The 57,671-nt window shown below is 68.7% G+C and carries 53 protein-coding genes and 2 tRNA genes (2 of these 55 cut by a window edge); 41 read left to right on the forward strand and 14 right to left on the reverse strand.

Features of this window, described 5'->3' with window-relative positions; all coding sequences use genetic code 11:
* The 3 genes in view from EV192_RS44470 to EV192_RS44480 are tightly spaced (at most 53 nt apart) and all read right to left on the reverse strand, a layout consistent with a single transcriptional unit that may run on beyond the window.
* Window positions 1-96, reverse strand: partial view of an FAD-binding oxidoreductase gene (locus EV192_RS44470; protein WP_132124784.1) — the 5' portion only. Its footprint begins 1,200 nt before the window's first position; the window shows 96 of its 1,296 coding nt (coding positions 1-96); the start codon lies at window positions 94-96; its stop codon lies off the left edge, out of view.
* A 16-nt stretch (window positions 97-112) separates the two neighbouring features.
* Window positions 113-1,321, reverse strand: coding sequence for an amidohydrolase family protein (locus tag EV192_RS44475; RefSeq protein ID WP_132124785.1), 1,209 nt, complete (start codon window positions 1,319-1,321; stop codon window positions 113-115).
* A 53-nt stretch (window positions 1,322-1,374) separates the two neighbouring features.
* On the reverse strand, window positions 1,375-4,623 hold the full coding sequence (locus EV192_RS44480; RefSeq protein WP_132124786.1) for an ATP-binding protein: 3,249 nt from the start codon (window positions 4,621-4,623) through the stop codon (window positions 1,375-1,377).
* 141 nt (window positions 4,624-4,764) lie between these two features.
* On the opposite strand from EV192_RS44480, the gene EV192_RS44485 reads away from it, so the two are divergent.
* From EV192_RS44485 to EV192_RS44525, 9 genes are all read left to right on the forward strand, one after another.
* Window positions 4,765-5,259, forward strand: a complete 495-nt coding sequence (locus EV192_RS44485; protein WP_132124787.1) for a nuclear transport factor 2 family protein — start codon at window positions 4,765-4,767, stop codon at window positions 5,257-5,259.
* A gap of 121 nt (window positions 5,260-5,380) precedes the next feature.
* Window positions 5,381-6,403: a heat-inducible transcriptional repressor HrcA gene (gene hrcA, locus EV192_RS44490; protein ID WP_132124788.1), complete on the forward strand. Its 1,023-nt coding sequence runs from the start codon at window positions 5,381-5,383 to the stop codon at window positions 6,401-6,403.
* A gap of 67 nt (window positions 6,404-6,470) precedes the next feature.
* The gene (gene dnaJ / locus EV192_RS44495) at window positions 6,471-7,625 is read left to right on the forward strand and encodes a molecular chaperone DnaJ (RefSeq protein ID WP_132124889.1); all 1,155 of its coding nucleotides are present in this window, start codon (window positions 6,471-6,473) and stop codon (window positions 7,623-7,625) included.
* Window positions 7,626-7,634: 9 nt separating this feature from the next.
* Entirely contained in the window at window positions 7,635-8,366 is a 732-nt protein-coding gene (locus EV192_RS44500; RefSeq protein ID WP_132124789.1) for a 16S rRNA (uracil(1498)-N(3))-methyltransferase, read from the forward strand.
* A gap of 1,091 nt (window positions 8,367-9,457) precedes the next feature.
* Window positions 9,458-9,811 (forward strand): histidine triad nucleotide-binding protein, encoded by a 354-nt coding sequence (locus EV192_RS44505; RefSeq protein ID WP_132124790.1) that lies wholly within the window; start codon window positions 9,458-9,460, stop codon window positions 9,809-9,811.
* A 150-nt stretch (window positions 9,812-9,961) separates the two neighbouring features.
* Window positions 9,962-11,023, forward strand: a complete 1,062-nt coding sequence (locus tag EV192_RS44510) for a PhoH family protein (protein WP_132124890.1) — start codon at window positions 9,962-9,964, stop codon at window positions 11,021-11,023.
* Window positions 11,024-11,578 carry an rRNA maturation RNase YbeY gene (gene ybeY, locus EV192_RS44515; protein WP_132124791.1) on the forward strand — a complete coding sequence of 185 codons (555 nt, stop codon included), beginning with the start codon at window positions 11,024-11,026 and terminating at the stop codon, window positions 11,576-11,578.
* Between the two features lie 21 nt (window positions 11,579-11,599).
* The gene (locus EV192_RS44520; RefSeq protein WP_132124792.1) at window positions 11,600-12,901 is read left to right on the forward strand and encodes a hemolysin family protein; all 1,302 of its coding nucleotides are present in this window, start codon (window positions 11,600-11,602) and stop codon (window positions 12,899-12,901) included.
* Window positions 12,894-13,208, forward strand: coding sequence for a cytidine deaminase (locus EV192_RS44525; RefSeq protein ID WP_132124793.1), 315 nt, complete (start codon window positions 12,894-12,896; stop codon window positions 13,206-13,208). Before EV192_RS44520 ends, EV192_RS44525 begins: the two co-directional genes overlap by 8 nt.
* Here EV192_RS44525 and EV192_RS44530 read toward each other — a convergent pair.
* Window positions 13,201-14,706 (reverse strand): alpha/beta hydrolase, encoded by a 1,506-nt coding sequence (locus EV192_RS44530; protein WP_165960928.1) that lies wholly within the window; start codon window positions 14,704-14,706, stop codon window positions 13,201-13,203. The genes EV192_RS44525 and EV192_RS44530 overlap by 8 nt on opposite strands.
* A 100-nt stretch (window positions 14,707-14,806) precedes the next feature.
* On the opposite strand from EV192_RS44530, the gene era reads away from it, so the two are divergent.
* The 9 genes from era to EV192_RS44575 all read left to right on the forward strand — a co-directional run bounded on the left by era (window position 14,807) and on the right by EV192_RS44575 (window position 24,167).
* Window positions 14,807-15,712 carry a GTPase Era gene (era, locus tag EV192_RS44535; RefSeq protein ID WP_132124795.1) on the forward strand — a complete coding sequence of 302 codons (906 nt, stop codon included), beginning with the start codon at window positions 14,807-14,809 and terminating at the stop codon, window positions 15,710-15,712.
* Window positions 15,712-16,140, forward strand: coding sequence for an RDD family protein (locus EV192_RS44540; RefSeq protein ID WP_132124796.1), 429 nt, complete (start codon window positions 15,712-15,714; stop codon window positions 16,138-16,140). Before era ends, EV192_RS44540 begins: the two co-directional genes overlap by 1 nt.
* Window positions 16,141-16,225: 85 nt before the next feature.
* Window positions 16,226-16,612, forward strand: a complete 387-nt coding sequence (locus tag EV192_RS44545; protein ID WP_132124797.1) for a CD225/dispanin family protein — start codon at window positions 16,226-16,228, stop codon at window positions 16,610-16,612.
* 22 nt (window positions 16,613-16,634) lie between these two features.
* Complete coding sequence (gene recO, locus EV192_RS44550) at window positions 16,635-17,372, forward strand: DNA repair protein RecO (protein WP_132124798.1); 738 nt, start codon at window positions 16,635-16,637, stop codon at window positions 17,370-17,372.
* An 81-nt stretch (window positions 17,373-17,453) separates the two neighbouring features.
* Window positions 17,454-21,158, forward strand: a complete 3,705-nt coding sequence (locus EV192_RS44555; protein WP_243727466.1) for a Pls/PosA family non-ribosomal peptide synthetase — start codon at window positions 17,454-17,456, stop codon at window positions 21,156-21,158.
* A 42-nt stretch (window positions 21,159-21,200) separates the two neighbouring features.
* Window positions 21,201-22,013, forward strand: coding sequence for an isoprenyl transferase (locus EV192_RS44560; protein ID WP_132124799.1), 813 nt, complete (start codon window positions 21,201-21,203; stop codon window positions 22,011-22,013).
* On the forward strand, window positions 22,010-22,429 hold the full coding sequence (locus EV192_RS44565) for a hypothetical protein (protein ID WP_132124800.1): 420 nt from the start codon (window positions 22,010-22,012) through the stop codon (window positions 22,427-22,429). The genes EV192_RS44560 and EV192_RS44565 overlap by 4 nt, the downstream gene beginning before the upstream one ends.
* Window positions 22,426-23,445, forward strand: a complete 1,020-nt coding sequence (locus EV192_RS44570) for a permease (RefSeq protein ID WP_132124801.1) — start codon at window positions 22,426-22,428, stop codon at window positions 23,443-23,445. The genes EV192_RS44565 and EV192_RS44570 overlap by 4 nt, the downstream gene beginning before the upstream one ends.
* Window positions 23,442-24,167 carry a TIGR03943 family putative permease subunit gene (locus EV192_RS44575; RefSeq protein WP_132124802.1) on the forward strand — a complete coding sequence of 242 codons (726 nt, stop codon included), beginning with the start codon at window positions 23,442-23,444 and terminating at the stop codon, window positions 24,165-24,167. The genes EV192_RS44570 and EV192_RS44575 overlap by 4 nt, the downstream gene beginning before the upstream one ends.
* Before the next feature lie 93 nt (window positions 24,168-24,260).
* Here EV192_RS44575 and EV192_RS44580 read toward each other — a convergent pair whose 3' ends face one another.
* The 3 genes from EV192_RS44580 to EV192_RS44590 all read right to left on the reverse strand — a co-directional run bounded on the left by EV192_RS44580 (window position 24,261) and on the right by EV192_RS44590 (window position 25,414).
* The gene (locus tag EV192_RS44580; RefSeq protein WP_165960929.1) at window positions 24,261-24,683 is read right to left on the reverse strand and encodes a Fur family transcriptional regulator; all 423 of its coding nucleotides are present in this window, start codon (window positions 24,681-24,683) and stop codon (window positions 24,261-24,263) included.
* Window positions 24,683-25,063: an ArsR/SmtB family transcription factor gene (locus EV192_RS44585; protein WP_132124804.1), complete on the reverse strand. Its 381-nt coding sequence runs from the start codon at window positions 25,061-25,063 to the stop codon at window positions 24,683-24,685. The genes EV192_RS44580 and EV192_RS44585 overlap by 1 nt, the downstream gene beginning before the upstream one ends.
* 75 nt (window positions 25,064-25,138) lie before the next feature.
* Complete coding sequence (locus EV192_RS44590) at window positions 25,139-25,414, reverse strand: hypothetical protein (protein ID WP_243727467.1); 276 nt, start codon at window positions 25,412-25,414, stop codon at window positions 25,139-25,141.
* Between the two features lie 69 nt (window positions 25,415-25,483).
* Here EV192_RS44590 and EV192_RS44595 point away from each other — a divergent pair, with 69 nt between their 5' ends.
* The 3 genes from EV192_RS44595 to EV192_RS44605 all read left to right on the forward strand — a co-directional run bounded on the left by EV192_RS44595 (window position 25,484) and on the right by EV192_RS44605 (window position 27,958).
* A complete protein-coding gene (locus EV192_RS44595; protein WP_132124805.1) occupies window positions 25,484-25,858 on the forward strand; it encodes an antibiotic biosynthesis monooxygenase in 375 nt (124 codons plus the stop codon).
* 241 nt (window positions 25,859-26,099) lie between these two features.
* Window positions 26,100-26,240, forward strand: a complete 141-nt coding sequence (locus tag EV192_RS57560) for a hypothetical protein (protein ID WP_207926714.1) — start codon at window positions 26,100-26,102, stop codon at window positions 26,238-26,240.
* A gap of 332 nt (window positions 26,241-26,572) precedes the next feature.
* Complete coding sequence (locus EV192_RS44605; RefSeq protein ID WP_132124807.1) at window positions 26,573-27,958, forward strand: glycine--tRNA ligase; 1,386 nt, start codon at window positions 26,573-26,575, stop codon at window positions 27,956-27,958.
* A gap of 1,275 nt (window positions 27,959-29,233) precedes the next feature.
* Here EV192_RS44605 and EV192_RS44610 read toward each other — a convergent pair.
* Window positions 29,234-30,169: a hypothetical protein gene (locus EV192_RS44610; protein ID WP_132124808.1), complete on the reverse strand. Its 936-nt coding sequence runs from the start codon at window positions 30,167-30,169 to the stop codon at window positions 29,234-29,236.
* A gap of 211 nt (window positions 30,170-30,380) precedes the next feature.
* On the opposite strand from EV192_RS44610, the gene EV192_RS44615 reads away from it, so the two are divergent.
* From EV192_RS44615 to EV192_RS54355, 6 genes are all read left to right on the forward strand, one after another.
* Window positions 30,381-31,280, forward strand: coding sequence for an ABC transporter ATP-binding protein (locus tag EV192_RS44615; RefSeq protein ID WP_243727469.1), 900 nt, complete (start codon window positions 30,381-30,383; stop codon window positions 31,278-31,280).
* The gene (locus EV192_RS44620; RefSeq protein WP_132124810.1) at window positions 31,280-32,005 is read left to right on the forward strand and encodes an ABC transporter permease; all 726 of its coding nucleotides are present in this window, start codon (window positions 31,280-31,282) and stop codon (window positions 32,003-32,005) included. Before EV192_RS44615 ends, EV192_RS44620 begins: the two co-directional genes overlap by 1 nt.
* Window positions 32,006-32,025: 20 nt before the next feature.
* Window positions 32,026-33,132: a sensor histidine kinase gene (locus tag EV192_RS44625; protein ID WP_243727470.1), complete on the forward strand. Its 1,107-nt coding sequence runs from the start codon at window positions 32,026-32,028 to the stop codon at window positions 33,130-33,132.
* Window positions 33,129-33,734: a response regulator transcription factor gene (locus EV192_RS44630; RefSeq protein WP_132124811.1), complete on the forward strand. Its 606-nt coding sequence runs from the start codon at window positions 33,129-33,131 to the stop codon at window positions 33,732-33,734. The genes EV192_RS44625 and EV192_RS44630 overlap by 4 nt, the downstream gene beginning before the upstream one ends.
* Window positions 33,735-33,920: 186 nt before the next feature.
* Window positions 33,921-36,023, forward strand: coding sequence for a tetratricopeptide repeat protein (locus tag EV192_RS44635; protein WP_132124812.1), 2,103 nt, complete (start codon window positions 33,921-33,923; stop codon window positions 36,021-36,023).
* 30 nt (window positions 36,024-36,053) lie between these two features.
* Window positions 36,054-36,224: a hypothetical protein gene (locus EV192_RS54355; RefSeq protein ID WP_165960930.1), complete on the forward strand. Its 171-nt coding sequence runs from the start codon at window positions 36,054-36,056 to the stop codon at window positions 36,222-36,224.
* Here the strand turns inward: EV192_RS54355 and EV192_RS44640 are convergent.
* Both EV192_RS44640 and EV192_RS44645 read right to left on the reverse strand, forming a co-directional pair.
* Window positions 36,208-37,422 carry a hypothetical protein gene (locus EV192_RS44640; RefSeq protein WP_132124813.1) on the reverse strand — a complete coding sequence of 405 codons (1,215 nt, stop codon included), beginning with the start codon at window positions 37,420-37,422 and terminating at the stop codon, window positions 36,208-36,210. The two genes, EV192_RS54355 and EV192_RS44640, sit on opposite strands and share 17 nt — an antisense overlap.
* Window positions 37,415-38,563, reverse strand: coding sequence for a nucleotide sugar dehydrogenase (locus tag EV192_RS44645; protein WP_132124814.1), 1,149 nt, complete (start codon window positions 38,561-38,563; stop codon window positions 37,415-37,417). The genes EV192_RS44640 and EV192_RS44645 overlap by 8 nt, the downstream gene beginning before the upstream one ends.
* A 399-nt stretch (window positions 38,564-38,962) precedes the next feature.
* Between EV192_RS44645 and EV192_RS44650 the strand changes: the two genes are divergently transcribed.
* The 6 genes from EV192_RS44650 to EV192_RS44680 all read left to right on the forward strand — a co-directional run bounded on the left by EV192_RS44650 (window position 38,963) and on the right by EV192_RS44680 (window position 47,630).
* The gene (locus EV192_RS44650) at window positions 38,963-41,854 is read left to right on the forward strand and encodes an ATP-binding protein (RefSeq protein ID WP_165960931.1); all 2,892 of its coding nucleotides are present in this window, start codon (window positions 38,963-38,965) and stop codon (window positions 41,852-41,854) included.
* 519 nt (window positions 41,855-42,373) lie between these two features.
* The gene (locus EV192_RS44655; protein WP_132124816.1) at window positions 42,374-43,021 is read left to right on the forward strand and encodes a YdcF family protein; all 648 of its coding nucleotides are present in this window, start codon (window positions 42,374-42,376) and stop codon (window positions 43,019-43,021) included.
* Window positions 43,018-44,259 carry a deoxyguanosinetriphosphate triphosphohydrolase gene (locus tag EV192_RS44660; protein ID WP_132124817.1) on the forward strand — a complete coding sequence of 414 codons (1,242 nt, stop codon included), beginning with the start codon at window positions 43,018-43,020 and terminating at the stop codon, window positions 44,257-44,259. Before EV192_RS44655 ends, EV192_RS44660 begins: the two co-directional genes overlap by 4 nt.
* A gap of 860 nt (window positions 44,260-45,119) precedes the next feature.
* A complete protein-coding gene (locus tag EV192_RS44670; RefSeq protein ID WP_132124818.1) occupies window positions 45,120-46,229 on the forward strand; it encodes a serpin family protein in 1,110 nt (369 codons plus the stop codon).
* A gap of 8 nt (window positions 46,230-46,237) precedes the next feature.
* Entirely contained in the window at window positions 46,238-47,029 is a 792-nt protein-coding gene (locus tag EV192_RS44675) for a crotonase/enoyl-CoA hydratase family protein (RefSeq protein WP_132124819.1), read from the forward strand.
* 22 nt (window positions 47,030-47,051) lie between these two features.
* Complete coding sequence (locus EV192_RS44680) at window positions 47,052-47,630, forward strand: carboxymuconolactone decarboxylase family protein (protein ID WP_132124820.1); 579 nt, start codon at window positions 47,052-47,054, stop codon at window positions 47,628-47,630.
* Here EV192_RS44680 and EV192_RS44685 read toward each other — a convergent pair.
* Window positions 47,602-48,534, reverse strand: a complete 933-nt coding sequence (locus EV192_RS44685; RefSeq protein WP_132124821.1) for a sigma-70 family RNA polymerase sigma factor — start codon at window positions 48,532-48,534, stop codon at window positions 47,602-47,604. The genes EV192_RS44680 and EV192_RS44685 overlap by 29 nt on opposite strands.
* A gap of 28 nt (window positions 48,535-48,562) precedes the next feature.
* On the opposite strand from EV192_RS44685, the gene dnaG reads away from it, so the two are divergent.
* The 3 genes from dnaG to EV192_RS44700 are packed head-to-tail and all read left to right on the forward strand — an operon-like array spanning window position 48,563 to window position 51,780.
* Window positions 48,563-50,461 (forward strand): DNA primase, encoded by a 1,899-nt coding sequence (gene dnaG / locus EV192_RS44690; RefSeq protein WP_132124822.1) that lies wholly within the window; start codon window positions 48,563-48,565, stop codon window positions 50,459-50,461.
* On the forward strand, window positions 50,461-50,991 hold the full coding sequence (locus tag EV192_RS44695) for a hypothetical protein (RefSeq protein ID WP_132124823.1): 531 nt from the start codon (window positions 50,461-50,463) through the stop codon (window positions 50,989-50,991). The genes dnaG and EV192_RS44695 overlap by 1 nt, the downstream gene beginning before the upstream one ends.
* 33 nt (window positions 50,992-51,024) lie before the next feature.
* Window positions 51,025-51,780, forward strand: coding sequence for a trans-aconitate 2-methyltransferase (locus EV192_RS44700; protein WP_132124824.1), 756 nt, complete (start codon window positions 51,025-51,027; stop codon window positions 51,778-51,780).
* On the opposite strand, the gene EV192_RS44705 is transcribed toward EV192_RS44700, so the two are convergent.
* On the reverse strand, window positions 51,777-51,956 hold the full coding sequence (locus tag EV192_RS44705; protein ID WP_132124825.1) for a hypothetical protein: 180 nt from the start codon (window positions 51,954-51,956) through the stop codon (window positions 51,777-51,779). The genes EV192_RS44700 and EV192_RS44705 overlap by 4 nt on opposite strands.
* A gap of 135 nt (window positions 51,957-52,091) precedes the next feature.
* Here EV192_RS44705 and EV192_RS44710 point away from each other — a divergent pair.
* Together EV192_RS44710 and EV192_RS44715 are read left to right on the forward strand one after the other, a co-directional pair.
* Window positions 52,092-52,164 (forward strand) — tRNA-Asn (locus EV192_RS44710).
* A 39-nt stretch (window positions 52,165-52,203) separates the two neighbouring features.
* Window positions 52,204-52,277: transfer RNA gene (locus EV192_RS44715), tRNA-Ile, on the forward strand.
* Here EV192_RS44715 and EV192_RS57565 read toward each other — a convergent pair.
* Complete coding sequence (locus EV192_RS57565; RefSeq protein WP_132124894.1) at window positions 52,237-53,436, reverse strand: MFS transporter; 1,200 nt, start codon at window positions 53,434-53,436, stop codon at window positions 52,237-52,239. The genes EV192_RS44715 and EV192_RS57565 overlap by 41 nt on opposite strands.
* Window positions 53,437-53,528: 92 nt before the next feature.
* Here EV192_RS57565 and EV192_RS44725 point away from each other — a divergent pair, with 92 nt between their 5' ends.
* Genes EV192_RS44725 through EV192_RS44735 form a run of 3 tightly spaced genes read left to right on the forward strand, consistent with a single transcriptional unit; the run spans window position 53,529 to window position 56,040 of the window.
* On the forward strand, window positions 53,529-54,284 hold the full coding sequence (locus EV192_RS44725; RefSeq protein WP_132124826.1) for a TetR/AcrR family transcriptional regulator: 756 nt from the start codon (window positions 53,529-53,531) through the stop codon (window positions 54,282-54,284).
* A gap of 53 nt (window positions 54,285-54,337) precedes the next feature.
* A complete protein-coding gene (locus tag EV192_RS44730) occupies window positions 54,338-55,270 on the forward strand; it encodes an ATP-binding cassette domain-containing protein (protein ID WP_132124827.1) in 933 nt (310 codons plus the stop codon).
* Window positions 55,267-56,040 (forward strand): ABC transporter permease, encoded by a 774-nt coding sequence (locus tag EV192_RS44735; RefSeq protein WP_132124828.1) that lies wholly within the window; start codon window positions 55,267-55,269, stop codon window positions 56,038-56,040. The genes EV192_RS44730 and EV192_RS44735 overlap by 4 nt, the downstream gene beginning before the upstream one ends.
* Here the strand turns inward: EV192_RS44735 and EV192_RS44740 are convergent.
* Window positions 56,021-57,671, reverse strand: partial view of an AfsR/SARP family transcriptional regulator gene (locus EV192_RS44740; RefSeq protein ID WP_132124829.1) — the 3' portion only. The gene runs 1,409 nt beyond the window's last position; the window shows 1,651 of its 3,060 coding nt (coding positions 1,410-3,060); its start codon lies beyond the right edge, outside the window; its stop codon occupies window positions 56,021-56,023. The genes EV192_RS44735 and EV192_RS44740 overlap by 20 nt on opposite strands.

Here is a 57,671-nt window from a genome sequence, read left to right on the forward strand (position 1 = left end):
CTGCACGGCCAGGTTCCACGGGCGGCGGGCGGCGTGGAAACCGGGGTCGCCGGGCAGCCAGACCTGGCCGCGGACAACGGATTTCAGCTCGTTCATCGAAGTGTCCTCTGGTTCACGCGGAGATCCGTGGGTGCCGGGTGCCCCGGCGCCAGACGTCGGTGATCGACCGGGTGTCGGTGATGTCGGTGGTGGGGTCGCCCTGGACGAGGACCAGATCGGCGCGCAGGCCGACGGCGACGCGGCCACGGTCGGTGAGCCCGAAATGGCGCGCCGGGACGCTGGTGGCCGCGGCGAGGGCCGCCACCGGCGTGAGGCCCGCCTGCGTCAGCAGGACGAGTTCGCGGTGGATGCTGGCGCCGTGGATGGCGCGGAAACCGCCGTGGGGACCGTCGTTGGCGTCAGTGCCGGCCAGGAGCGGCACGCCTGCCCGATGCATGGCGGCCGCGGTCTCGAGCGCGTTGTGGATGCCGTTGGGGTTGACCGGGAAACCAGTGCTCTCGGCGGTAGCTGCCGCTCGAGCTCCGGCCGAGAGGTACTGCCAGATCCGTTCGTCGCGCCAGAGTTCGCGGCCGGTCTCCGCGGTGAGGGCCTCGACGAAGGACATGGCGCCGACCACGAAGACCCCGTAGGCGGCGGCAAGCCCGGCGATCCGCTCGGCGTCCCCGTCGGTGTGGATGTGCGCGAGGCCGTCGATACCGGCGTCTAGGGCGACGACGCTGTCATGGGCGCTGGCGACGTGCGCGATGGTCTTGAGCCCGGCGCTGTGGGCCGCGGACACCAGCGCGGCGACGCTGTCCGGTTGGAGGCAGGGCAGCGAAACTCCGCCGGACGACCCGTCGTCGATGACGATCTTCAAGTAGTCGGCACCGCCGGCGACCCGGTCCGCCACGAAGCCCTCGGCGTCCTCGGGACCGGCCACGGTGTTGAACGGCCCGTACAGCTTGCCCATGATCTGGATGGGATGCCCGTTCGGGGCGGTGGCGCCGATCTGGGCGGTGCGGACGTCGGCGACGTCGTCCGACTCGGCGGCGGCCCGGCGCAGGCGCGCGACGTTGTCCGGCATGGCGAACATGTCGAGCTCCGTGGTGACACCGAAGGTCAACGCCTGGGCGAGGCTGCCGTCGAACGCGTGCGTGTGCGCGTCGATCAGGCCGGGCAGCAGTGTGCGGCCGGTCCCGTCGACCTCGGTGGCGGCTCGCAGGTCGCTCGGGCTTTCCGCGACGGCGGCGATCAGGTCCCCGTCGATCAGCACGTCCGCCTTGGGCAGGACCCGCTCGCCGTCGAAGACCCGCACGTTCCGAATCACTGTGCTCGTGTCCATGGCGTCGACCGTGGCGGGCCCGGTCTGCGGTCGAGCTGGGATCGAGCTGGGACTCAGGCCAGCAGGCGCCTGCTCTGGTCCGCCCAGTACGCCAGACCGTGTCGTTCGTGGACCTCCAGCGCCGCTCGGGCGTGGTCGCGGGCCTCGCCTGCCCGGCCGAGCCGCCCGGCCAGCTCCGCGAGGACCAGGCGCGTGGACCCCCAACAGGCAGTGCCCATCCCGGCCACCACGAACTGGTCGGCGGACGGGAGCAGCTTCTCGTACAGCTCCCGAGGATCGGGGACACCAAGGCGGGCGGCCACCAGCCCCCAGACCGCGACGAGGAAGTCGCCGACCCAGTCCTCGGCGGTGTCAGTTCCCCACAACGCGATGAGCTCCCGCGCCAACGCGCACTGATTCGCCTCGACGGCCGCCAGCACGGCGACGGGCCGCAGCGGCACCTGGTTCGGTTCCCGGGCGGCGGCCACCAGCTCGGCCAGCAACTCGGGCACACGGCCCTGGGCGCGACGACAGGTGAACGTGGTCACCAGCCGACGGAACGAGGTACCCCACAGTGTCGACCCGAACTGCGGCTTCCCGAAGTCCGCGAGCAGCGCCTGCGCCTCGGCCCAGCGGCCGTCCAGGGTCCAGCGCGCCGGCTGTGCGAGGCGGACCATCGACTCGATCTCCCGCCGGGGAGCCGTGCGCAACAACTGCTCGCAACGGGCGAACTCCCGGTCCCAGCCGGCAAGGTCCCCGTCCCGCAGCATGCACGACATCAGGTGCACGCGCGCCGTCACCTCGTCGCTCAGCGGCAGTCCCGGCAAGGCGACGAGCTCTTCCGCCGCCGCGCGCCGGACGGCGTTACGTCCCGGCCGGAACACCGCGAGCAGGTAGTTGTTCAGCGTCCTGGCCAACAGCGGAGCCACCCGGGTGGCGCGGGCGAGTTCGACCGCCTCGGTCGCGTACCGTTCGCTCTCGGCCCGATGCGGCCCGTAGTGCAGCTCCAGGGCGAGGGTGCCGAGGAGAGTGGCCCGGTCGGTGTCGGTGAGTGGCCCGCGTAGCAGCCCTTCGATGACGGCCACCATTTCGGCGTCGACGACGCCGTAGGGTCGCCAGGTCCACACAGCGGGTCCGCCGATCGCGGTGACGGCGGGAATGAGCGCGTCCCGATCGTCGGCGCGCCGAGCGAGCCGGATCGACTCCGTCCAGGCGTGCCGCGCGTCCTCCGGCCGCCCCACCGAACGGAGGGCCTGCCCCAGCCCGGTCAGCACCCGGGCCCGCTCGGCGTCCCTGCCAGGCGGGAGAACGTCCAGCGCCAGCTGCCAGAACTCGACCGCCTCGGTGTGCGCCAGCTGGCTGCCCGCGTGCCGAGCCGCCGTCGCGGCGTACTCGACCGCCTTGTCGGCGCCACCCAGCTTCGCGGCCTGGGCGAAGTGATGGGCGAGCCGGGCGGACTCGTCCCGCGGCACAACCAGTTCCAGCGCTTCGCCGACGCGCAGGTGCAGCCGGGCCCGTTCGAGCCGGCTCAACCCCGCGTAGAGCGCCTCCTGGACAAGCGCGTGCGAGAACCGGTAGTCGGTGCCGGCGACCAGGTCGATCACCAGCCCACTCGCGACCGCCGGCTCCATGCCGTTCATCACGTCCTCCGGCGAAGCGCCGGTCACGGCCGCCAACAAGTCGATGTCGACCTCACGGCCTGCGACCGACGCGGCGCGCAGGAGCGACCTGGTCTCGTCGGGCAGCCTTGCCACACGCCGGTCGAGCACCGCACGCACGCTTGACGGCACCACTGTGGACAGTCCGTGCTCGCCGGCCAGCAGACGCAGCACCTCGCCCAGGTAGAAAGGGTTCCCGCCGGTTCTCGCCAGCAGGGCCGCGACCAGTCCGGGTTCCTCGGCGACTCCTGCCGTCCGCAGGTAGAGCGCGACGTCCTCGGCGGTGAACGGCGTCAGGTCGACCCGCTCGGTGGCCTGCTGTCGGGACAGTGCCGCGAGCGTGTTCCGTAGTTCCTCGGGGTGATCGCCGGGTTCGGGACGGCAGGTGGCGAGCACCAGCATCCGACGGCGGGCGGCCTCCTCCGCGACGAAGGCCAGCAGCCGCAGCGACGAGGCATCCGCCCACTGCAGGTCGTCGACGAGAAGGACGAGCGGCGCGTCGTCCTTGGTCAAGGCGGCCAGGACTTGGTCGTACAGCTCGTACAGGGCCGTGCCGGGATCGTCTTCCGTCACGGCCGTTCGTCCGGTCAGCAAACCGGAGCTGTCCCCAACGGCGCGCAGGATCTGTGTCCACGGCCGGAAGGCCGGCGCCGGGCCGTCCACACACCGGCCGACGGCGACGCGGAACCGTTGGGCGACAGCCAAATCCGCCACGGCACGGGCCAGGCGGGACTTGCCGATCCCGGCCTCGCCCGTGATCAGCACGGCACCACCCTCGCCCAGCCGGGCGTGGGCCAGCCGGCGCTCCAGCAGCGCCAGCTCGACCGCTCTCGCGACCAGGCCACAAGGTTCGACCACCGGCGACTCGGCCGGCAGGGCGACCGGCTCGGCCAGCCGCAGCCGCGGTGCCTGGTCGAACACCGCCTGTTCCAGATCTCTCAGCTCAGGCCCTGGCCGCAGGCCGAGATCCGCCGCCAGGCGGACGCGGATCCGGCGCAGCGCGGCCAACGCCTCCGCCTGCCTACCGGCCCGGTACAGCGCGAGCACGAGCAGCGACCAGGCCCGTTCCCGGTACGGCCACTCGCCCACCAGCGATTCCAGGCCGGGCACCAGGGCCGCGTCCTCGCCGAGGGCCAGCCGCGCCTCGAACCCGTTCGCCAACGCGGTGGCGCGTTGCTCGACGAGCTGGGCGATGACCGGTTGCGCGAACTCCTCGTCGGTGAACTCGCCGAGCGGGTCCCCTCGCCACAGCGTCATCGCCTGGTCCAGCACGCCGACCACCTCGCGGTGCGCCCCGCGGGCCAACGCCTGCCGGCCCTGGTCGACCGCCGCGCTGAACCGCCACAGGTCGACCTGTCCGGGCGCGACCGCCAGCTGGTAGCCGGGCGCCCGGGTGAGCAGGACCTCAGGCGGCGTGCGCGGCCGGCGACCGGGCTCCAGCACCTTGCGCAGGTGCGCGATGTAGGCCTGGAGAGTCCTGGTCGCCCCGGCCGGGGCCTCGTCGGCCCACAGCTCCTCGATCAGCCGGTCCAGCGAGACCACCCGGCCGGCCTGCGACGCCAGCATGGCCACCAGCGCACGCTGCTTGCGCGTCCCGAGGTCGAGCACGTGGCCGGAGTCGTCGACCACTTCAAGCGAACCGAACAGCCGGAACGTCAGTTTCACGGACCTGAACCCCCCAAACCGGATCCCCCCAGGTCACAGTCTAGGCACGGGGACCTCAACTCCTCCGCAGCCGAATCCCAGCCCGCCGCGGGCACGGTGACCCCGCCCCCCAGTCCCGCCGACCCGAACGGACAACCGACCATGATCCGTCGTCGTTTTCTGGCCCTCGCGCTCGTCGCGGCCCTGACAGTGCCAGCCGCGCAGGCCGCGTCGGCGACCGGCCATGGACCCGACCGCGCCACCGTGGTCCGCTGGGTCGAGGAGTACCTCCGGGCGTGGCGGGACAAGGACGACCTGGCGGTCGGCCGGATCTTCACCGCGGACGCCGTGTACCAGGAGATCCCCGGCGACGACGCGCACACCTACGTCGGACGGCGGTCCATCCAGGAGTACTGGCGCACCATCACCGCGGGCCAGACCGAGGTCACCACCCGCTACGGCGAGCCACTGGTCCAGGGCGACCGAGCCGCCGTCGAGCTGTGGATCACGTTGCGTGCCAACGGCAACTGGCTGACCTTCGAAGAGACGAACGTGCTGTACTTCGCCCGCGACGGACGGGTCCGGCGCAACGTCGAGTACTGGATCATGCGACCGGGCCGGTTCGACCCGCCGGCGCGCTGGGGGACGCGCGGGTGACCGGCCTGGCCGGGTCGCGAATTACCTGGTCATCTTTCGTCATCCAGATCTGGGCGCGTAACCGGCCGGCGGCTCCGTAAACTTGAGGGTGGGTTTCGGAGCGGTCCAGCCGGGAGGTGCCGTGGTGAACGCCGACGAGCGTCGGTTCGAAGTGCTGCGCGCCATCGTGGCCGACTACGTCTCCAACCACGAGCCGGTGGCGTCCAAGGCCATCGTGGAACGGCACAGCCTGGGGGTCTCCAGCGCGACCGTGCGCAACGACATGGCTTCCCTGGAGGAGGACGGCTACATCACGCAGCCGCACACGAGCGCCGGCCGGATCCCGACCGACAAGGGGTACCGGTTGTTCGTCGACCGGTTGTCCGAGGTCAAGCCGTTGTCCGGGGCGGAGCGGCGGGCCATCGGCAAGTTCCTGGACGGCGCGGTCGACCTGGACGACGTGCTGCGCCGAAGTGTCCGCCTGCTCGCCCAGCTGACCAGGCAGGTCGCCGTCGTGCAGTATCCGACGCTGACCCGCTCGACGGTCCGGCACATCGAACTGGTGCTGATCACCCCCGCCCGGGTCATGCTCGTGACGATCACCGACACCGGCCGGGTCGACCAGCGCATGGCCGACCTGGGCGACGTGATCACCGACGACAGCCTGGCCCGGCTCCGGTCCATGGTCAACGCGACGCTGGCCGGCCACCGCCTGGTGGAGGCGGCCGCGAAGGTCGCCGAGCTGATCGAACAGGCCCCGGCGGACCTGCGGGACGCGATGGTGCGGGTGGGCACGGTCCTGGTCGAGTCCCTGGTCGAACACCCGGAGGAACGGCTGGTCCTCGGCGGCACCGCGAACCTCACCCGCAACGTCGCCGACTTCCCCGGATCGTTGCGCCAGGTGCTGGAGGCGCTTGAGGAACAAGTCGTCATCCTGAAGCTGCTCGCGTCCACCCGTGACGCGGGCACGGTGACCGTACGCATCGGAGGAGAGAACGAGGCTGAGGAGATGCGCAGCACGTCCGTCGTATCCATTGGGTACGGCGGGGTGGAGCTGCTCGGCGGGATGGGCGTGGTCGGCCCGACGCGGATGGACTACGCGGGAACTATCGCCGCGGTCCGCGCAGTTGCCAACTACGTGGGGGAGATCCTCACAGTGCGATGAGGCATGACAAGGAGCCGGGCGCGGTGGCGCACCGCGGACCGCGTTGCGGCAGGAGGACATGACAAAGGTGGCCAGGGACTATTACGGGATCCTCGGTGTGCGTCGGGACGCCGACGGCAACGAGATCAAACGCGCCTACCGCAAGCTGGCGCGTGAGCTGCACCCGGACGTCAACCCGGACGAGCAGGCGCAGCACAGGTTCAAGGAGGTGACGGCCGCCTACGAAGTGCTGTCCGACCCGCAGAAACGCAAGATCGTCGACATGGGCGGCGACCCGCTGGAAAACGCCGCCGCCGGTGGCGGCGGCATGCGGGACCCGTTCGCCGGCTTCGGCCTCGGCGACATCATGGACGCGTTCTTCGGTTCGGCCGCCGGCGGCCAGCGCGGGCCGCGTAGCCGCGTGCAGCCCGGTTCGGACGCGCTGATCCGGCTGCGGCTGACCTTGGAGGAGTGCCTGACCGGCGTCAGCCGTGAGCTGACCGTGGACACGGCGATCCTGTGCGAGCTGTGCCGGGGCTCCGGGTGTGCGGAGGGCACGTCGCCCGAGGTCTGCGAGACCTGCGGCGGCCGGGGTGAGATCCAGGCCGTGCAGCGTTCGTTCCTCGGCCAGGTCGTGACCGCGCGGCCGTGCCCCGTGTGCCGGGGCGTCGGCGAGGTCATCCCCGACCCGTGCCGGCAGTGCGCGGGCGACGGTCGGGTGCGGTCGCGGCGGACCATCGTCGCGAAGGTCCCGCCCGGTGTCGCGGACGGCATGCGCGTACGCCTGTCCGGCCAGGGCGAGGTCGGCCCCGGCGGCGGCCCCGCCGGCGACCTGTACGTGGAAGTGGAGGAACTGCAGCACAGCACGTTCGAACGCGCCGGCGCGGACCTGCACTGCACGTTGCGGATCCCGATGACAACGGCCGCGCTCGGCGCTGTGGTGCCGTTGGAGACGCTCGACGGCGTCGAGGAACTGGATCTCGAACCAGGCACCCAACACAGCACCGAACTGGTGATGAGCGGCCGCGGCATGCCGAAACTGCGGCAGTCCGGGCGCGTCGACGGCCGCGGCGACCTGCACATCCACGTGGACGTGGAGATCCCGACCAGGCTGGACGCCCGGCAGACCGAGCTGCTGCGGGAGCTGGCGACGCTGCGGGGGGAAGACGAGGGCGGTCTCGCCGTGACAAACGGTAAGAGCGGCGGGTTGTTCTCCCGCCTCCGCTCACACCGTGGCCGATAAGACTGGCTGGTGAGCACGCCCCCGCTGTTCCTCGTCGACACGCTTCCCGTCGGCACCGAGTTCGTCCTCGACGGCCCGGAAGGCCGGCACGCGGCGACCGTACGCCGGCTCCGGGCGGGCGAGGCGATCACGGTGTCCGACGGCGCCGGCACGGTCCTGTCATGCGAAGTGGCCGGCCCGGAAAGCCGTGACTCGTTGCGGCTCAACGTGATCGCCAGGTCCGTCGTGCCCGCGCCACAACCGCGGGTGATCATCGCGCAAGCCCTCGTCAAAGGCGACCGGGGCGAACTGGCGGTCGAACTCGCCACCGAGGCCGGCGCGGACGTGATCATCCCGTGGCGGGCGTCCCGATGCGTCGCGAAATGGGAGGACGGACCCCGCGCCGACAAAGCCCTGTCCAGGTGGCGGAACACTGTTCGAGAAGCCGCCAAACAGGCCCGCCGCCCCCACCTGCCCGAAGTCCGCGAACCCGCGACCACGAAAGACCTGGCCGACCTCGCCGCGACGGCGACAACGCTGGTCCTGGACGCCACCGCGACCCGACTCGCCGAAATCGCCCTCCCCACCCACGGCGACATAATGCTCGTAGTAGGCCCCGAAGGCGGCATAAGCGACACCGAGACAGCCACCCTCACCGCCGCCGGCGCCCACCCAACCCGACTCGGCCCCACCGTCCTGCGCGCCTCCACAGCCGCCGCCGTCGCCCTCGGCGCCCTCGGCGCACTGACCCCCCGCTGGTAGCGTTGCCCGCCAACAAAAACACCGGACACAGCCCGTGCCCGGTCCGACAAACGGGCGCACCACCACGGGCCGAGTAGACTAAAAGGGCAGAGCCGGCCATTGGCAAAGATCAATTTGGCCGACCTGGTGGCGCTCGTCCTGACGGACGGTCTACGCTCTGCGTCGAAGGCCGAGGTCATGGTGCCCCGCGTGAAACCCGCGAAGGGCACCACAAGAGCCGCCGGACACCTCCCCCCTCGGTCCGGCGGAGCTGCGCTGCGGTGGGCGCTCGCCCCCGCAGCGCAGCGTCCACGGGTCCCCATGGTCGGTGCTTTGCACCTTCCCTCGGTGGACCCTGCATTATTTTGGGGGGCCGAGCCCCCCAAGCCCCCCACGTGCGGCTTCGCCGCCTCGCTTCCCAGCTGGCTCCTTCGTCGCCTAGTTACCCAGCCTGCTTTCTCGCTGCTTCCCCGCTTCGCTTCGCCGCTCGCTTTTCAGGTGGCTCCTGTGCTGCTTCGCGGCTCTGGGCGTGCTCTCACCTGCGGCTTTGCCGTCTCGCTTCCCAGTCGGCTCCTTCGTCGCCTCGCTTGCCTGGCCTGCCTTTCTTGCTGCTTCGCAGCATTTGGCCTGCTCTCGCTGCTTCCCCGCTCGCTTTTCAGGTGGCTCCTGCGCTGCTTCGCGGCTTTGGGCGTGCTCTCACCTGCGGCTTTGCCACCTCGCTTCCCAGCTTGGTTGCGGCTTTGCTGCCTACTTCCTGGCTTGGCTTGTTCGTTGCCTCGCTTTCTCGGCCTGCTTCCCTGCTGCTTCGCAGCTTCCGGGCCTGTCCCTTTTTGCTCGTTGCCGTGCTGGTTTCTTGGCTTGGCCTGCGGGTTTGCTGCTGCTCGCTGCCGCCAGTCAACCTGCTCCCGCCCGCCGGCTCCCGCCACCCAGCCGCTTCCCTGCCTGCTGTTGCCGGCGTGCTGGGTGGTGCTGGCCTTGGCTCGTTCCTGGGTTGCTCTTTGTGGGTTTGGGGTGGGTTTTGGTCCTTTACTGAGTGTGAATCCTTTCAAATCGGAGCGGTGTTCCGGATGATGCTGCGGGAGGGGGTGGGTGGGGCCTATTAGGGTTCGCGCATGACCGTTGCCGAGTGCTTGTTCTGCAGGATCGTTTCCGGGGAACTGCCCGCCAGTGTCGTTCATGAGACCGCGACCACCTTCGCGTTTCGGGACCTGCATCCGCAGGCCGCGACGCACGTCCTCATCGTTCCGCGGGCGCACTACTCGGATGCCGTTGAGCTGGCCAAGGGGGCGCCCGGCCTGCTGGACGACGTTGTGCTGGCCGCTGGGCAGATCGCTGAGCAGGAGGGCTTGGCTGGGAGTGGGTACCGGTTGGTGTTCAACACCGGGGCAGACGCTGGGCAGACCGTGTTCCACGCGCACATGCACTTGCTCGGTGGTGAACAGTTGGGTCTCTTCGGGCGGGTGTAGCCAGGTATTCGCTGCACGTTGTCGGTGCGTGCGGCTAGCATCAGGGGTGTCCAGACGCTGACTAGTGGGGCGTTCGACCCCAGAAAGCAGGCCAGAGGCCACGTGGCCGATACCGCACAGGGTGGAGCCGCCCGACCCTCCGACACTTCCCTGAACGGGAAGAACGGCTCATCCCAGGTGGATCCCTCGGAGTCCGCCACGCCCGATCGGCAGGCACAGTCCAGGTTCTCCGTGCCGGACACGGCCCTGTTGACACTGCTCGGGTCGCGGGACGAAAACCTCAAGGTCGTCGAGGAACTCCTCACCGCGGACGTGCATGTCCGCGGCAACGAGGTCACGTTGTCGGGCTCCCCGGCGGACGTGGCGTTCGGTGAGCGGGTCTTCGCGGAGCTGGCCACCCTGGCCGGCCGCGGCCAGCAACTGGGGTCCGACGCGGTACGCCGCACCATCGCCATGCTTTCCGCCGGGACTTCGGAGTCCCCGGCCGAGGTGCTCAGCCTGGACATCCTGTCCCGGCGTGGGCGCACCATCCGGCCGAAGACGCTCAACCAGAAGCACTACGTCGACGCGATCGACAAGCACACCGTCGTGTTCGGCATCGGCCCGGCCGGTACCGGCAAGACGTACCTGGCCATGGCCAAGGCCGTGCAGGCGCTGCAGGCCAAGCAGGTCAACCGGATCATCCTGACCCGCCCGGCGGTCGAGGCGGGGGAGCGGCTGGGCTACCTGCCGGGCACCCTGTACGAGAAGATCGACCCGTACCTGCGCCCGTTGTACGACGCGCTGCACGACATGGTCGACCCGGAGTCGATCCCGCGCCTGACCCAGGCGGGAACGATCGAGGTGGCGCCCCTCGCTTACATGCGCGGGCGGACGCTCAACGACGCGTTCATCATTCTCGACGAGGCGCAGAACACCACGCCGGAACAGATGAAGATGTTCCTCACCCGGTTGGGGTTCTCGTCGAAGATCGTGGTGACCGGCGACATCACCCAGATCGACCTGCCCGGTGGGCAGCGCAGCGGCCTCAAGGTGGTCCGGGAGATCCTCGACGGCGTCGACGACGTGCACTTCTCCACGTTGACCAGCGCGGATGTGGTTCGGCACCGGCTGGTGGCCGACATCGTCGACGCCTATGAGCGTTGGCAGGCCACCGAGGACGCGGGTGACGTGCGCAAACCTCGCACTGGCAGCGACCGCCGGGGCCGTTGAGTGAGCATTGAGATAGCCAACGAGTCGGGGATGGCGGTCGATGACGCGTCGATTGTGGCCGCCGCCCGGTACGCCCTCGATCGGATGAGTGTCAGCAAGCTCGCCGAGTTGTCGGTGTTGCTCGTCGAGTTGGACGTGATGGCGGACCTGCACGAGCGGTGGATGGACCTGCCCGGTCCGACCGACGTGATGGCGTTCCCGATGGACGAGTTGGACTCCGCGCGCCGGCCGGACGCGTCCGAGGCCGGTCCGGCGCTGCTCGGTGACATCGTGTTGTGCCCGGCGTTCGCCAAGGAACAGGCTCGCAAGGCCGGCCACAGCCTGCTGGACGAGCTGCATCTGTTGACCGTGCACGGCGTGCTGCATCTCCTCGGTTACGACCACGCGGAGCCCGCTGAGGAACGGGAGATGTTCTCGTTGCAGAAACGGATCCTGGCCGACTTCCGGGTGGCGCACGCCGACGCCAAGCGGCTCGCGGCGCAACGCAGCGCGGACGACAAGGTGCTCGGTGCGGTGGGGCTCGACGAGCCCCGGGAGAAACGCCCACAGGACTAGAGGACTAGAGCGAGGCCCGTCGTGACCTCTGACTCCGCCACTCTGCTGGTAGTCGCGGTGGTACTTGTGCTGTTCGCGGGCATTTTCGCCGGGGCGGACGCGGCGTTGAGCGCTGTCTCGCGGGCGCGGGTCGAAGGGTTGGCGCGGGCCGGCCGGGCCGGGGCGCGCCAATTGCTGGCGGTGGTGATCGACCGGCCGCGGCACGTGAACCTGTTGCTGCTGCTCCGGTTGACGTGTGAGCTGGTGGCGACGGTGCTGTTCACGGTGGCGTGCCTGAACCTGATCACACCCGTCGGGCTGGCCATGCTGATCGCCGCGGTCGGCATGGTCGTGGTGTCGTACGTCCTGGTCGGCGTCGGGCCGCGGACCATCGGCCGGCAGCATCCGTACGCGGTAGGCCTGGTCGCGGCCGGGCCGGTGCGGGTCCTCGGGATGATTCTCGGGCCGTTGAGCCGGCTGCTGATCGTCATCGGCAACGCGATCACACCGGGCCGTGGCTTCCGCGAAGGTCCGTTCTCCTCCGAGGTGGAGCTGCGGGAACTGGTCGACCTCGCGCAGGAGCGCGGCGTCGTCGACGAGGACGAGCGGGAGATGATCCACTCGGTGTTCGAGTTGCGTGCCACGATCGCCCGCGAGGTGATGGTGCCGCGCACCGAGATCATCTGGATCGAACAGGCCAAAACCGTCCGGCAGGCGCTGGCGTTGTCGCTGCGCACCGGGTTCACGCGGCTGCCCGTGATCGGGGAGAGCGTGGACGACATCGTCGGCGTCGTGAACCTCAAGGACCTGGTCGCCGCCGCGCTGGAGGAAGGCGGATCGGTGCGGCCGATGGTCGAGCTGATGCGCGCGGCGGAGTTCGTGCCGGACACGAAACGGCTCGATGACCTGCTGAAAGAGATGCAGCTGTCGCGTAACCACATGGCCATCGCGGTCGACGAGTACGGCGGCACGGCCGGGCTGCTGACGATCGAGGACATCATCGAGGAGATCGTCGGCGAGATCACCGACGAGTCCGACACCGACGACCGGCCGCCGGTCGAGCACCTCACCGACGGCTCGGTCCGGGTCAGCTCCCGGCTGCCGGTGGAGGACCTGGGCGAGCTGTTCGGCACCGACTTCGAGGATCTCGACGTGGAGACGGTCGGCGGCCTGATGGCGCAGCGGCTGGGGCGCGTGCCGTTGCCCGGGGCCGAGGCCACCATCGGTGGACTGCGCCTGAAGGCCGAAGGCGGCAAGGACAGCCGTGGGCGGATGCGGATCACGACAGTCGTGGTCAGCCTCGCCTCAAGCAGTGTGAGCGAAGGGAGCGGGGAGCGTGGCTGAGCTCGACCCCGAGGACATCAAGATCATCACGCTGGCCCGCGCGGCCCGTGCCCGTACAGGTGCGCCTGAGGGCGCGGCGGTGCGCGACACCATGGGCCGGACCTATTCCGGCTGCACGGTCGCGTTGCCGTCGTTGAAACTGACGGCCTTGGAGGCCGCCGTCGCCGCCGCGGTGGCGAGCGGCGCCGACGGCCTCGAAGCCGCGGCTGTCGTCACCGAGGCCGGCTCGGTGGACGACGCCGCGGTGCGTGACCTCAACCCGGACGCGCCGGTCTACCGCGCGAACCCGGCCGGCGAGGTCATGTAGGGATCGCCGGGCAGACCGTCCCCGGCGGTGGCGTGACCAGGGTGTCCAGATAGCGCTGCATGGTGTCGATCACGCATTGCGAAGACAGGAACGCGATGTGCGCGTCGCCCGCGTACGTCAGCAGGACGCTGCCTTGGATCTGTGCCGACACCGACGCCACACGTTCGTACGGTGACCACGGGTTGCCTTGCGCGCCAATGACAAGGATCGGCGGGGCACCACGGACCAACGTCGGCTGCGGCGGGTTCGTGCCGCGGACCGGCCACCCCACGCACCCGCTCATCGCGTCCCAAGCCTGCGACGCGCCGCGGGTATGCGGGGCGACGGCCGCGACGATCGGCTCGCTCACGGCGAGGTCGGCGACGGTCGTGGGGAAGTCCTGACAGGTGCCGGCCCGGAACGGATTCCACAGGTCGCGGTAGCCCCACGAGTACCGGTAGAAGAACGAGAAGGTCGGGCTGGTGCCCTTGGCCGACTCGGCGATCGCGACCGCCAGGTCGAACCAGCCGGAGTGGGCGCCGCCGATCGACAGGTCGCCGATCTCCAGTGCCTGCTCGGTGAGGAACGCCAGGTCGTTCCCCTTGACCAGGACGGTCCGCTGCTGCGGGTCGGCCTGTCCCGGCTCGGGTGGCAGATCCAGCCGCACCGGCTCCTTGTCCGCCTGTCGCAACAGGTTGTCGTAGATCGCCTTGACGTCCGCGCCATGCAGGACGCAACTCGTCGATCTGTCGCACCACGCCACGAACCGGTCGAACTCACGCTCCACAGTGGACGCGAAGTCGACGGCCCGCGCCACCACCGGCACGCTGTGGTCGACCGGACTGTCCAACGCCATCGCCCGAACCCGGTCCGGGAACATGCTCGCGTACGTCTGGCCGACCGGACCCAGGTAGCCGAAGAAGAACATGCTGACGCTCTGCTCGCCCAGGGCGACGCGGACCGCTTCGAGATCCCTGGCCTGGCTGACCGCGTCCATGTAACCGAGCAACGGGCTGTCGCAATTCGCCGCATAGGCACGGTTGTGCCGTACCAACGCGTCGAACTCGCTTCCGTTGCGCGGGAACGAGTTCACATCAGGATCGTGCACAGGCGACCCGCATGTGATCGCGTCGGTACGGAACGGCGCGGGCTGCCTGCCGTAGAACGGATGCAGGCCGCCGCCACGCGTGTCGACCCCGATGATGTCGAAATCCCGCAGCAGATCCGGGAACTTCGCGAAGAGCCCGGACTTCACCCCGGTGAGCACGAAGTCGAACCCGACACCGGGAGCCATGAACAGAACCCCCTTGCGGGTGGCCGGATTCGCCTTGTGCCGGTCGATCGCGACCCTGATCGGCCGACCGTCGGGCCGGTGCCAGTCCAGCGGCACGGTCAGCTCGGCGCACTCGGCCTCGGCGGCTCCGCAGCCCACCCACTCCAGCCCGGTACTCGCCGCTGCGGGAACGGTCAGCGCGGTGCTGATCACGGCCGCGACCAGGCCGACTTTCCTCCATCGCATACTTCCCCCAAGAAGATATTCGGTATGTAAGAATCTTACCCGCCTGCAAGATAGGGTGTCGAGCGTGTCGACCATTCCGACTGGCTGTCAGAATGGGTCGGTGAACCTCCCTGACGACCACAAGTCCGGCTTCGCGTGTTTCGTGGGCCGCCCGAACGCGGGCAAGTCCACCCTGACCAACGCGCTGGTCGGCACCAAGGTCGCCATCACGTCCAGCAAGCCGCAGACCACCCGGCACGCCATCCGCGGCATCGTGCACCGGCCGGACGCCCAGCTGGTCATCGTGGACACCCCGGGCCTGCACCGGCCGCGGACCCTGCTCGGCCAGCGGCTCAACGACGTGGTGATGTCCACCTGGTCCGAAGTGGACGTCATCGGCTTCTGCGTACCCGCCGACGAGAAGGTCGGACCGGGTGACAAGTTCATCGCCCAGCAGCTGGCCAAGGTGTCCAAGCGGACACCTGTGTTCGGCGTGGTCACCAAGACCGACGTCGCGAACCCGGCGATGGTGGCCGAGCAGCTGGTGGCGATGCAGTCCCTGATGGAGTTCGCCGAGATCATCCCGGTGTCCGCGGTGGACGGCTTCCAGGTCGCGAAGCTCAGCGACCTGCTCGTGGCGCAGCTCCCGCCCGGCCCGCCGCTGTACCCGGAAGGTGAGCTGACGGACGAGCCCGAGGTGACGCTCGTGGCCGAGCTGGTGCGGGAGGCCGCCCTCGAAGGCGTCCGCGACGAACTGCCGCACTCCATCGCCGTCGTGGTCGAGGAGATGGCGTTCCGCGAAGGCCGCGACGACCTGATCGACGTGTACGCCGAGCTGTACGTGGAACGGTCCAGCCAGAAGGGCATCGTGCTGGGCCACAAGGGGGAGCGGCTGAAGAAGGTGGGCTCGGCCGCGCGCGCCCAGATCGAGGCGCTGCTGGGCGTCAGGGTGTACCTGGACCTGCACGTGAAGGTCGCCAAGGACTGGCAGCGCGACCCTCGGCAGCTGCGCAAGCTGGGGTTCTGATGCCGGCCGCGCACCGGGCCGACCGGGACGTGGCCGTGGTCGGCGGGCAGCGGGTCGTGCTGGCCACGTTCGGCGGCCGGCTGCTGGCCAGGCTGGTCGACGTGGTGATCGTCGGCGCGCCCTGGGCGCTGGTGTTCTGGGCCCTGCCGCCGATCGGGCTGCTCACCGAGGTCGTCCTCGTCGTGGCGACCTTGGTGATCTACGAGTTCATGTGCAGCTCGCACACGCCGGGCAAACGAGTCGCCCACGTGCAGGTCGTGCGGGTGGACACGGGCGAACCCCCGGGCCTGGTGCGGGTGCTGGTGCGCTCGTTGGTGCTGTACCTGCTGACCTGGCCGGTGAACGCCGTGGTGGCGTTCTTCGACGAGCGCCTGCACCGTGGCGTGCACGACTTCGTCACTCGGACAGTCGTGGTGCAGGCCGATTAGTCCTGGGGAATCTGTAACGAAGTACCGGGGCCGAGCGCTGAATCTCCCAACCGGGTCGGTGAGTGCCCGGCGAAGGGGGAGCCCGGTGAGCGAGTCACAGCCGTCGTACGAACGACCACAGGATCCTGTCCCTGGGCAGTACCAGGCGCCGTACCCACCGCCCGGCTACTACCCGTACTACCCGCCGCCCCCGCCGCCGGGCATGCCGCGCCCGTCGAACTACCTCGGCTGGGCCATTGGCGCGATCTTCCTGTTCTGGCCGCTGGCCATCCCGGCGATCATCAAGTCCACCCAGGTGGACCGGCTGTGGGCGGAGGGCCGCTACGACCTGGCCCGGGACGCGTCGAACACGACCAAGACCCTGTGCCTGATCGCCACGATCATCGCCGCTGTCCTGTTCGTGTTCTTCATTCTGATGTGGTTCGTGCTCTTCAACACGGTCGCGCGCTACGCGCCTCCCTTCCCGCGCTGACGTCGCGTGGAAGAATGCGCGGGTGACCCTGTACCGCGACACCGGTGTTGTGCTGCGCGTGCAGAAGCTCGGTGAGGCCGACCGGATCATCACGATGATCACCCGTCGCTACGGCAAGCTTCGCGCGGTGGCCAAAGGCGTGCGCCGCACGTCGTCGCGGTTCGGCGCCCGGCTCGAACCGTTCTGCCACGTGGACGTGCAGTGCTACACGGGCCGGACGCTGGATGTGATCACCCAGGTGGAGACGATCGACGCGTTCGCGCCCCGGATCGTCGACGACTACCAGCGGTACACCGCCGGGTGCGCGGTGCTGGAGACGGCCGAGCGGCTCTCCGCCGAAGAGGGCGAGCCGGTGTTGCGGCTGTACATGCTCGTCGCCGGCGCGTTACGGGCGTTGTCGGCGGGGGAACGGGATCCGTCGCTGGTCCTGGACGCGTTCCTGATGCGGGCGATGGCGTACGCGGGTTGGGCGCCGGCCGTGTTCGAGTGCGCCCGCTGCGGCAAGCCCGGACCGCACCATGCGTTCAATGTGCCCGCGGGCGGGGCGGTCTGCGACGACTGCCGGCCGCCGGGATCCGCGAGTCCGGCCAGGGACACGTTCGTCTTGATGGACGCTTTGATGCACGGTGTGTGGGAACGGGCGGACGAGTCCGCCCCGGCCGCGCGACGAGAGGCGAGCGGCCTGGTGGCGGCCCATTTGCAGTGGCATTTGGAACGTCAGCTCAGATCATTGCCGTTAGTGGAGCGTCGCTCACAGTAATGACATAGTACAGCAGGGTAAAGCCGATTTTTGGTTGCTGGTTTTCCGCAACCCTTGCGTGTTGGCGAGCGTCATGTAGGTGTGACACTCCTGGAAGTATTCGAATCGACCGTCGCCAGACATCCCGCGGCGCCGGCACTCGCCGACTCGACCGTCGAGTTGACGTATGCCCAGCTTGCGGCCTCGGTCCGGGACACGGCGAGCACGTTACGCGCCGCCGGTGTGGGTGCTGGCGACCGGGTCGGCATTCGAATTCCGTCAGGTTGCGTCGACCTTTATGTGAGCATTCTCGCAACGCTGTCCGTTGGTGCCGCGTACGTTCCGGTCGATTTCGACGACCCCGACGAACGCGCTGAAACAGTATGGGCCGAAGCAGGTGTCGCCACCGTTATCGGGCCGTCCCAGAAGATAACAGGACATGGCCGCGGAGTAACACGCCGACCCACGCCCGACGACGATGCCTGGATCATTTTCACGTCCGGTTCGACCGGCACGCCGAAAGGCGTCGCCATCACCCACCGGTCCGCGACGGCGTTCGTCGAAGCGGAAGCCAAGCTGTTCTGCCAGAGCCGGCCGTTGGGGCCTGGCGACCGGGTGCTGGCCGCGTTGTCCGTGGCGTTCGACGCGTCATGCGAGGAGATGTGGCTGGCGTGGCGGCACGGCGCCTGCCTGGTCGCCGCGCCCAGGGACAAGGTCCGGTCGGGTGCGGACTTCGGCGAATGGATCCTCGACCACGAGATCACCGTCGTGTCCACGGTGCCGACCCTCGCCGCGTTGTGGCCGTCGCTCGACGGCGTCCGGCTGCTGATCCTCGGCGGCGAGGCATGCCCACCCGAACTGGTCACCCGCGTCGCCGCGCCCGGCCGGGAGGTGTGGAACACCTACGGACCGACTGAGGCGACAGTGGTGGCCTGTGCGGCCCCACTGGTCCCCGGTGAGCAGGTGCGGATCGGGCTCCCGCTGGCCGGCTGGGACCTGGCCGTGGTCGGACCCGACGGGCGTCGGGTGTGGCCCGGTGAGGTCGGTGAGCTGGTCATCGGCGGGGTCGGGCTGGGCCGGTATCTCGACCCGGTCCGGGACGCCGAGCGCTACCGGCCGATGCTCGGGTGGGACCGCGCGTACCGGACGGGTGACCTGGTCCGGGCCGACCCGGAGGGGCTGGTGTTCGTCGGCCGGGCCGACGACCAGGTGAAGATCTCCGGCCGCCGGGTCGAGCTCGGCGAGATCGACACGGCCCTGGGCGCGTTGCCCGGCGTGGTCGCCGCCGCGGCGGCCGTGCGGAACGGGATGTTGATCGGCTACGTCGTGGCGGGCGGCTTCGACCCGGGCGAGGCCCGGCGGATCCTGGCCGACCGGTTGCCGGCCGGGCTGGTGCCGCGGCTGGTGGAACTGCCGTCGTTGCCGATGAAGACCTCCGGCAAGGTGGACCGCGACGCGTTGCCGTGGCCGGTCAAAGGCGAGGCCGTGACGTACGCGTCGGAAACCGAGACCTGGCTGGCCGGTCAGTGGGCCGAGGTCCTGGGCGTCCAAGTCGGCCGCGACGACAACTTCTTCGACCTCGGCGGCGGCAGCCTGGCCGCGGCCAGGCTCGTTTCCGCACTGCGCCAACGTTTTCCCACGGTCGCGGTGCTGGACGTCTACGACCACCCCACCCTGCCAGCGCTCGCCGCACACCTGGACGAGCTGATGCGGCACGAGCCAGGCCAACGAACGGTCATGCCGACACCGCGTCGGACAGGGGTGATCCAGGCGCTCGTGCATCTCGTCCTGGCCACCCTCACCGGCGTGAAATGGGTACTGGCGCTGCTGTTGCTCGACAACCTGATGGCTCTCATCGATCCCGAGCCGTGGACGCCGACCACCTCGTGGTGGGTCCTGCTGGGCGCGTGGGCACTGCTGGTCAGCCCGGTCGGCCGGCTCGGCATCGTGCTGGGCACGTCCCGGCTGCTGCGCCGGGGAATCCAGCCCGGGGAACATCCCCGCGGCGGGCGCGTCCACCTGCGGCTGTGGACGATGGAACGGGTCGCGGGCGCGTTCGGGCTGGCGGGCTTCGCCGGCACGCACTGGGCCGCTCGGTACGCCAAAGCGTTGGGCTGCAAGGTCGGCGCGAACGTCGACCTGCACGCCCTGCCGCCGGTGACCGGGATGGCGACGTTCGGCGACCGCTGCGCGGTCGAACCCGAGGCCGACCTGGCCGGCTGGTGGCTCGACGGTGACGTGCTGCACGTCGGTGAGATCTACATCGGCGCGGACGCCCGTGTCGGCGCCCGCAGCACGCTGTTGCCTGGCGCCAAGGTGCCCGACGGCACCGAGGTCACGCCCGGATCCTGCGTCACGGCGACCGACACGGTCAGCTACCAGGGGGATTGGCCCGCGCCTCGGCAGAGCCGGCCTCGGGGCTGGAACGCCGTGTACACCGCGTCGATGATCGGCCTGGGCGCGTTGCCGCTCCTGGTGTCGATTCCGTGGATGCTGTTGGGCTACCAGATCGTCCGGAACGACGCGACCCTCGGCAGCGCACTGGGCCACCTGCTGATCATCACGCCGTTGGCGACCGTCGCCGCCGTTCTGTCCTACGCGATGATCGTCGTGCTGTTGGTACGGCTGGCGGGACTGGGCATCACCGCGGGCACGCACCCTGCCCACGGACGAGTCGCGTGGTGCGTGTGGCTGACCGACCGCCTGGTGCGCAGCGCCCGCGTGAACCTGTTCCCGCTGTACGCGAGCCTCGCCACGCCCGCGTGGCTGCGTGCGTTGGGCGCCAAGGTAGGCCGCCGGGTGGAAGCGTCCACAGTGGTCACAATGCCGCGGCTCACCCATGTGGCCGACGGCGGGTTCCTCGCCGACGACGGACTGCTCGCGCCGTTCGAGTCCCGCGGCGGCTGGCTGCGGCTCGGGCGGGTGCACGTGGGGGAGCGGGCCTTCCTCGGCAACTCGGGCATCCTCGGCCCCGGCCGGCACGTCCCGGCCGGCGCGCTGATCGGCGTCCTGTCCTCGGCGCCCGACGACGCGTCGCCCGGATCGTCCTGGCTGGGCCGGCCCGCGATGGAACTGCCCCGCGTCGCGGACCCGGTGGACAGTTCGCGCACGTTCGACCCACCCGCCCGGCTCGTGCTCGCCAGGGCCGCCGTGGAGGCGTGCCGGCTGGTTCCGATCGTGCTCAGCGCGCTCCTGGCCACCATGGCGTTGGCCGCGATCGACGAGGTCAACGTCCAGTACGGCCTGTGGGCGGCGGCCGCGGTCAGCGGCGGCGTACTCGTGCTCGCCGGTGTCATCGCGTGTGCGCTGACAACGTTGGCGAAGTGGCTGCTGGTCGGGCGGTTCCGGCCGGGACAGCACCCGCTGTGGAGCTCCTTCGTGTGGCGGAACGAGCTGTTCGACTGTTTCGTGGAGCAGCTTGCCGTGCCGTGGCTGCTCGGCTCGTCACCCGGAACCCCCTGGCTGAACACGTGGCTGCGCAGCCTGGGCGCGCGCATCGGCAAAGGCGTGTGGTGCGAGACGCACTCGCTGCCGGAGACCGACCTGGTCCGGGTGGACGCCGGTGCGTCGGTGAACCGCGGCTGCGTGCTGCAGACCCACCTGTTCCACGATCGGCTGATGCGGCTTGACAACGTGCACGTGCACGGCGGGGCCACACTGGGGCCGCACAGCATCGCGCTGCCCGGCTCGGCCGTCGGCACCACGACCACCGTGGGACCGGGTTCCCTGGTCATGCGCGGTGAGGCCCTGCCAGGACGGTCCAGGTGGATCGGCAACCCGGTGCGTTCGTGGTCCGGGCATGGGTGAGTACGTTGTGGGGGCCAGCTGTTCTTTGCCGAAGGAGTCACGTTGCTTCGCCGACGCCGCGACCGCGAGCGCCCTGAGTTCCGACCGCCGGACCCGCACCCCTCCGGGGCCCGGCCGCCGCAGCTCGACGAGGTGCCCACCCACGTCGCCATCGTGATGGACGGCAACGGACGCTGGGCCAACGCGCGCGGCCTGCCCCGCACCGAGGGCCACAAACGCGGCGAGGAAGTCGTCCTCGACGTGGTCAAGGGCTGCATCGAGGTCGGTGTGCGGTGGCTGTCGGTCTACGCGTTCTCCACCGAGAACTGGAAGCGCAGCCCGGACGAGGTGCGCTTCCTGATGAACTTCAACCGGGACGTCATCCACCGCCGCGTCGACGAACTGGACGCCCTCGGCGTGCACGTCCGCTGGGCCGGCCGGCTGCCGAAACTGTGGCGCAGCGTGGTGAACGAGCTGAAGATCGCCGACGAGCGCACCAAGGACAACGACGTGCTGAACCTGACCATGTGCGTGAACTACGGCGGCCGCGCGGAGGTCGCCGACGCCGCCCGGGAGATCGCCCGGCAGGTCGCGGCCGGCAAGCTCAACCCGGACCGGGTGGACGAGAAGACCATCGCGAAGTTCCTGTACCAGCCCGAAATGCCGGATGTCGACCTGTTCATCCGGCCGTCCGGCGAGATGCGCACCTCCAACTTCATGGTCTGGCAGGCGGCGTACGCCGAAATGGTGTTCCAGGACATCCTCTGGCCGGACTTCGACCGCCGTGACCTGTGGCGCGCCTGCGAGGCGTACGCCAACCGAGACCGGCGCTTCGGGGGCGCGGTCGACGCCTCCGCCGCCAAGGAGACGACATGAGCAGCGAAGCCGCGCGCACGGCCGCGTTGCTCACCAACGCGCGTGACGCCCTCGAGCGCTACCACGAGGTCTTCGTGGACGACGACGGCGCGCTGACCTTCCGGCACACCCAGGTGCCCTGCGCGGTCCAGGCCATGGAACTGGCCGAGGGCCTCAACGTGCTGAGCCTGACGTGCGTCGTCGCGTGGGATCTGCCCGACGAACCGGTCACCGTCGCCTCCGCGGCCGAACGCGGCGGCGAGGCCCTGTTCGGGACGGTCACCGTGGTGCACACTGATCGCGGCATCGACGTCACCCTGCGCTACACGTTCCCCGCGGAGGGCCTTGACGTCACCGCGCTCGGCACGCTGTTGATGTTGGTCGTGTCGGGCGCGTCCCAGCTCCGGATCGACCTACTGGCAGGATCGGATCGTTGACCACGGCTGTCGAAGACCAGCCCACGCGGGAACGCCCGCCCCGGCGGTTCGGCGTCACCTCGCTGGAGATCCTCTGCGTACTGCTGGTGCTCGCGGTGGTGTTCCAAGGCAGCGTGGCCAGCATCCTCGACGTGCCGAAACTGCGCACGGCGTCAACGGTGTTCGTGGCCGTGTGCGTACAGGCACTGCCGTTCCTGGTGCTGGGAGTCGTGCTCAGTGGCGCCATCGCCGCGTTCATCCCGGCGAGCGCGCTGCGGAAAGCGTTGCCACGCAAGCAAATCCTTGCGGTTCCCGTGGCCGGGATCGCGGGCGTTGCGCTCCCCGGATGTGAATGCGCGTCGGTGCCTGTGTCGCGCCGGCTGATCCAACAGGGCGTGCCCGCGTCGGCCGCCTTGGCGTTCCTGCTCGCCGCGCCGGCCGTCAACCCGATCGTGCTCGTGGCCACCGCGGTCGCGTTTCCCGGACGGCCCGAGATGGTGCTCGCCCGGTTCGTCGGCTCGCTGGTCACCGCGATCGTCATGGGCTGGCTGTGGGCCCGGTTCGGCAAGCTCGAATGGATGGCCGAGCGGGCACTGCGACGCCTGCCCGAGCACGTCTCCGGGCCCCGCTGGAAGGTCTTCGTCGAAGCCACCCGGCACGACCTGGTCGGCTCCGCCGGGTTCCTGGTCATCGGCGGCATCACCGCGGCCGCGATGAACGTCTACGTCAAACAGGAATGGCTCAACGCGATCAGCGGGAACATCGTCCTCGGCGTCCTGCTGATGGCACTGCTCGCGGTCATTCTGGCGATCTGCAGCGAGGCGGACGCGTTCGTCGCGGCCTCGTTGTCCATGCTCCCGTTGCTGCCCCGGCTGGTGTTCCTCGTGGTCGGCCCGGTCGTGGACGTCAAGCTGATCGCCCTGCAGGCCGGCACGTTCGGCCGCTCGTTCGCCTTCCGGTTCGCGCCGGTCACGTTCGTCGTGGCGACGGTGTGCGCGGTCGGCACCGGCCTGGTGGTCCTCGGAGGAGTGGGATGAGGCGGGAAACCCAGAACATCCTGCTGGTGCTGCTCGGCGGAGCCCTGCTCAAGATCTCCCTGAACGGCACCTATCTGCGGTACGTCAAACCCACACAGCTGCCCTGGCTGATCGCGGCGGGCACCATCATGGTCGCCGTCGCGTTCATCTCCATCGGCCGCGACATCATCGCCGCTCGCCGCCCGGACGGACCCGTGGACGTCGGCCACCACCACGGCTCGCACAGCACCTGGCTGCTGCTCCTGCCGGTACTCGCGGTCTTCCTGATCGCCCCGCCGGCGCTCGGCGAAGACTCGGTGAACCGCGCCGCCGCCCGCACCCCACCGGCACCGTCCGCATCCTCGTCCGAGGACTTCGGCTTCCCGCCGCTTCCCGCCGGGGACGTCATCGACCAGCGCATGCGCGACTTCGTCGAACGCGCCGCCTGGGACAAGTCAGGCTCCCTGAACACCCGCTCGGTCCGCCTGACCGGCTTCATCGCGCACAAAGGACCGGACACATTCCTGGCGCGCATGACCATCAGCTGCTGCGCGGCCGACGCCTACCCGGTGAAGGTCAAACTCGACGGCCCCAGCCTGGACACCCTCGCCGGCGACCAGTGGGTGCAGGCAACCGTCCGAATCCACCCCGGAACGGCGAACAAGGACACCGCGTACGTGCCAACGGCGACCCTGCAGAACCTCCAACTCACCCAGCAACCAGAAGACCCCTACGAATACTGATTCGATCACACCGCCGACAACTCGCCATCCCCACCCGCTTGGTCGGCGCCGCAGCTGTCACTGCCAGCCGGGTCTCGTCCGTTGTGGGCGGGTTCAGCTCTTCGTACACCCCGCGCAGGTGCCGAAGATCTCCACGGTGTGGCTGACCTCGGAGAAGCCGTTCTCCTCGGCGACGCGGTCGGCCCACTTCTCCACCGCCGGACCCTCCACCTCGACCGTGCGACCGCACATCCGGCACACCAGGTGATGGTGGTGGTGCTGGGAGCACCGCCGGTAGATCGCCTCACCGGTGTCCGTCCGCAGGACGTCCACCTCGCCCGCGTCCGCGAGGGACTGCAGCGTCCGGTAGACGGTGGTCAGCCCGATGCCCTCGCCGCGTTTGCGCAGCTCTTCGTGCAGATCCTGGGCGGACCGGAACTCGTCCAGGTCGTCGAGGAGCTCGGCGACCGCGGCGCGCTGCTTGGTGGACCGGCGAGCCGTGCCCGGGGCGGGCTGGGTGCGGTTCGTGGTGGTCATCAAGCTCGAGCCTCCTCCACGTGCGCCACGGCGTCCACCACGATATGCGACAGATGCTCGTCGACGAGGCGGTACACGACCTCGCGCCCGTGCCGCTCACCCTCGACGACACCGGCCGACTTGAGCACCCGCAGGTGTTGGCTGATCAACGGCTGCGCCACCCCCAGCACGTCGACGAGCTCATGGACACATCGGTCCGACTCACGCAACTGGAGCACGATCGAGATCCGCACCGGCGCGGCCAACGCCCGGAGCAGGTCACCCGCGGCGGTCAGCGTCCCCGGCGCTCGGGGCGGCACCGCCTCCACGTTCGGCCTGTCCTGCTCGTGCGGGACGGACTCCGGGGTTTCCGTGCCTACGCTCGCTGTCCTGTCCAGCATCAGCCGCCGCCTCACTGCCTCGAAGGGTCCGCCGCCGCTCCCAAGTCTAGTCGCTAATGATTTCCGTAGTCGTATTCATCGCAACTGCATGATGGCGACGGCGGCCAGCAGCCCCAGGACGGCCACCCGCATCACCCGGTCGGACGGCGAGAGCACCTTCCAGGTGACGGCCAGCAGGATCGCCACCCCCACCCCAAGGACACCCAACAGGATGGCACCGACCGCGCCGCCCACCGCGACCCCGGCTGCGAACAAGCCGACAACCACGACGAACACCACGAGCGGACGCACCTTGGCCAACGGGCCGTCCCCGGCGAGCAATGGCGCCCGCATGTTCCTTCTGCCTGGCACGGCGGCCTCCTCAGCTCGGCGATACCGTGTCGCCACATCCTAGGAAAGACGGGAAAGAGGTCGACACCCGTGCTGTTGGTCTGCGGTTTCACCGTGCCCGACGCCGAAACCGCCGAGTTCACGGCGCAGGCGAACCGTTCGATCGAACTGCTGACGGCACAGCAAGGCTGCCAACGAGCCCTCCTGGGCCACTCAGCGGACGAACCCACCCAATGGGTCCTGACAGTCGAGTTCGCCTCGGTGGTCGCCTACCGCCGGGCAATGTCGCCCTTCGACGTGCGCGAACACGTCATCCCCTTCCTCTCCCGCGGCGAGGCAGCCGCCTACGAGGTCGTCGCCGACGCCACGGACGGCCACGTCCAACAGCACACCAGCGTGATCGCGACAGACGCGGCCACAGTCCGCCCCAGCGACGCCAGCGGCCCCGCCACACCACGTCCGTGACACCCACCCGTGACACCCAGGTCCGTGAAGTCCAGCGTCGGTGACGTCCAGCGTCCGTGACACCCAGCGCCGGACAGCCGACGCGGGCAGCAGGCTGTGCGCGCTGCCGTCCAGCTAGGCGCCAGCCACCCCGCCGAAGTGGGTTGGTGGAGCCCCGCCGGGGTGCGGGCGGGGCGTCCGTTGGCGCGTTGGCGCTGGTCAGGCCGCGTGCTCGCACGTTGGGCAGGTACAGTCGGCGCACGTGCAGTTCGCGCACGTGTCCGCGCACCCGTTGCAGGCGCAGGTCGCGTGGTTGCAGGTCGGACATACGCAGTCCGCGCAGGAGCAGACCGCGCACGAGTCCGAGCAGTGCGGACACGCGCACACGTCGCACTCGTCGTAGTGGACTCCGTCGGCGGTTACGTGTTCGCGGTGCACGTGGCCGTCGTGGAGGTAGTCGACGTGGTCGGTGTGGAGAACTGCGTCGTGCCCGCAACCAGGCCCGTGGGTGTGGCGGTGGCTTTCGGCCTGGCGGTGCGCGACTGTCGTCATATGTTGGTCCTTTCGGCGGTATCCTCTCTACTGAATGGTCGTATGCGTATCCGTGCATCACAACTCGGATCCGTGACGATCAAGCCGATGGGGTGATAGGGGAATCCCCTCGTGGTGGACGGTGACCGGCGGCTACGCTGACATCTCCCCGAGCTGTTCCCCGCGTACCTGTATGGAGTGTTCGTGCCCGCCGATCGGATCGATACCGTCGTCAGCCTGTGCAAGCGTCGTGGCTTCGTCTACCCGTCCGGTGAGATCTACGGTGGCACGCGGTCGGCCTGGGACTACGGTCCGCTGGGTGTCGAGTTGAAGGACAACATCAAGCGGCAGTGGTGGAAGGCCGTCGTCCAGGGCCGGGACGACGTGGTCGGCCTCGACTCGTCGGTCATCCTGCCCCGCGAGGTGTGGGTGGCCTCCGGCCACGAGAAGGTCTTCACCGACCCGCTGGTGGAGTGCCTGAGCTGCCACAAGCGGTTCCGCGCCGACCAGCTCGCCGACGAGTACCAGGAGCGCTCGGGCAAGCCCACGGACGAGGGCGACCTGTCCGACGTGCCGTGCCCGAACTGTGGCACCCGCGGCCAGTACACCGCACCACGCGCCTTCAACATGATGCTCAAGACCCACCTCGGCCCGGTCGAGACCGAGGAGGGCATGGTGTACCTGCGGCCGGAGACCGCTCAGGGCATCTTCGTCAACTTCCTCAACGTGCAGACCACCTCCCGTCGTAAGCCGCCGTTCGGCATCGGCCAGATCGGCAAGTCGTTCCGCAACGAGATCACCCCGGGCAACTTCATCTTCCGAACCCGCGAGTTCGAGCAGATGGAGATGGAGTTCTTCGTCGAGCCCGGCACCGACGAGCAGTGGCACCAGACATGGATCGACCTGCGCTTGGCCTGGTACACGGACCTGGGCATCAGCCCGGACAACCTCCGGGTGTACGAGCACCCACAGGAGAAGCTCTCGCACTACTCGAAGCGGACTGTGGACATCGAGTACCGCTACGGCCTGGCCGGTGGCGAGTGGGGCGAGCTGGAGGGCATCGCCAACCGCACCGACTTCGACCTGACCACGCACTCCAACCAGTCGGGTGTGGACCTGTCGTACTTCGACCAGACCACGGACTCCCGCTACCGCCCGTACGTCATCGAGCCGGCTGCCGGCGTTGGCCGGTCGATGATGGCGTTCATGCTCGACGCCTACTACGAGGACGAGGCGCCGAACGCCAAGGGTGGTGTGGACAAGCGCGTGGTGCTGCGCCTGGACCGCAGGCTCGCACCGGTGAAGGTCGCTGTTCTTCCCCTTTCCCGCAACGCGGAGCTGTCCCCGAAGGCAAGGGACGTGGCCGCGCAGCTGCGTCGCAACTGGAACACGGACTTCGACGACGCCGGCGCGATCGGCCGCCGGTACCGCCGTCAGGACGAGATCGGCACTCCTTTCTGTGTGACGGTCGACTTCGACTCCCTGAACGACCAGGCAGTGACCGTTCGCGAGCGGGACAGCATGACCCAGGAGCGGATCTCCATCGACAAGCTGGAGGCCTACCTGTCCGCCCAGCTCCCAGGCTGCTGACCCACTAGGGAAAGCGGCCGCCTCGGGAACGCGCTGACAACTGGCGTTCAGCTCCGCTTGCGTAACGACCTTCGTGATCGTCGCAAGCCAAGGGTCTGGATCACGGGCAATGGCTGTGGTCTGTCGCCTGCCGTACGTGGCACGGGTGGCGACAAAGTGGACTATGACGGCGGTTGATGGGCGACCTCCAGGTCAGTTGGGCAAGTACGGGTCTCGAGGCCCGACGGTTCGCGTCGGCTTCGATGACCGCTGAGGGATCCGCGTCCTCGGCGCGGCGGTGCGTCACCTGGGCCAGCGCGGCCCTGGTGCCTCGTCGGTCGGCTCGGTGGCCAGAATCGGCCTGGGTATGGCATCGGCGGTGAAGCCATCCCGCTCGAACACCTCGTCAATGACGGCGACCAGGGCCAACCGATTGCTCGGCAGCCTCGGCCAGGGCGGCACTGGCTGTGTTACTGGGCAAGGCTCGCGGGGAGTTTGACGGGCTTGTGGTCCTGGATCGGTGTTCGCGTGGGTATCTGGCGGGTTGTAGTAGTGGGGTGGGTGTTCGCGCGGGGTGTCCGGCTGGATGTGGTCTTGGGCAAGCCTTCGCGCGGGGTGTCCGGCGAAGCCGTGGTGCTGGGTAGGCCTTGTGTGAGGTGCTCAGCGGGGCCCGTGGTGCTGGGTAAGCCTTGAGTGAGGTGCCCAGCGGGGCCCGTGGTGCTGGACAAGCCTTGAGTGAGGTGCCCAGCGGGGTGGTGGTCTTGGGCAGGGCCTTGTGCGGGTTGTGATCTTGGGTAGGCCTCTGTGCCGGGTGTCCGGCGGGGCTGTGGTGCTGGGCGGGGCTTTGCGCCGGGTATCTGGCGGGGCTGTAGCGCTGGGCCTGCCTAAGTGCGGGCTGTCTGGTGGGTTGTGGTGCTGGGCCGGGCATTGCGCGGGTTATCTGTTGAGGTTGTGGTGCTGGACCGGGCTTCGTGCCGGATGTCTGGTGGGGCTACGGTGCTGGGCCCGCCTTGTGTGGGATGTTCGGCGGCCCGTGACCCCGGCAATCCCCCGCGCAAGGCGTTGAGATGGGCCGTAGTGCTGGGGTGTTCGCGCAGGACGTTCAGAAAGCCGTGATCCCGGACGATCCATCACGCAAAGCGGCGGGGTCCTGATCTACGGAGGGCTTTGTGGCTCAGGCAAGGCGTGCGGTGGACGCGTCCACCGCTGGCCATCGACGATCGCGAGGCCGCACACCGAACCCTGGGCGATCCGTAGACGGCTTCCACCTTGGTGCGCGTCCTGGACAACCAGACCCTAGGTTCCGCATACGGCCAACTCCGGGCTGGCTTGGCGGTGTGCGGCTCGCAGGTCGTCGATCACTGTGTCCGGGCTCGCTCGGATCTGGGTGGCCGCGGTGTGCACTACTCGCAGACCCTGGGCGGCCAGCAGTGAACCCCGTTTCAGCGCGGTCGGGTAGCTGGCCGGCAAGGGGTCGAAGTCGAAACTGTGCACGTCCCACGCCAGGCCGATGTCCTCCCACGTGCCGGTGACCGTCCCGAGTGGATTGCCCGCCGGGTCGGCCACGGGCACGTCCCACTGAGGCGGCGGCAGGCCGGCTCGCTGAACGAGCAACTGCGCGGATCTTGTGACGTCGGCATGGATACGCACGCCGATCTCGTGCAACGCCCGTTTGGGCAATGGTGCCCGTCCGCCGCCCACTACCAGTTCGTTGTGCAGCTCGTCGAGCCGAACACCGTGCTGGAACACGACTTCCTTGAACAATGTGAACACCTCCTGGTATGCGGTCATCCGCCGCGCCGTGTCCATCGCGGCACGGGCGAGCGGGGCGACGAGCAGCCCCTGTCTCATCATGGGTCTGGGCGGTGTCGGGGTTCGCTCCACCCGGATCGTCGTGATACCGCGGACGCGGTGGTTCCGTGGTACCAGCAGATGAATCCTTTCGTTCACTGTGGACATTCGGACTCCGTGCAGCGCGAGGGCGTCCGGCCCGGTCACTATCGAGCCGCCGATGTAGAGGAGCGCACCCTGCACTTTCTGCCGTCGGGTGGGAGCGGTGTTCGTGAGCTGGACCACCCCCGGGTACAGCCGCTGCCAAGGGCCGCTGGGCGCACAGTTTCCCTTGATGGTGGCGGCTGGCAGGCCGAGGTGGACCAGCGCGGCCGCTGGGGCGACCTCGTGGGGGAACACAGTGGACAGTGCGGTCAGGTCGATGAGTCGTCGGTTCGTCATGGGTTCAGCGTTCCGGTGTGGTGGGTGGGGCGCCAGGGGGTTGGGGTCATCTGTGGATAACTCGGGACATGGGGATAACTTGGCCGTTGTGCGGGGTCGTTGGCCGGGGTTTGTCGGTGCCGTGGTGTATGGGGCCCACGACAGATGTCATGGGTCAGGTCGTGACGCTCGACCTGCGCGGGATCCCCGTGGATGCCGCAGAGTACGAAGCGTGAAGGAACTCGGAGCCGCGGTCTATGTCGCGGGACTACGCAAGCACTATGGCGATGTGAAGGCCGTTGACGGGATCGACCTGATGATCGCGCCCGGCGAGGTCGTCGCCCTGCTGGGGCCGAACGGCGCCGGCAAGTCCACCACGGTCGACATGCTGATCGGCCTGAGCAAACCGGACGTGGGCGAGATCCGGGTGTTCGGCAACGAGCCGAGTCGCGCGGTCGCCGAGGGGTCGATCGGCGCGATGCTGCAGAACGGCACGCTGCTGGACGATGCGACGGTTGGGGAGACCGTCGCCATGATCGCCTCTTTGCACCGCGCGCCGATGACAGTGAGCGAGGCGATGCGGCGGGCCGGCGTGGAGGAGTTCGCCGACCGCCGCTGCAACAAGCTCTCCGGCGGGCAGAAGCAACGCGTCCGGTTCGCGGTCGCGCTGGTGTCCAATCCGGACCTGCTCGTCCTGGACGAGCCGACCGCGGCCATGGACGTCGGCACCCGGCGCGAGTTCTGGGCCTCGATGCGGGAGTTCACCGACGCCGGCCGTACCGTCCTGTTCGCCACCCATTACCTCGACGAGGCCGAGGAGTTCGCCGACCGCGTCGTCCTGATGCGCCAAGGGCAGATCGTCGCGGACGACAGCGTGGCGAAGGTCCGCGCGATGGCCTCCGGCCGCACGATCAGCGCGGTGCTGCCGGACGTCCCGGTCGAGCAGCTCACGCAGTTGCCCGGGGTGATCGACGTCGCCCGCCGCGCCGAGCGGGTCGAGTTGGTGTGCGCCGACTCCGACCGCACGTTGCGGGCGCTGCTGAACGCCCACCCGCACGTCCATGACATCGAAATCAGCGCGGCCGGCCTGGAAGAGGCCTTCCTCGCGCTGACCGCGAAGGAGAACTCCTGATGAGCCTCGGATACCTGGTCCTGGAGATCAAGCGGGCGGTCCGCGCCGGCCGGTTCCTGATCTTCACCGTGGCCCTGCCGATCTTGATGTTCATCTTCCTCGCCGGGGTCTACGGCAACAACAACACCGACCAGCGAACCGCGCTGATGATCAACATGACGACCTGGGGGGCGTTCGCCGCCGCCCTGTTCGCCGGGGCGCGGGTCGCCATCGAACGGGACGCCGGCTGGCAACGGCAGTTGCGGCTGACGCCACTCACCGGCGGCGGCTACCTGGGCGGCAAGGGCGTCGTCGGGATGATCGTCGCGGTGCCCGCGGTCGTCCTTGTGCCACTCATCGGAGCCATCGGCGAAGGCGTCCATCTCAACGCCGGTCAATGGGCGCAGGTGACTGTCGGCGTATGGCTGGCTGTGATCCCGATGGTGCTGCTGGGGCTGCTGCTTGGCCAGTACGGCACGGCGGACAGCATGCAAGCCATCACCGGTGTGCTCATGCTGGTCCTGGCCATGTTCGGTGGCTTGTGGGTGCCTCTTGACGCGCTGCCGAGCGTCTTCGGCACTATCGCCCGGATCCTGCCGACGTACTGGATGAACCAGATCGGCAGCACCGCCATCGGGTCGAGCAGGGAACACCTGTCGACCGCGGTGCTCGTACTGCTCGGATGGACCGTGGTGTTCGGTGTGCTGGTCGTCCGGCGCTACCGGCAGGACAGCGCGCGTAGGTGACGGGGCCGTACGTTATGGACGTGACTGAGTCGTTCCGGAGCTGGCCTGAGCCGCAGTTCTCGTACCGGCGTCCGCTGGCTGTCGTGCTGATTCCCGGCGCTTTCCTGTTCTTCCTGGCCGAGGCCGTCGTGGACGCGTTCCGCCTGCACTCGGGATGGGTCAGTGCCGGTGTCGTGATCTGTGTGGTCGTCTACGCGGCGACCTACCTGTTCGCGATCTGGCAGGGCCTGCGCGTGTCCCGCGTGTCCCGGGTGCTGCTGGTCCTGGTGCTGACGGTCTGCCCGGTCGCCATCGCGTCGATGATGAACGCGTCGGATCTCACGTACCTGACGTATGCGATCGTCACGGCGCTCCTGCTGCTGCCGCCGGTCGCCGGCACTGTCTACGGTGTGGCCGCCACTCTCGCCGAGTTGATGGCCACGAACATCGCGCACGGCGCGCCGGACTGGCGGGGCGGTCTGGTCCTGATCGTGATGACCGTCGCCATGCTCTCGGTCCGCGGCTTCGCCCGGCAGACCGACGAGCTGGCGCTGGCCCGTGAGGAGATCAAGATGCTGGCGGTGGCCGAGGAACGCGCCAGGGTCGCCCGTGACCTGCACGATGTGCTCGGCCACAGCCTCACCACGATCACCGTCAAGGCCGGTCTGACGCGCCGGATCCTGGAGAGCTCGGGAGACGTCGAGCGCGCGCTGGAGCAGGTCCACGATGTCGAGCGGTTGTCCCGTCTGGCGCTGACCGAGATCAGGGCGACCGTGTCGGGATACCGGAAGGTGTCGTTGCCCGCGGAGATCGCCGGTGCCAAGGCCGCGCTGACGGCGGCCGGGATCTCCGCCGAGCTGCCGCAGGCCGTCGACGACGTTCCCGGCGAGCTGCAGGAACCGTTCGGTTACGTGCTGCGGGAAGGCGTGACGAACGTGATCAGGCACAGCGGCGCCAGCCGATGTTGGATCCGGCTCGGCCAGTCGTGGATCGAGATCACCGACAACGGCACCAGTAAGTCTACTGTGGACAGCGGGAACGGGTTGTCTGGGCTGCGGGAGCGGTTGGCCAAGGTCGGTGGCCGGCTGACGGCCGCACGCGGCGGGGAAGGCGGGTTCGTGTTGCGGGCCGAGGTGTCGGCGTCATGATCAGGATCCTGCTGGCCGACGACCAGACCCTGGTACGTGGCGCGCTCGCGGCCATGCTCGGCCTCGAAGCCGACATGGAGGTGGTGGCCGAGGTCGGCACCGGTGAGGACGTGGTCCCGGCCGCGCAACGCACCAGGCCGGATGTGGCGCTGCTGGACGTCCAGATGCCTGGCAAGGACGGCCTGACCGCCGCGGCCGAACTCAGGACGGCCCTGCCTGGCTGCAAGGTCGTCATGTGCACGACCTTCGGCCGCCCCGGATACCTCAGCCGCGCGCTCGCCGCTGGCGCCGCTGGCTTCGTCGTCAAGGACGCGCCTCCGGAGCAGCTCGTCGAGGCGGTCCGCCGCGTGCACGCGGGGCTTCGCGTCGTGGATCCGTCGTTGGCGGCGGAGTCACTGGCCACCGGCCAGAGTCCGTTGACCATCCGGGAACGCGAGGTCCTGGCCGAGTCCAGCGACGGCGGCACCATCGCCGACATCGCCCGGTCCCTGCACCTTTCCGAGGGGACGGTTCGCAACCACCTGTCGTCGGCGATCGGTAAGACGGGTGCCCGAACCCGGGCTGAGGCTGCCCGCCTGGCGGAGGAGCGTGGCTGGCTGTGACGAAACGTATTTCCAACTGGCTCGATTGACCGGTTACGTATTCGTCCAATCGATAGTGGAAGCTTCCAGAATGCGACGTTGCAACGCCATCAAGCTGGTGAATTAAATCTCGTCTGAATGGGCTCCCGGGCGCCCGGCCGCATATGAGAATGGTCGGGTGAAGTCGGTTCGGGGAGGTTCACCTTCATGACGAAAGGCGAGAGACCGCCTTCCAATGCTTTCTCGGGTGTCGTGCAGGGGTCGGTGGTGCAGGCGGGGTCCGTCGGACACGTGACGATCCATCAGGCGACCCCTCGCCACACCGTTCCATCCCAGCTGCCCGCGCCGTCACCGTCGTTCACCAGCAGGGACGATGAACTGGCCCAGCTGCGGCAGTGGCTGGACACCGAGCCGGACGGACCGTTGCTCGTGGTCGTCAGTGGTGCCGGCGGGGTTGGGAAGACAACGCTCGCGCTTCGCTGGCTGCATGACGCGCGGGACAGGTTTCCGGATGGTCAGCTGTATGTCGATCTCGGCGCGTTCGCGCCGACCGGGCCGGTCGAGCCCGAGCAGGTGCTGGAGTGGTTCCTGCTCGCGCTGGGCGTGCCCGCCACGACCATGCCGCAGGGACTGGCACAGCGGGAGGCGACGTACCGCTCGCTGACGGCGGATCGCGCGGTCGCCGTGCTGCTCGACAACGCGTACTCCGCCGCGCAGGTCAGGCCGCTGCTGCCGGCCACGAGCCGCAGTGTTGTCGCGGTCACCAGCCGGTGGCGGCTGGCCGGGCTGCGGCTCAACGGCGCCCGGTTCATCGAGCTCGATCCCATGTCCGTGGACGACTCGATGCGAATGCTCGACACCATTGTCGGCGCCGAACGGTTCACCGACGAACCCGGTCAGGCGGAGGAGCTCGCGAGGCTGTGCGGTGGCATGCCGATCGCGTTGTCCGTGGTCGGGGCACGGTTGTCGGCGTATCCGCACCGCTCGGTGTCCAGGGAACTGCAGAGCCTGCGCGGCGCCGACCGGCTCGCCACGCTCACGGTCGACGAGTCGTCCGTGGCAGCGATCTTCGACGTGTCCTACGCCGAGTTGCCGATCCTCGAGCAGCGGACGTACCGGATCTGCGCGTTGCACCCCGGTTCGGTGTTCGGGCTGGACGTGGCCGCCGCCGCGGTCGGGGACACGTCCGACGACATCGAGGACTCGTTGGCCGACCTGGTGGACCGGAACCTGATCAAGGAGATCGCCGACCGCCGGTTCCGCTATCACGACCTGTTGCTGGTGCACGCCCGCCAGCAGGTGCGCGGGGACGAACGGGAACCCGCCGTGCAGCGGATGATCGAGTGGTATCTGAACCAGTCGGTCGCCGCCGATCTTGTACTCCGCCCGACTCGGCGGCGGGTGGGACCACGGTTCCGCGCGCGGCCCGACGCGGGCTTCACCTCGCAGGCGGACGCGTTGGACTGGCTGACCAGCGAACGCCGCAACATCATGCTCGCCGTCCAGTCCGCGCACGAGTACGGCTGGGACGAGCTGACCTGGGAGTTCTGCGAGGCGTTGTGGGGGTTCTACCTGTACGTCAGGAACTATGACGACTCGCTGAAGGTACACGCGCTCGGCATTCCCGCGGCGATCCGTTGTGGGGACGCCAATGCCGAGGCACAGTTGCGCGCTCAACTCGCCTCGGCGTTGACGAACCTACGTCGTTACGACGAGGCGATCCACGAGTGTCACCTCGCGTTGCGCCTTGCCGACGAGTTGCACGACGAGGCGATCAAGGCGGTCGTGCTTGGCGAGTTGGCCGGAGCTGTCGGAGGCACAGGTGACCTGACAGGCGCCCTCGAACACCTGACGGAGGTCAGACAGATCCGACTACGGATCGGCACCGAACGAGCCGCTGCCCAGACCCAACGCAGGATCGGTGAGGTGCTTGTCCGCCTGCACCGCTATGACGAGGCCATTGTCGCCTTGCGGGAAGCGGCCGACGCCATGGCGTCGCTCGACCGCGTCCAACGTGGGCACGCGTTGAACAGTCTCGGCGCCCTGTATCTGCGTCTCGACAAGCTCGACGAGGCCGTGTCGCCGTTGACCGAAGCCCTGGAGATCGCCCGTGAACTGGGTTCCGCCCACTACGTCGCCGGGGTTGAGGTCGCGCTGGGGGACGTCGCCTGGGCCCGTGGCGACGTCGCTGAAGCGCGGTCGAACTGGTCGACGGCCATGAGTACGTACTCGGCCAGTGGCGACCCGAAGGCGGCGGACGTCGCCAAACGACTAGAACGCAAGTCACCTCCGTCCACGAGCGAGACGTAGGCCGCGACGGCGACGCGGACGATGTCGTTGGTGGGGACGAACATCCGCTGGTCCGGCCGGGCGGCCAGCAGCACGCCCTGGCCCGCCACACCGACCGCGACGACGACACACCCGGTCAGCTCGGCCAAGGTGGCGATGGCTAGGTCGGCCGCCGCCACCACGGTCGGTTCGTCCGCGTGGATGATCACGTCGGCCAGTTGAGGCGACATGGCCGCACCGGCTCAGGAGACGGGACCGGCAGCACCTGAGCGGGCGCCGCGGGTTCGGGGAGACGCAGCAGCCGGTACATGGCGCTGCGGAGGATCGCCGCCGTCTGCCCAGGCCGGGACGTGACGAACTTGGCGAAGTGGCGACCGCGCGGCTTCGCGTTGTCGAGTTGCGGTAGGAGATCGCGGTCCAGGTCGAGCACGGGGGCAACCTTGGCGAGCCGGTCGGCGACACTTCCGCACCGGATGTTGTCGCTCGGGAATGTGCCGAGAGTGACGCGCTTGCCGAGGGCGGCGGCGTACTGGGTGGTGGACCCGTGGTCGCCGATGACGTGGTCGCTCGCGATCATGGTGGCCCGCCAGCCTTCCTCCGGCGGGATCAGCAGCAGCCCGTTCGCGACACAGTCCGACAACCACGCAGTCACCTGCCAACGGCCGTGCGCCGCCCATGCCGACGGATGCAGGACCAGCGCCACCCGCTGGTTCGTTCCGGTGGACTCCGCCAGCAGGCGCTGGCACAGCTCGGAGTGCTGACCGAACATGGACTCCGATGACCAGGTCGAGCTCACCGTGACCAGCCGTTCTTGGTCCGAGACGCCGAGCGCGCGGCGGTACTCGTCGCGCAGGGAAACGCTTGCGGCCATCCGGTCGTAGCAGATGTCACCGGCGACCACGGCCACCGGCAGCGCTTCCGGGCAGGAGCGGCGAAGCGCGCGCATTTCGACGTCGTGGGTCAACGCCAGCGTCGCGGGGATCAGCCTGCCTCGATGGGTCAACGTCTCGCGGGCGAGGCCGGCGAACGGCAGGCCGCTCGGGCCCGCCCGCCGACTCCGCAGTCGGGACATCAGGCTGCCGACGCCGTGTGGGACCACGAGAATCTGGCCGCGTACCTGCTCAAGTCCGACCGGGCTGGCCGCGAGCACCAAGTCGAACCGATGACTGACGGCCTGGCGCCACGGAAGTACCAGGCCGCCACCGGCCGCCGCGAACTCAGCCGTGCCGTCGTCGGCCGAGTCCACGACGGTGAACATCGTCTGGACGCGATGGTCACCGCTGACCAACGGAAGCAGATCGCGCAGCCGGGTGCCGGCCGCCATCGTCGGGATCACGACCAGGACGGTCTTGCAGCCCGCGCGGGTGACGCGAAGCTCGGCGTCCAGGCCGATCGGCCCACGCAGCCACCGCTCAGCCATGCCGGTCCTCCACAATGGACCCGGCCGAGCAGTCGACGACCGGCGCCTCGAAGCCGGTGACATCCATGTCTTCGTGTTTCGTGACGAGCAGAACCATGTCCGCGCGGCCGGGGCGCACCGGCTGGCTGTACAGCACAGTGCCGTCCGGCAGGGCCAGCCGAGGAACGTGCGGATCGTGATACGAGACCTCGGTGCGTGCGCGCAGCTCGTCCAGAATCCGTACAGCCGCGGACCTGCGCACGTCACCGACGCCCGGCTTGTAGGCCACGCCGGCGACGAGAACACGGCCGTTGCAGGTCAGACGGCGGGCGATGCTGGTGGGCATCGAGTCGTTCACCGCGATCGCGGCCTCCACGGTCGACGCCGCGAAGCCGTGTCGGCGGGCGGCAGCGGCGAAGAACTCCGCGCACACCGGGACACAGTCGCCGCCGGCGCCGGGCCCGGGTTCGTGCCGAAGGTAGCCGTACGGCTTCGTGCCCGCGGCCGCCAGCACCTCCCGTACGTCTACATTGGACCGATCGCAGACCGTCGCCAGCTCGTTCGCGAGCGAGATGTTGACCAGGCGGAACGTGTTCTCGAAGACCTTGGTCAGCTCGGCGACCCGGATCGAGCCGACCGGCACCACGGCCTGCCCGACGCTCCGGAGGAACCGGATCGCCGCCGCGAGCCCCTCCGGTGACGGGCTGGCGACCACGCGGGGGACGTCCACCACCGGCTCCTTGCCCGGGTTGATGCGAACCGGCGAATGCGCGACGTGTACGTCGGCGGTGATCCGCGGCAGAACGACCTCGTCCACCATGCCTGGCGGACAGGTGCTCTGCACGATCACCAGGTCGCCCTTTCGCGCCACCGCGGACACCAGGTCGACGGCACTGAGAAGATCTCTGCTTGGCACGCACAGCAGGTGCACCTTGGCCGCTGGAACCGACCCCGTCCGAACCGACAACGGGCCCGTCAGCAAGGACGCGAGCTCGTTCTCCGGGACGGTGGTGCGCCCGGCGCCTGGCCGCACCGCGACGAGCTCCGCGACCCTGGCCGGGCTGTGGTCCACGCCGACCACGGTGAGTCCGTGGCGTGCGGCCGCGACTGCCATGGGCAGGCCGGTGTACCCCAGGCCCACGACGACAACGTCAGGATCCATTTCGAACCTCCTCGACACGTGCCGGGAACCTCCCGGCAGGCACCAGGCTCGGGGCGGACGTGGGACGATCGGCTGACACGATCAAGACAATTCGAGGAACCCGCTGGTCGCGATCCTGATCGTCGGCCGCAAAGGCGCGCGGATTTGTCCCCGGAACCGAAGAGGGACAAATCCGGGTCAGCCAGGGGGTCAGCCCGATGTCAGGTAACGACGGTATTTCGGATCGGCCGGCGCGCTGGTGAGCCCCTGGTGGGCGTGGGCAGAATGGACAATTGTCCGAAGTTCGCCGGCCAGCGAGGGGACGCGCTGGTGGAGATCAATTTCAGGATATTGGGTCCGTCCGCCGTACGTGTTGCTGATCGTTTTGTCGAAGATTGGGCGCACGCGAAACCGCGCGGAATGTTCTCGGTGCTGTTGCTCCGCGCCGGCCAGCCGGTCGGAGTCGACGAGCTGATCGGCTGGATGTGGCCGGACGGGACCGCGCCGGAGAATCCCGCCGGGGCGCTGGTCACCTATCGGAAGCGGATCACGGCGGGACTGAGCCGGATGGCCGATCCGCCGAGGATTCACCTCCGCAACCGGACGTACCTGCTGGAAGTCGATCGGGAGGAGATCGATTTCCACGAATTCCGCAACTGCGCCGACAAGGCGAGGTCCGCCACCCGACACGGCGATCACACGAGCGCCGCCCGGATACTCGCCGCCGCGGTGGACGTGTTGTGGCGCGGGACGCCACTACCTGATCTGATCGGTGAACGGGCGGCGAACTGGCGCCAGATGGCGGAGTCGGAACACCTCATCCCGGCACACAACGCGTTGCTCCACAGCCTGTCCGCGCTCAACGAGCACGAGGAGGTGCTGCGTCGGATCGCCGATCTCCGGCTGGAGATACGGACCAGCCTGGCCATGGTCAAACACCGGCTGTCCGCGTTGCACGCCGTGCACCGATTCGAGGACGCGGTGGAATTCTTCCGTTCCCAGTACCGGCGAATGATGTCCGAACGAAACCCGGACGAAGGCGACGCGCTGCGCAGGTTCCACGACGAGTTGTCCACCCGCAGCCGCACCCCCAAGCCGGTCGTGGTCAGTTCCCCGAAGCCGACCGTTGAGACACCTCATCTGCTGCCGAGGGACATCGCCGACTTCACCGGCCGGGAGGACGTGCTGCGACATCTCGACACTGTCACGTCGAACGCGGACGGCTCGCCGGCACCGACCGTCGTCGTCCTTTCCGGACAACCAGGAGTCGGCAAGACGGCGGTCGCCCTGCACTGGGCGCACATGGCGGCGAGCCGGTTCGAAGGCGGACAGCTCTACTGTGATCTCAACGGCTTCGGCGAAGGTGAACCGGTCAACCAGAGTGAAGTAGTGGTGGAATTCCTTACCGCACTGGGCTTCCCCGCCGACCGGATACCGTCGCTCGCGGGCCGGATGGCGAAACTCCGCAGCCTGCTCAGCGGTGCGCGCGCCCTTGTCGTGCTTGACAACGCCCGTGACTCGGAGCACGTGCGTACGTTGCTTGAGTGCCTGTCGAACTGCGCGGTGATCCTCACCAGCCGGCACAGGCTGCGTGGGCTGGCCCGCACGGGAGCCGTCGGGATTCTCCTGCCGCCGTTGACGTATGCCGAAGGCAAGTCCTGGCTGGCGAAATGGCTGGGATCCCGGGCCGACGCCGAGCCCACGGCCGCCAGCGACCTGGTGGCGTTGTGCGGCGGCATCGCCTTGGCGCTGAAGATCATCGTCGAACACACGCACAGCCGCCCCCGCGTGGCACTGGCTGACTTCGTCGAGGAGATGCGGAGCGAACCGCTGAGCCTCGGTGACCACCGGGACGGTCCAGGCGGCAGCGTCCGAGCCGCTCTGGAACAGTCCTATCGCGCCTTGAACTCGGCCGAGCAGCGGCTTTTCCGGTTGTTCGGCGCGAATGCCGGCTCGGACATCAACGTGGCGGCCGCGAGCGCGCTGCTCGGCCAGGATCGCGCGGAGACGAAGTGGTGCCTGGACGCGCTCGTCGACGTGCATCTGTTGACCCAGCCCGAATCCCGCGACCGCTACCGGATGCACGACCTGCTGCGACTGTACGCGCGGGAACTGGTCGAGCGGTCCGACGAGCAGTTCGCCGCGGAGGAGCGGTTGGCGTGCTTCTACTTGTACAGCGCCAACAATGTGGACCGGATCGTGTTCCCACAACAGCGCGGAGTGGACCTTCCGCCGCTGGTCGCGCAAGTTCTCCCGGTGGAGTTCGCCGACGAGGACAAGGCGTTGAAATGGGCCGTCCGTGAGCGGGCGAACATCAACGCGGTGCTGCAACGTTCGGCCACGCGAGGGCTGCACACCTATGTGTCGAAGTTGCCCAGTGTCATCGGCGAGGTGTTCGTACGGCTGGGATACAGCGACGACGTGGCTGCCGCGCTGCGGATGGCGATCCGGTCCGCCCAGGCGGTCGGCAACGCGTTCGACGAGGCGAGTTGGCACGGCAACCTGGCCTTCGTCCGGTTGGGGCGACGCGACTTCGACTCCGCCATGGAGCATGTCTTCGCCGCGCGGGTGATCTTCGAGCGAATTGACGATCCTCGCGGGGTCGCGATCACCGACTATTACATGAGTCGAGTCTTTGTGGAACGGGGAGAAACGGCTCGGGGAATTGAATTCGGTTTGCGGGCGCTGACCGCCCTGCAACGGTTGGAGAACGTCAAAGACGTGGAGACAATCGCCATGTTCCGACTCGCTGAGGCATATCGCCGGGCCGGGAACCTCGACGCCGCCGCGTCATTCTGTCGGGACGCGCTGTCGAACGCCGACCGGATCGGCGATGTCCACACAAGGGGATGTGTCCTCGGCGAACTCGGCATGATCCATCTCGAGTGCGGCGAATACACCGAGGCACGAGGGTATTTGACCAGGGCGCTGGAGATCCTGGGGAACAACGAGGCCGCCCAGGTGGGCCAGATCCACCAGGCGATGGCGGACATTCACTTCGCGCTGAAGGAGTACCAGTCCGCCGAGCGGAGCGCCCGTCAGGCGTTGACGTTCTTCCGGGCCGCTCGCCGGGACGCGGACCAGGCAGGTGCGCTCCGGACGATCGCGGAGGCCGTCTATCGCCAGGCCAGGCACGTCGAGGCGGTGGAGACGTGGATGCTCGCTCTGGCCATCGCGGACACGGTGGGTGAATCGGCTGTCGCTCAGCGGATACGTCGGCGATTGGCCGAGGTCGAGGTGGCGGTTCCGGACATTCCACAAGAACGGACCGACTCGCTACATGAGCGTCCGATAACCGGTTTGACACGATAGATAACGCTTCCCTCACTCGAATGGTGGATGAACCTATGTTTTGCTCTCACACTTTCGAGTGATTTCGTCACCCGGTGGCGAGGTGACGGATCCCTCGCTCGATACAGTGATACCCACCCCGTGTAGATGGGGGGTAGTCTGATCTGGCACACTCTCGACGATCTTCTCGTTCGAACCAGTATCGAGACTCGTAGAGAGACCTTGGTAAACATGCGGACTGTTCTGGTAAGGCTCCTGGTCGCAGCCGCGATTGCCGGTGGCCTGACGTTCGTGGCGTCGCAAAACTTCTTGGCTCCGCCGACGACAACGGAGGCTGGAGCTGTCTCGGTGTCCACGGACTCACAGAATTTCTTGTAGAACTGCAGGTCAGGTGGGCGGCTTTCCGCCCACTACTTTTCTTTGCCGACGTCCGTCTTGGCGCCCTGGCCAGGGCAAAGGCCTACCGTTCGGCCCCCGTGCGAGGGCCGAGGTCGGTCGACCTCACCCGAAACTGTCGGTGGGGTCTGCCATGATGCGACCATGACCATCCCCACCCGATCCGTCGGGACGAAGCGCTGGATCAGGCGTGGCCTGATCGGCTTCGTCCTGATGTTCGCGTTGGTCGTGGGCGGGACGGCGTTCCGGGTGTGGCAGGAGGCCCGGCAGGACGACCGGACCAAGGCGGACGCGGTGGTGGTGCTGGGCGCGGCGCAGTACGCGGGCCGTCCGTCGTCGATCCTGGAGGCACGGCTCGAGCACGCCAAGAACCTGTTCGACACCGGGGTGGCGAGCTACATCATCACCGGGGGCGGCCGGAAGACAGGGGACCGGTACACCGAGGCCGATGCCGGCGTGAAGTGGCTGACCTCGCACGGTGTGCCCAGAGAGAGCGTGATCCCGGTCGGCGAGGGCAACGACACCTTAGGCACCATCCAGGCCGTGGCGCGGCTGGCGGCGCAACGTGGGTGGAACTCCGCGGTGATCGTGAGCGACCCGTGGCATTCCTTACGTGCGCGGACGATGGCACGGAACGCGGGGCTGTCGGTGTGGACGTCGCCGACGCACACCGGGCCGGTCGTGCAGACCCGTGAGATCCAGATCAAGTACATCTTCCGGGAGACCGCGGCGCTGTTGTACTACCGCGTCTTCGACGCTCCGGCAGACGACATCGGTGTGGATCTCGGGTGAAGTACACCGCGCACGACACCGCCAGGTTGTATGACGAGCCGGCGAAGGGCGGTGTGTTACCGGGGGCGGCGCCGTCGCGGCGGAGCCCGTTCTCCCGGGACCGGGCGCGCGTGCTGCATTCGGCGGCGTTACGCCGGCTGGCCGGCAAGACGCAGGTTGTCGGCCCGGGTGAGGGCACCGAGGTGTACGGGGTGCCTCGGACACGGCTCACTCACTCGTTGGAGGTCGCCCAGATCGGCCGGGAGATCGCCGAGGAACTCGGATGTGACCCGGACGTGGTGGACACCGCCGGGCTGGCCCACGACATCGGTCACCCACCATTCGGACATAACGGAGAAAGCGCGCTCGACATGGCGGCGCGGGAACATGGAGGCTTTGAGGGAAACGCACAGACATTACGAATACTGACCCGGCTGGAGCCCAAGGAGCCGGCCGCGGGCCTGAACCTGACCAGGGCGGTGCTGGACGCGACCGTGAAGTACCCGTGGCCGCGGATCGAGGGTCGGCGCAAGTTCGGGGTGTACGCCGACGACCAGGCGGTGTTCGGCTGGATCCGCGAGGGTGCGCCGGAGCGGCGGTGCTGCCTGGAGGCCCAGGTGATGGACTGGTCCGACGACGTGGCCTACTCCGTGCACGACGTGGAGGACGGCGTCCGCGCCGGCCGGATCGCCCTCGGTGTGCTCGCTGACGCGGAGGAGCGGTCGGCCATCGCGGAGCTGGCGGCTGCGCACTTCTCGGCCGAGCCGTTGTCGGAGCTGGAGGCTGCGGCAGCGCACTTGTTGGACCTGTCCGCGGTCGCCGCCGCGGTGGGGTACGACGGTTCGCTGGGCGCCCAGGTCACCTTGAAACGCCTGACCAGCGAGCTGGTCGGCCGGTTCGCGTCGGCCGCCGTCAGCGAGACCAGACGGGTGTACGGCGACGGCGACCTCACCAGGTACGCCGCGGACCTTGTGATACCCAGACAAGCCGCGGTCGAGGTCGCACTGCTGAAGTCGTTGGCGTTGCGGTACGTCATGAGCGACCCAGCACGGCTGGCCATGCAGGAGCGGCAACGAGAACTGCTGACCCAGCTGCTGAAGTCCTTGGAACAGCACGCTCCCGAAGCCCTGGAACCCGCATTCCAGTCCGCATGGCGCACAGCCGCCAACGACAGCGAGCGACACCGCGTCCTGATCGACCAAGTGGCATCCCTGACCGACGCCCAAGCCGTGGCCTGGCACGGAGCCTTCGCACACTGACAGCACAGCACAGCGGCATCGGCTCAGGACCGAGCCGAGCCGCGATATGGCCGCTGCTTCGCAAGTGGCCGCTGTCTCCAGGACCCACGACGGTGGGGCAGCGATAGACCGCAATATTCATGGGCGGCGCATCGGCTACAGCCACACGCCGCCACAGCCACATAAACCCACCACACCGGGCAAAACCAGACGTCGTCGTGGAGACTTATCATCCTCCGGCTGCCCGGCTGCCCGGCTGCCCGGCTGCCCGGCTGCCCGGCTGCCCGGCTGCCCGGCTGCCCGGCTGCCCGGCTGCCCGGCTGCCCGGCTGCCCGGGGTCGCCTTTGCGATAGCTAGTGGGCGCGCTTGACTGGCTAGGCACAGAGCGATATCCCCGACCGCCACCGCCACCGCCACCGCCACCGCCACCGCCACCGCCACCGCCACCGCCACCGCCACCGCCACCGCGGCCCGACCGGACCGACATCCCCTGAGTGACCCGCGCACTGTCTCATTCGTGCGCCCCGGTGCAGCGTGGCCAGCCTGCCGAAATGCCCAGCAAGGCCGTGACACCGGGCGGCGTGACTCAGGCGATGAGGCACAGATCGGAGTCCGGAACGGGGTGTTCGCTCCTGGTGAACTCGCCTGGGGAGTGACTGGTGGCACACTCGGGGTATGGCCAATCCTCTTTCGCGCCTGCTTCGGCGGTTGTTCCGTCGCCGGGTTCCCGCAGGGGTGGGTTCCGGTCGCCGTCCTGGTGAGGCCGGCGGCTCCGCGGGTGTCCGTGAGCCTCGTCGTCCCAGGCCGAACGGTCCGATCGGGCGCGGCACCAAACCGGACCCGCAGCCGTCCCAGATGATCACGTTGCGAGACCCGAGGGAGTGACCGCTATCGAGCGTGCTCATCTTCAGTTCACTGTCGCCCTGCAGGACAGGCTTGCGGGGAGTGGGAACGTGGTCTGGTCCCCGTTCTCGGTGGCGAGTGCGCTCGCGTTGGCGGCTCGTGGTGCCGCGGGCGCGACCAGAGACGAGCTGGTCGCTTTGTTGTTGGGGGACAAGGGTGCGCAGGTTGAGGACCTGATTCGGGTGTTGGGTGCGGCCGAGGATGTGGTACGGGCGGGTTCCAGCGGTGAGCAGCCGGAGATCGCGGTGTCCAACACGTTCTGGGCCGACGAGATCATCCCGGTCCGGCCGGAGTTCGCCGAGGCGTTGACCGACATGCCGAGTGGGGCGGTTCGGTCCGCGCCGTTCCAGCAGGATCCGGATGGCGCGCGGGATCTGATCAACAAGGATGTCGCACGGACCACGCACGACCTCATCCCCGAACTGCTTCCGGATGGTGCGATCTGTCCGGACACGGTTGCCGCCCTGGTCAACGCGCTGTACCTGAAGGTGGCCTGGCTCGGGAAGTTCGACGAGACGGCCACACGACCCCGCGACTTCCACACTCCCACGGGCACCAAGCAGGTGCCGACCATGTTCGTGCGCGGCGAGCGGGAGAACTTTGGCTACGCCAAGGTTCCGGGGTGGCAGGCGGTGCGGATCCACACGGTCGGCCAGGTCGATGCCTTTGTCCTGCTGCCGGACGGGAAGTTGCCAGACGTCGACGCGGACACGTTGGGCAGGTTGCTGGCGGCACCGGGTCGGCATCCGGTGAACCTTCGGCTGCCGAAGCTGTCTCTCAAGCTTCAGGCGCCGCTGACCGACGTGCTCCAACGGCTCGGTGTCGCGACGATGTTCACCAATGACGCCGAGTTCCCGGGCATCAGTGCCGCTCCTCTCGCTGTTCAGGCTGTTCTGCACGAAACCGTGCTCAAGATGGACGAGCAGGGATTCGAGGGCGCGGCGGCGACCGCGGTGATGATGCGGTTGTTGTCGTTCAGTCCGCAGCGGCCGGTGGAGGTCACCGTGGACCGGCCGTTCCTGGTGGTGATCCGGCACACCCGGACAGGTGTGATCTATTTCTCCGGCAGGGTGGCTGATCCGTCCTAAGCTGCGGTATGCCAACCGTACGCGTAGAACGTTCAGGTCCGGTGTGGACGGTCGTGCTGTCCCGGCCGGAGGCGCGCAACGCCGTCGACGGCCCGACCGCCAGAGCCCTCGCCGACGCGTTCCGCGAGTTCGACGCCGCCGAAGACGCGGCGGTGGCCGTGCTGTGGGGCGAGGGCGGCACGTTCTGTGCCGGTGCGGACCTCAAGGCCATCGGTACCGAACGCGGAAACCAGGCAGCGCACGACGGCGACGGGCCGATGGGCCCGACTCGGATGCGCCTCAGCAAGCCCGTGGTCGCCGCCGTCTCGGGATACGCCGTGGCCGGTGGACTTGAGTTGGCCATCTGGTGTGACCTGCGGGTGGCCGCGCAGGACGCTGTCTTCGGCGTGTTCTGCCGGCGGTGGGGTGTGCCGTTGATCGACGGTGGCACGTTCCGGCTGCCCAGGCTGATCGGGCAGAGCCGAGCCATGGACATGGTCCTGACCGGGCGGGCTGTCGACGCGACCGAGGCGTACGAGATGGGCCTGGTGAACCGCGTGGTGCCGGCCGGCGAGGAACGCGCGGCAGCCGAGGCACTCGCCCTGGCCCTGGTCGGCCTGCCGCAGACCTGTCTGCGGCAGGACCGGCTTTCGTTGCTGGAGCAGTGGGGGATGGACGAGGACGCGGCGTTGGCCAACGAACTGGAGCATGGCTTCACTTCGCTGGCCGGTGGCGCGTTGGACGGCGCCGCCCGGTTCACGGCCGGGGCTGGCCGGCATGGGCTGTCACATTCCGAGGAGCCGTCTCGTCTGGAGGGGTGACCACGCGAGAGGAGTAGACGAGATGCCCCGAATTCCCGCGGTCGAGTCCAAGAAGGCCGGGCTGATCGGCAGATTCATGTACAGGTACGCGAGGAAGCGGTACGGCGCCGTGCCCGACCCGCTGGCTGTCACCCGGCACCACCGCGGCTTGTCGTTCGCTGGCGGCCTGCACGAACTGCTGGCCGAACGGGCCAGCAAAACCCTGCCCGCGTCCGTCCGCGAATTGGCGGTCTACCGCGCGGCGGTGCAGCTGGGCTGCTCGTGGTGCATCGACTTCGGCACCATGCTGCAACGCCTGGACGGCCTCGACATCGATCGCCTCAAGGACATCGACAGCTACGCGACGTCCCCGAAGTACACCGAGCAGGAGCGGCTCGCGATCGCCTACGCCGACGCGATGACCGCCACGCCCATCCAGGTCACCGACGAACAGGTGGCCCAACTCGTGGCCGAGTTCGGCGAGAAGGGTGTCGTGGAACTGACGTACCAGATCGGGCTGGAGAACATGCGCGCCCGGACGAACAGCGCGCTCGGCATCGCCGAACAGGGCTTCACCTCGGGCGACGCGTGCCTCATTCCTCAGGGAAAGGCACGCGGGTGAGCTTGTCCGGGTTCACCACGTCGTAACAGGCGGCGATCTTGCCGTCCCGGACGGCGAACGCGGTCACCCGGCGCATCACGGCCTGGTGGCCCGCGTCGTCGCGGAGGTCGGTCAGCAGCAGGCCGAGATCCCCGTTGACCAGCATCGGCATGCCCGTGAGCTCGGTCAGGCCGTACTTGGTCATCAGGCCGAGCAGGAAGCGGGCCACCTTGTCGGGGCCGGACACGATCCGCAGCGCGGTGCGGGCCTTGCCGTTCGCGTCGCCGACCAGGTGCACGTCCGGGTGCAGCAGTTCGACGAGCGTGTTCAGGTCGCCGCTGGTCAGCGCGACGATGACGCGCTCGAGCAGTTCGCGTTGCTGGTCGAAGGAAGCCCGAGGCGGTGGGTCGGCGTCGGCGAGGGCCTTGCGGCCCCGGGACGCGTGTTGCCGTGCTGCCGCGGTCGTGACGCTGAGGATCTCCGCGATCTCGTCGAACGGCACGCTGAACGCGTCATGCAGGACGAACGCGACCCGCTGTTCCGGGGTGAGCTTGTCCAACACGACAAGCGCGGCCATCCGTACGCCGTCCTGGCGCACGATCGTGTCCAGCGGGTCTTCGCTGGGCGGCGCCCCGATGGACGTCACGACGGGTTCCGGCAGCCACGGGCCGGTGTAGTGCTCGCGCCGCACGGCCGCGGACCGCAGCCGGTCGAGACAGATCCGGCCGACCACCGTGGTCAGCCAGCCACGCAGGTCGCGGATGTCCGTGTGGTCCACAGTGGACAGTCGGAGCCATGCCTCCTGGACCGCGTCCTCGGCGTCCGCGAGCGTGCTCGTCAGCCGGTAGGCGACGCCGAGCAGGTGCGCCCGGTGTTCGGAGAACTCGGCGGCGAGGGTGTCCAGGCTGACCGTCACGAGATTCATCGTATGCGTCGGGCCTAGACTCAGCGATGTGGCTGGACGGATCCGGGAGAGCGATATCGCCCTCGTGCGTGAGCGCAACCAGATCGACGACGTGATCGGCGAGTACGTCGCGTTGCGCCGGGTCGGCGGGGGAGCGGTGAAGGGCCTGTGCCCGTTCCACGACGAGAAGACCCCGTCGTTCAACGTGCGCCCGACCCACGGCACGTTCCACTGCTTCGGTTGCGGCGAGGGCGGCGACGTCATCGCGTTCCTGTGTAAGATCGACCACCTGAGCTTCGTCGAGGCGGTCGAGCGCCTGGCCGAACGCGTGGGCGTCAAGCTGACCTACGAAGGCGGCGGCACCAGCGTCCAGCGTGACCGCGGCACCCGGACCAGGCTCGTCGACGCCCACCGCGCCGCCGCCGAGTTCTACGCCGAGCAGCTGCGCACGCCGGACGCCCAGCCTGCCCGCGAGTTCCTCGCCGAACGCGGGTTCGACCAGGCCGCGGCCGTCCAGTTCGGCTGCGGCTTCGCGCCCGCCGGCTGGGACGTGCTGACCAAGTACCTGCTCGGCCGCGGGTTCGAGCTGCCCGAGCTGGAGAAGGCCGGGCTGGCCAAGGCGGGTCGCCGCGGCCCGATCGACCAGTTCCACCGGCGGCTGCTGTGGCCGATCAAGGACCTCGGCGGCGACGTTGTGGGCTTCGGCGCCCGGCGGATCTTCGACGACGACCAGATCCAGGCCAAGTACCTCAACACCCGCGAGACCCCGGTCTACAAGAAGTCCCAGGTCCTGTTCGGTCTCGACCTGGCCAAACGGGAGATCGCCAAGCGTCACCAGGTCGTCGTGGTCGAGGGCTACACCGACGTCATGGCCATGCATCTGGCGGGCGTGCCGACGGCTGTGGCGTCGTGCGGTACGGCGTTCGGCACCGAGCACATCGCCGTGCTGCGGCGGCTGTTGATGGACGACAAGTTCTTCCGCGGCGAGGTGATCTACACCTTCGACGGCGACGAGGCCGGCAAGAAGGCCGCGATGAAGGCGTTCGAAGAGGACCAGCGGTTCGCGTCCCAGACGTTCATCGCGGTCGCGCCGGACGGCATGGATCCCTGCGAGTTGCGCCAGAACAAGGGTGACGTGGCCGTTCGTGACCTGGTCGCGCGCAGGCAGCGGCTGATCGAGTTCTGGATCCGGGCCGAGCTGGCGACCCACGACCTGGACGCGGCGGAAGGCCGGGTTCAGGCGTTGCGCCGGACCGTGCCGATCGTCGCGCAGATCAAGGACGTCGCCCTGCGGGACGAGTACGCCCGGCAGTTGGCCGGCTGGATCGGCTGGGACGACATCCAGACCGTGGTCCGCCGCGTGCGGGAGACGTCCAACGGAAAGGCAGCGCCTGCCCGCAAGGCAGCGCCGGTGGACGAGAACCAGGGTGCCTTGGCGATCGAGGTGCAGGGCCCGACCCGGCCCAAGCCGAACGATCCCGAGCTGCACCTGCAGCGGGAGGCGCTCAAGTCCGCGTTGCAGGTCCCTGCGCTGGCTGGGCCGTACTTCGACAGCCTGCCCGGCGAGGCGTTCACCGAGCCCGCGTACCTGGAGCTGCACCAGGCGCTGCAGGCCGCGGGTGGCGCGTCGTGCGGGCTGGCCGGCGCGGGGCTGGTTGCCGAGGTTGTGAAGAACTGCCAGCACCAGGTCGTCCAGTCGTTGGTCACCGAGCTTTCGGTCGAGGCGATGCGGGCGCGCGCCGAGCCGGACCTGCGGTACGTGGAGAGCATGATCGCGGCGCTGAACAAGAGCGTGGTCGCCCGGCAGATCGCCGACATCAAGTCCCGGTTGCAGCGGCTGAGCCCGCTGGAGCACGCGGACGAGTACCGGGCGTTGTTCGGCGACCTCGTGGCCATGGAGCAGTACCACAAGGCGTTGGGGGAGCAGGCCTCCGGGAGTTACGGCTGATGCTGCGCCGATTCATCGACCGGGTGACCGGGCGAACCGTCCCGCCGGGCTTCGAGGGCACCCTAGAGCCGGACGAGTACGTGTTGGCCGCGTGTGACGTGAAGTCGGGCGGGCACCTCGTGGCCACGTCGTTGGGTTTGTGGCTGCCGGGGTCGCGGCGGGTCGGCTGGCATCTGATCAGCAAGGCCACGTGGGGTGAAGGCGCGTTGGTGCTGGTCGAGGCCGTCGAGGCGGCCAAGGCGGGGGACGCGGTCGTGCTGTCGGACATGCCGCCGGTGCGGTTCGTCGTGGTCAATGGCGGCCGGCTGCCGGACATCGTGCACAAACGGGTGACTACGTCGATTGCGTCACGGCACCGCCAGGAGCTGCCAGGCGGCGGGGCGTGGTTCGTCCAGCGAAAAGTCCCTGGTCAGGGCGGGATTGTGCTGCAGGTCCGGCCGGATCCGGGGACGTCGCCGGAGGCGGTCGAGCAGGTCGCCAGGGACGTGTCGGCGAAATTGAGGTTGATGCCGGACACCACCGAGCAATAAAGTACGGACGTACGGTTTGCTAGGAGGTGTGTCATGTGGGACCCCGACAAGTACCTGACCTTTTCCGATCACCGCTCCCGGCCGTTCTACGAGCTCATTGGCCGCGTCCAAGCGCCCTCACCCCGGCGCGTGGTGGACCTGGGCTGTGGACCGGGCACCCTGACCTCGATGCTGGCCTACCGCTGGCCCTCGGCCGCGTTGGAGGCGATGGACTCCTCGCCCGAGATGGTCGATGCGGCCCGCTCGCGCGGAATCGACGCGTGTGTCGGTGACGTCGCCGACTGGAAACCCCAGGCGGACACCGACGTCATCGTCACCAACGCCGTGCTGCAGTGGGTCCCGGGACACGACGAGATCCTCCGCCGGTGGGTCTCCCTGTTGCCTTCCGGCGCCTGGATCGCCCTGCAAGTGCCGGGCAACTTCGAAGCCCCGTCGCATGCCTTGGTGCGTGAACTGGTGGCCGGTTCGTGGCACTCACGGCTGTCTTCGGTGATGCTGCGCGAGGAAGACGCGGTCTTCACCCCGATGGGTTACGCGGCGATCCTCGACGGCTGCCAGGTCGACGCCTGGGAGACCACCTACATCCAGGTCCTGGCCGGCGACGATCCGGTATTCGAGTGGATCACGGGTACCGCGTTGCGTCCCATCAAAGCCGAACTGTCGGACGAGGAATGGGACCAGTTCCGCGCCGACCTCACCCCGATGCTCCGCGCGGCATATCCCACGCGCACCAACGGGGAGACCTGGTTCCCCTTCCGTCGGGTCTTCGTCGTCGCGCAGACTCCCTAGCCGGCGCCGCGCCCCAGCTTCTCGCCGATCTTGGCGCGCGCCACCCCGGCCGCACTCTGCACAGCGGGGTGCTCAAGGAGTCGGTGGTACGCCCGGATGATCTGCTCGTACCGCTCCCGCCCGGCCTTGGCGCCCAACACATACCCCACGGCCAACCCCACCAGGAACACCTTCATGCGCAAACCTCCCGAGCCGCGGTCACGTCCCTCCATCTTCCCCCAGGCGCCACCCCCCTGCCGACCAACCCACCACCCCGTGCGCTAGAGTTGTCAACAGTCAGCCGGGAGCCACCCGGCCGGCCAGTAGAGCAGTCCTCCATAGCTCAATTGGCAGAGCATTCGACTGTTAATCGAAGGGTTGCTGGTTCGAGTCCAGCTGGAGGAGCAAAGAGGCAGGCGAGAGCCTGCCTCTTTTGATATCTCGGGGCCGGTAGCTCAGTTGGTCAGAGCAGGGGACTCATAATCCCTTGGCCGTGGGTTCGAGCCCCACCCGGCCCACCGGTTCGTCAACTGCCGTCGGCGTTCGGCGCACTCCCGGGTGGACGAACACGAAGATGGTCAGGGCCGCGAGCAGCACTGTGCCGATCGCGTAAGGGATGGCGGGCGCGATCTCGTACAGGCCGGTGCCCAGGACCGGGCCGAGGACGAAGGTCAGCGCGGTGGTAGCGCTGACCAGTCCGGCCACTGCGCCCTGTTCTTCCCTGGTGGCCAAAAGGGTTGGCGCCGACATGATTCCGGGCATGCCGAATCCCAGGCCGGCGCCGAGGACGGCGACTCCGGCGGCCAGTTGGAGTCCGTCCGAGGCGACGGTTGCCAGGATCATGCCGCCGGTCATCAGGATCGCGCCCACCCGGATGAGGCGCACCGGTGCCCACCGCAGCCGGGGAATGGCCAGTGCCTGTACGAGAACGATCATTCCGGCTCCGGCGAGCATGACCAGGCCGGTCGCGCGCCCTGTCTCCTGTGCGGTGAGGTGCAGTCGGTCCTGCAGCAGGAAACCGACTGTCATCAGGACGATGGTGAGGGCGAGGTACATGCCGAACCCGGTGGTCAGGAAGGGCCACATGCGGCGGTCGAACGGGCTGACCTTCGTTGCCGGCGGGCGAATCCGGTGGGTCGGCGGCTTCGGCAGGACGATCCGCACCAGGACGGCGATCACGGCCAGGATGGCCGGCGCCACGTAGAGCGGGGCAAGCAGGTCGGCGGAACTCAGCAGACCGCCGAAGGCGGGCCCGACGGCCAGTGCGAGGCCTTGTGCCGCGCCCACCATGGACATGCCCCGTACCCGCTCGGCTTCGCCGGTGGTCACATCGGCCACATAGGACTGTGCGGTGACCGGTGTCGCGGCCCAGGCGAGGCCGAACACCAGGCCGCGGCTGAGCAAGATCAGCACGAACAGCAGCGGCAGGGCGAGCACGCCGGTCAGCCCGATCCGGGCGACGATCGCGAACGCCAGCAGGCCGGCCATCGCACCCACGAGCGAGATCAGCAGGACTGGCCGGTGGCCCCAGGTCACGCTGCGCCGTCCCCAGAACGGGCTCGCCAGGACGACGCCGGACGCGCCGACGGCCAGGACGATCCCCAGCGCGAGCTCGTTGAACCCGAGCTCACGGGCGAGTGGGGCGAGGACCGGGGTCACCATCTGCTGTCCGGTCATCAGGCCGAACACGGCCAGGCACACCAACAGGATCGGCCGCCGGCCGACTTTCAGGTCTGTGCTCAAAGCAGCCCCCCATGTAGTTTTCGAACATGTTCCGAAAGTATCACCGAGGCCGGGGACTGTGCCATCCCGGTTTCGTGGGCGACGGCGGCGGACAGCATGATGGAGCGGTGTCCCAGTCCAGCCGCACCGGCCGCCCGCCGCTGACCAACCGTGAGCAGATCCTGACGGCGGCCCGGCGGCTCGTCGACCGGGACGGCTGGGCGAAGCTGACCATTCGCCGGCTGGCCGCGGAGCTCGGCGTCGGGGCGACGACCCTGTACCACCACGTACGGGACAAGGAAGACCTGCTGATCCAGCTGCTCAACTACTACGCCGACCAGATGCCCCGCCCGGACCTGCCCGCCGACCCACGGGACCGCATCATCGTGGCCGCCACCGCGATCCACGACCCCATGGCCGCCTGGCCGCAGCTGGCCGAGGTCCTCACCGCCGACGACCTCCTCGGCGAAGCGGCCCTGTGGATGGTCGACGCCATCGTGGGCGGCGCCATGGACTGCGGTTGCACCCCTGAGCAGGCCGTCGACCTGTACCGCAACGTCTGGTACTACACCATCGGCGAGATCCTCGTCCGCGCCCATTCCGCCCGCCGCCGTACCGACGAGCGTCCCACCCACCGTGACACGGTCTTCAGCGCCCTCGACGAATCCCGCCTGCCCCACTTGGCCGCTGTCGCCGACCGCTGGCCGGCGCTGACCTCACGAGACACGTATCCCCAAGGGCTGCGCGCCTTCGTCGACGGTCTGCTCGCGCAGGTCCGTGAAACCGCCATGAAACCGTCGTAAATCCGGTCGGCCGCACTCTCCACATGAAGGTTTCACCTCATGGAAGGAGGGGCATGACCAGGGCGATCACGGCGACCGGGCTGCGGAAGTCGTTCGGGGACAAGGTCGTGCTCGACGGCATCGATCTGGATGTCGAGCAGGGGACGACGTTCTCGCTGTTGGGTCCCAACGGGGCCGGCAAGACCACTGTGGTGCGGATCCTGTCCACGTTGATCGGCGCCGATGGCGGCGCGGTCCGGGTGGCGGGGCATGACCTCGCGCGGGAGCCGGCGGCGGTACGGGCCGCGATCGGCGTCACCGGGCAGTTCTCGGCGGTGGACAACCTGCTCACCGGCGAGGAGAACCTGCTGCTCATGGCCGACCTACAGCACCTGGGTCGGGCCGCGGGGCAGCGACGGGCCACCGAACTGTTGCAGCTGTTCGACCTGACGGAGTCGGCCGGGAAGATGGCTTCGACCTACTCCGGCGGCATGCGGCGGCGGCTTGACCTGGCGATGACCCTGGTCGGCGACCCGCGGATCATCTTCCTGGACGAGCCGACCACCGGGCTGGATCCGCGCAGCCGCCGCACCATGTGGCAGACCATCCGGCGGCTCGTCGCGGGCGGTGTCACGATCTTCCTGACCACGCAGTACCTGGACGAGGCGGACGAACTCGCCGACCGGATCGCCGTCCTGGACCACGGCAAGGTGGTCGCCGTGGGGACCGCGGCCGAACTCAAACGCGGCATCCCCGGTGGCCACATCAGTTTGCAGTTCACCGACACCGCACGGCTCGACGCGGCCGCCCGCGTGCTCGGCGCGGTGACTCGGGACGACGACGCGCTCACCCTCCAGGTCCCGAGCGACGGCAGTGTCCTCGCGTTGCGGACTTTGCTGGATCGGCTTGACCGTGCGTCCGTCGAGATTCACGGACTGTCCGTGCACACGCCTGATCTCGACGACGTCTTCTTCGCCCTCACCGCACAGAAGGAAAACGTCCGATGACCCACGCCGTCAGCGATTCGATGACGATGGTGCGCCGCAACTTCCGGCACACCGTGCGCTATCCGTCGACCATGATCATGACCTTGATGATGCCGACCCTGCTGTTGCTGCTGTTCGTCGGTGTCTTCGGCAGCGCGCTCAACGCCGGCATGAGTGGCGGACACGGCGGCGACTACATCAACTATGTCGTTCCGGGGATTCTCCTGATGACGGTGGGATATGGCGCGTCTTCGACGGCCTTGGGCGTCAACACGGACGTGACCGAGGGCATCATCGCGAGATTCCGCACGATGGCGATCTCCCGCGCGTCCGTCCTGACCGGACACGTCGTGGGCGCCACGGTCCGGACGATGGCCGGCGCCACGCTGCTCGTCGGCGTCGCGCTGCTCCTGGGATTCCGGCCGACCGCCGGCTTCGTCGACTGGCTCGCCGTGGCCGGTGTGATGGTGCTGCTCGCTCTCGCCCTCACGTGGCTGGCGGTGGCGATCGGTCTGATGGCCAAGAACGCCCAGGGGACAAGCGGTTTCGTGATGATCGTGCAGGTTTTGCCGTTCCTCAGCAGCGCGTTCGTGTCCACGGACGCGATGTCGGGTGCCGTACGTTGGTTCGCCGAGAACGAGCCGTTCACGCCGATCATCGACACGTTGCGCGGGCTGCTGCTCGGGACGTCGATCGGCAACAGTGGCATCGTCGCGGTCGTCTGGTGCGTCGGCCTCGCATTCGTGGGCTATCTGTGGGCCCGCGCTCTGTTCAAACGCGACCCGGCTTAGTGACGGCCAACACCGCGGCGCGCAGGCCGTGATTGTCAAGGGCGGCGTACGACGACACGGCGTCTTCGTACGCCGTCTTGTCGGCTTCCTCAGCGATCTGCTTGGCGCGTGTGGCGGACATGGCTGGCTGGAACGTACGCAGGTAGTGCATCCGGTCGGCCAACGCGACCATCCGCGCACCCTGTCGCGTACGACCGGCCGCTATGTCCACTGTGGCCAGTGCTAGGAGAAGTGCGCCGCAGGACGGGAAGTCCGACGGCCTGCCGGTGCGGCTCGCGATCATCTCCTGCAGCGCGTCGGTGATCCCGGTGACGAGGTCGAGGCGCCCATAGTAGGCGTGGGACACCACGGTCACCGCCCGGACTTCCAGCCCCCACGACGTGACGTTGTCCTGCAAGCCGTCGACGACCTGTCGCCACAAGCGCAGGCAACCGTCGACGTCGCCGCGCGCACGCAGGATCTCCGCGTTCACGACGACATCGAGCATCTCCATGCCGGCCGTGTCGATTCCGCCGTTGCGCGCCACCTCCTGCAACCACTGCTCCGCCTCTTCGACGTCGCCACGCTGCAGGTGCGCGAGCACCAACACCCACCGCACCCGGGCCGCGGTGGTCACAGCGCCGAGCCGCCCCACCGCGGCCAGGGCGAGGTGCACGTGCCGCAGCACCTCGTCGCCGGGATCGAGTTGCAGGCACAGTTCGCCGATCCGGCCGTGCGCGACAGCACTGATCCACGGGGTGGCGTACTTTTCGACGGCGGTGAGCATCTGCCTGGCCGCCGAAAGGGCGCTTACCAAGTCGTTGTCGCTCTCCCAGACGTAACTTGCCGCGTAGTTGGCCATGCCCGCCACCAGCAGTTCGTCGCTGTCGCACAGTTTGAGCAGCGCCGCGGGGTCGGTCGCGGTGCCCAGCACGATCTGGGCCGCGCGGGTCAGTGTGTCCGGTGGCGCGGCCGGGAGTCGCCGCAGCGCGACCATGCTTCGCAGTGACCCGCCGGCCAGCAGGCCACTCATCGCGCACAGCACCAGGGCAGTCCTGGTGGTCTCAACGAGAGCGGGCTCGGGACGGTAGTGCGACAGCAGCCACGCGGCGTCCTGGGTCAGCGTTGCCAGCCGGGTGAAGTTCGACTCGATCATCCACAGGCCGCCGAGCACCGACGAGATCGCCGCGACGGCAGGGCCGTCCGCCCGATCCAGCCCGTGCCGCAGTGCCTGCACGAGGTTGTCCTGCTCGGCCCTGGCCTGTTCGGCGAACACCACCAGGTCGGCGCCGAAGATCGACTCGGGCCGGGCGACCCCGAAGTCCCGCGCCCAGGCGACGAACCGGCCGACCACCGCGTCGGTCTCGCCGGCGTTCTCCCGGCTGGCCGCGCTGAACTCGCGGACGGTCTCCAGCATCCGGAAGCGTGTGCCCGATTCGGTGTCCACCACTTTGAGCAGTGACTGGTCGACGAGCTGTTCCAGGACCTCCAGGGCTTCGTCACCGATGACGTGCTCGGCGGCGACAACGGTGAATCCGCCAGGAAAGACCGACAACGCGCGCATGGCCGCCTGTCCGGCGGGTTCGAGAAGGTGCCAGCTCCAGTCGATGACCGCGTGCAGCGTCCGATGCCGCTGAGGCGCGTCCCGTGTG

It is taken from the genome of Actinocrispum wychmicini, assembly GCF_004345645.1.
Taxonomy (GTDB): Bacteria; Actinomycetota; Actinomycetes; order Mycobacteriales; family Pseudonocardiaceae; genus Kibdelosporangium; species Kibdelosporangium wychmicini.

Coding starts and splice junctions, on each gene's coding strand:
- EV192_RS44645 (WP_132124814.1), bottom strand. CDS start 38,563: ATGGATCCTGACGTTGTCGTCGTGGGCCTGGGGTACACCGGCCTGCCC.
- EV192_RS44685 (WP_132124821.1), bottom strand. CDS start 48,534: ATGAATCTCGTGACGGTCAGCCTGGACACCCTCGCCGCCGAGTTCTCC.
- EV192_RS44680 (WP_132124820.1), top strand. CDS start 47,052: ATGCCCCGAATTCCCGCGGTCGAGTCCAAGAAGGCCGGGCTGATCGGC.
- EV192_RS57565 (WP_132124894.1), bottom strand. CDS start 53,436: ATGACCGGACAGCAGATGGTGACCCCGGTCCTCGCCCCACTCGCCCGT.
- EV192_RS44730 (WP_132124827.1), top strand. CDS start 54,338: ATGACCAGGGCGATCACGGCGACCGGGCTGCGGAAGTCGTTCGGGGAC.
- EV192_RS44695 (WP_132124823.1), top strand. CDS start 50,461: ATGCTGCGCCGATTCATCGACCGGGTGACCGGGCGAACCGTCCCGCCG.
- EV192_RS44585 (WP_132124804.1), bottom strand. CDS start 25,063: ATGCTGGACAGGACAGCGAGCGTAGGCACGGAAACCCCGGAGTCCGTC.
- EV192_RS44475 (WP_132124785.1), bottom strand. CDS start 1,321: ATGGACACGAGCACAGTGATTCGGAACGTGCGGGTCTTCGACGGCGAG.
- EV192_RS44565 (WP_132124800.1), top strand. CDS start 22,010: ATGAGCAGCGAAGCCGCGCGCACGGCCGCGTTGCTCACCAACGCGCGT.
- EV192_RS44505 (WP_132124790.1), top strand. CDS start 9,458: ATGACCGTTGCCGAGTGCTTGTTCTGCAGGATCGTTTCCGGGGAACTG.
- EV192_RS44485 (WP_132124787.1), top strand. CDS start 4,765: ATGATCCGTCGTCGTTTTCTGGCCCTCGCGCTCGTCGCGGCCCTGACA.
- EV192_RS44620 (WP_132124810.1), top strand. CDS start 31,280: ATGAGCCTCGGATACCTGGTCCTGGAGATCAAGCGGGCGGTCCGCGCC.
- EV192_RS44700 (WP_132124824.1), top strand. CDS start 51,025: ATGTGGGACCCCGACAAGTACCTGACCTTTTCCGATCACCGCTCCCGG.
- EV192_RS44635 (WP_132124812.1), top strand. CDS start 33,921: ATGACGAAAGGCGAGAGACCGCCTTCCAATGCTTTCTCGGGTGTCGTG.
- EV192_RS44630 (WP_132124811.1), top strand. CDS start 33,129: ATGATCAGGATCCTGCTGGCCGACGACCAGACCCTGGTACGTGGCGCG.
- EV192_RS44725 (WP_132124826.1), top strand. CDS start 53,529: ATGTTCCGAAAGTATCACCGAGGCCGGGGACTGTGCCATCCCGGTTTC.
- EV192_RS44735 (WP_132124828.1), top strand. CDS start 55,267: ATGACCCACGCCGTCAGCGATTCGATGACGATGGTGCGCCGCAACTTC.
- EV192_RS44530 (WP_165960928.1), bottom strand. CDS start 14,706: ATGCGATGGAGGAAAGTCGGCCTGGTCGCGGCCGTGATCAGCACCGCG.
- EV192_RS44640 (WP_132124813.1), bottom strand. CDS start 37,422: ATGGCTGAGCGGTGGCTGCGTGGGCCGATCGGCCTGGACGCCGAGCTT.
- EV192_RS44650 (WP_165960931.1), top strand. CDS start 38,963: ATGTTCTCGGTGCTGTTGCTCCGCGCCGGCCAGCCGGTCGGAGTCGAC.
- EV192_RS44610 (WP_132124808.1), bottom strand. CDS start 30,169: ATGACGAACCGACGACTCATCGACCTGACCGCACTGTCCACTGTGTTC.
- EV192_RS44675 (WP_132124819.1), top strand. CDS start 46,238: ATGCCAACCGTACGCGTAGAACGTTCAGGTCCGGTGTGGACGGTCGTG.
- EV192_RS44705 (WP_132124825.1), bottom strand. CDS start 51,956: ATGAAGGTGTTCCTGGTGGGGTTGGCCGTGGGGTATGTGTTGGGCGCC.
- EV192_RS44540 (WP_132124796.1), top strand. CDS start 15,712: ATGCCGGCCGCGCACCGGGCCGACCGGGACGTGGCCGTGGTCGGCGGG.
- EV192_RS44580 (WP_165960929.1), bottom strand. CDS start 24,683: ATGACCACCACGAACCGCACCCAGCCCGCCCCGGGCACGGCTCGCCGG.
- EV192_RS44655 (WP_132124816.1), top strand. CDS start 42,374: ATGACCATCCCCACCCGATCCGTCGGGACGAAGCGCTGGATCAGGCGT.
- EV192_RS44575 (WP_132124802.1), top strand. CDS start 23,442: ATGAGGCGGGAAACCCAGAACATCCTGCTGGTGCTGCTCGGCGGAGCC.